Genomic DNA, 56,119 nt, shown 5'->3' with positions numbered 1-56,119 from the left:
TCGCCGCGGCGACCGTCGAGCACGTCGACGCCACCGGCGAGGCGAGCCAGCTGCGCCGCGTGCTGCGACCGATCGCGCCCGCGGTGCGCTCGATGTCCGCCGACGACCAGAGCCGCTCCGTCGCCCTCACCGGTTACGCGACCTTGCTGCGCAGGCACTTCCTGCACGGCGGGGAGGCCAAGGTGCTGGACACCGCGGTCACCGCGGGCGAGGCCGCGGTGGAGGCGGCGAGCGCGGCGGACCGCGGCGCGATGCTGCACTCGCTGGTCACCACGTTGATCGGCCGCTTCGAGCACCACGGGGAGGCCACCGACCTGGACCGGGCGGCCGAGATCGCGCGCGAAGCCGCGAAGCTCGACGCCGCGTCGCAGCCCGCGGCGTGGGCGCAGCTCGGCATCGTCTCGGCGCACCGGTTCCGGTTGACCGCCAAGACGCGGGACATCGAGGCCGCCATCGAGCTGCTGGACCAGGCGCTCATCGCGATGCCGGCGACCGCGCCGAACCGCGCGGGCATCGCCGTCCACCTCGGTCGCGCCCTGCGCACGCTCTACCAGCGCAGCGGGCGGCGGCGGTACTACCGGTGGGCGCGCAAGGTGCTCATGGAGGCCGCCGAGCAGCCCAACGCCCCCGCCGACCAGCGGCTCCGGGCGGCGAGCCTGTCCGGTCAGATCTGCGCGCAGGCGCACCGGTGGACGGAGGCGCTGGAGTCGTACGAGGTCGCGGTCGACCTGCTGCCGCTGGTCACGCGGGGCAAGCGGGTCGTCGCGTCGCCTGCCGCGCAGCAGCGGTGGGCGTCGATCGCGGCCGATGCCGCGGCGTGCGCGTTGGAGAGCGGCGCGCCCGAGCGGGCCGTGGAGCTGCTGGAGCACGGGCAGAACGCAGTCCTGGCGGACTTCCTGCCGACCGGCGGAGAGCTCGGCGCGCTGCACCGCACCCACCCGGACCTCGCGGACGAGGCGGTCCGCGTGCGGCGGCTGCTGGACCGGCCGGTGGACGAGCCGGTGCTCATCGGGTCCGACGACCGGATGCGGCTGGCGCACACCTGGGACGAGCTGCTCGCGGAGATCCGCGAGGTGCAGCCGGGCCACCTGCTGCGCACGCCGATCGAGAAGCTGTCGGCCGCGGTGCCGGACGGCTGCGCGGCGCTGATCAACCTCAGCCGCTACCGGTCGGATGCGCTGGTGCTCATCGCCGGGCGAGTGCTGACCGTGCCGCTGCCGAACGCCGCGCCGGAGACCGCGGCCGACCGGGCGGGCGAGCTGCTGGCCGCCGCGCAGCAGGACGACCACGAGGCGCTGTCCGAGGCCCTCGACTGGACCTGGGACCGGATCGCGCGCCCGGTCATGGAGCGGATGGGCTACCTGCGCACGCCGGAGCCCGGCGCCCGGTGGCCGAGGATGTGGTGGAGCGCTCTCGGCGCGATGGCGTTCCTCCCGGTGCACGCGGCGACCTCGCGGACCGGTGAGTCCACATTGGACCGGGTGGTGTCGTCGTACACCCCGACGCTGGGCTGCCTGCTCCGGGCGACGCAGCGGCCGGTGCCGACGGGCGGCCGGGCCCTGGTGGCGGCCGGATCGGCCGAGCAGGTCGGGCGGGAACTCCCGCCGCAGAACCAGGTCCTGGCGCAGTACTGGCCGTCGGCGGAGATCGCGTCGGTGGAGAGCACCAGCGCGGCCGAGATGCTGCAGCTGCTGCCGGAACACCCGTGGTTGCACGTGTGCGAGCCGAGTTCGCAGTTCCCGGGGCAGCCGGCGGCGGCGCTGCTGCTGGACCGCGAATCGCCGCACCGGCCGCTGGGCGTGGTCGAACTGGGTCAGGCGCCGTTGGAGGAGGCGGAGTTCGGCTACCTCGGCCAGTGCGCGACGGCGGCGGATCCGCCGTGCGCAGCGGCGGTGTCCCTGCCCGGAGCACTGGGCTTCGCGGGGTTCACGCACGTCATCGGCACCCTGTGGGAGATCGACCCGGAGAGCGCGGTGCAGGTGCACGCCGACGTCTACGCCGCGGTGTTCGGCGGCGAGGAGTTCGACACGGACCGCTCGTCCTACGCGCTGCACAACGCGGCCCGCCAGCTCCGGGCCCGCTATCCCGAGGAGCACTGCATCTGGGCTGCGCACGTCCACATCGGACCGTGACGCCGTCCCGGGCGGAACCGGGGCGCTCCCGGGGAACGTCCCGGCTCGTTTCAGAATGGCGCCGCCCGGCTCGTCCCGAAGGCACCCGGTGCTCGGCATCTCTGGCGGCCCGCGACCCCAGACCGCCACGTCCCACGCAAGCCCGCGCACCGCTCTGATACGGCCCGTCGGGCAGCGCCTCACTGGTGGATTTCCCTTTCAGGGGCGGGGTCTCAGCCGTCGGAGGGTGTAGCCGTCGCCGGTCGGGTCCAGGGCCGCGGTGGCTCGCTTGAACAGGTACTCGGCTCGTTCGTAGGACAGGCGGCTGCGGCCCGTCTCCGGGCACAGGTCGCCGTCCCGGGGCGTCCGAGATGGCCCGGGCCTGCGATCGGTCCGGAACAGCGGGCCCCGGGTGCGGCCCGCCACCAGCTCGGGGAGCAGCGCGGCCGTGCCGGATCGCCAGCTCACCCAGGCGCCGGCCACCCGGGCGCGGCGGTCGTCCAGGTCCAGGTCCTCGACGTTCAGGGACAGGACCGCCGTCACCGCGGCCCCGGATTCGTGCAGCAGCCGCCACAAGGTGCGTTCCCGCAGCGGGATCCCGGGGCGGTTCCAGATCTCGTCGAGCTGCGCGGGATCGATCGGCAGCGCCGGGGACCGGGTTTCGGCGCGGCGGTCCAGGTCCGCCGCCAGATCGTCCAGGCCCGCCCAGGCGCCGAACGACCGGATCGCCGCGCGGTGCCGGTTCCAGGTCTTCGCCGCCGCCGAGCCCCATGCCGTCCCGAACACCCTCGCCACTTGCTCGGCGGTCAGGTCGGCCAGCGGTAACCGATCCCCCACGGCCAGGCGGAGCCGTCGCAGGGTCTGCCCGTAGGAGCGGATCGTCGCGGCGTTCAGCTCGTCGCGCGCCAGGAATTCCTCGACCGCCGTCCCGAGCGTCGTGCCGGCATCGCCGCTGCCGGCGAGCTCTTCCGCGCGGCGGAGCAGGAAAGCGCGTTCCGCGCTGTTCCGGGTGAGCGCCGCGGCCCGCTCGAACTCGAACTTCGCCTCTCCGCCGCGCCCGAGCCGCGCCAGGAGGTCGCCCCGGACGCTGGGCAGCAGGTGGTAGTTCTGCAGAGCCGGGTCGGCGCCCAACGAATCGACCAGCGCGAGCCCGGCCTCCGGCCCGCGCGCCATGCCGACCGCCACAGCCTTGTTGAGCTGCACGATCGGCGTCGGCAACAGCCGGGACAACGCTTCGTAGAGCGCCGCGATCTGCGCCCAGTCGGTGTCCTCGGCGGTCCGCGCCCGCGCGTGGCACACGGCGATCGCGGCCTGCAGCACGTACGGGCCGGGGGTGCCGCCGATCTCCCTCGCTCGCAGCAGCGCGGCGAAGCCTCGGCGGATGAGCAGCTGATCCCAGCGCCCCCGGTTCTGCTCGTGCAGCTGGACGGGCTCCCCCGACGGGCCGGTGCGCGCGGCCGATCGCGACTCCTGGATCTCCATCAGCGCGACCAGCCCGTGCACCTCGGCCTCGTGCGGCGCCAGCTCGGCGAGCAACCGCCCCAGCCGCAGGGCCTCCTGGCAGAGCCCGGGGCGCAGCAGGTCGTCGCCGGCGGTCGCCGAGTACCCCTCGTTGAAGATCAGGTAGACGACGCCGAGCACCGACGAGATGCGATCGGCCAGCTCCGGGCCGTCCGGGAGGTCGAACGGCACCTGCTCCTGGGCCAGGGTCCGCTTCGCCGCGGCGATCCGCCGGGCGATCTGCGGCTCGCTGACGAGGTACGCCCGGGCGATCTCCGCGGCCATCAGGCCACCGAGCAGCCGGAGCGTCAGCGCGACCCGCTCCCGCATCGGCAGCACCGGGTGGCAGGAGATGAACATCAGCCGCAGCACGTCGTCCTGTTCGAGGTCCTGCTGCTGTTCCCGCTCGTGCGCCAGTTGCTCGTGCTTCTCCTCCAGGCGGCGGGACCGCCGGATGTGGTCGATGGCGCGGCGCTTGGCGATCGCCATCAGCCAGGCGCCCGGGTTGTCCGGGATGCCCGCGGGCCATTGCTCCAGCGCGGCCACGAGCGCGTCCTGGGCCAGCTCCTCGGCCAGGCCGACGTCGTGCACCAGCCGCGTGAGCCCGGCGATGATCCGGGCCGATTCGAGCTTCCAGATCGCGTCGACGGTGCGCCGCACGGCGGGTGCGCCGCCCCGGTCGGGGCGGCGCGGGCCGGGCGTCACGGGCCGAAGACCTGCTGGACCACGCTCTCGCCGTCACCGACGATCTTGCGGAACCGGCGGGCCAGCTCGATCGCCTCCTCCTTGGACCGGACCTCGACCAGCGCGAAGCCCGCCACCGACTCCTTCGCCTCGGCGAACGGTCCGTCCGTCACGGTGATCTCGCCGTCCGCGGAGGTCACCCGGACGCCGCCGGGTTCGAGGCCGCCGGTGGCCAGCAGGATCCCGGCCGCGGTCAGCTCCTCGACGAACTTGCCCATCTCGGCGTACAGGCTCTCGTCGGGAACGGCATCGGAGTCGGAAGCCTTGGTCATCATCAGGTAGCGCACGGCGCGCCGGTCTGCTTCATCAAGGCCTACTCCGCCCACTTGTCCTTCGGCTTCTGGCGCGGCCAGGAGATCACCGACGCCTCCGGCCGCCTCGCGCCCGGCTCACGGGCGATGGCGAGCGTGAAGCTCCGCACCCCGGCCGACATCGACGCCGAGCTGTTCACCGGCTGGCTGCGCGCGACCCGCGACCTGGAAACCGCAGCCGACTGACCTGAACTACGAGGAGCGGCGCCGGGCGCCGCTCCTCGTGATCGTTCTGGTGTGCCGTGCGCCGTTTTCGCGCGAAAACGGCGTTCCCACGCCTGTGAGATGACGGTTTCGCGCGAAAACGGCGGCCCTGGGGGTTCGCGGCGCCGGTCAGCGCAGGGTGATCTGGGTGATCTTCCACTTCTCGCCCTGCTTCTCGGCGCTCACCGAGATCTGGGCCGGGCCGACGTTGCTCTCACCGGTGTTGGCGCGCATCGCGTGCTGGTCGACGAACAGCAGGAGCTCGGCGCGGTCGCCCTGCAGCCTCGTCACCGCGCTGTTCTTCACCGTCGTGGTGACGATCAGCTGCTGCTGCGGGGCCTGCTCCCGGACCACCTTGAAGAGGTCGTCGTACTTCTGCACCGCCGAGCCGACCAGCAGGTCCCGCGCGGCGGCCTCGGTCTTGCCCGTGTCGTTGAAGTCGTAGGAGAACACCTTCTCCACGGCATCGCTGATCTGGCCGTTGACCTCGCTGGTGGCCCCGGCCGAGACCAGCGCCTGGTTGGCCCCGGCCCCGGAATACCGCGCGTCGAACGCCTTGATGCCGAGGAACACCGCGACCCCGACGAACAGGACCGCGAGGATCCAGATCGTCCATACCAGGCCCGTCGACGACGTCTTGCCGGACGCTGCCGCGCCGGACGCGACGCCGGGCTGCGCCCCGCTCCACGCCTGCTGCGCGTCGTACGGGGCCGCGGCTACGCCGCTGGAACCCTCTGGCTCCGCACCAGCCGCTTCGCTGCCCTCCGCGACCGGCTTCGCCTCAACGGCTTCGCCGCGCTCCGCCGAGCCGCGCTCCTCGGAGCTGCGCTCCGCCGCATCGGCTTCGCCGACCTCGACGGTCGGCTGCACCGAACCGGCCGCCGGTGCGGCGTCGCTGCGCTCCGGCGCGGCTTCGGCGGACCCGCCGCGCGGGGTCTCGGCATCCGGCTCCCGCTTCGCGGTCCCGTTGGCAGCCTGCCGCTCCTCCACGGTGCGCCGGGCTTCCCGGGCCTCCTCCTGGAGGGCGTCGCCGAGCAGGGTTTCGCGGTTGCGCAGGCCCGCCACCTTGGGACGGCGGGTGGGGGTCTTGCGGCGGTTGCTTGGCACTGACTGCACTCCTCGAATTGCTTGCGAGTGTCGCCGTTCAGCCGACCGGCACGGTGCCGAGCCCGCTGAGCTTCCAGGTCTCGCCTTCGCGGGTGAGCTCGGCCTGGTAGCGGTCCTGCTTGTTGGTCGGCTGCTGGCCCTCGATGGTGACCGTCACCTGCACCACGGCGATCATCCGGGCCTTGCCCGCGTTCTCGTCGAGCTCGACGATCCCGGCGTCGAGCACCCGGGCCGTGGTGCTGCTCTTGGCCTGGGTGATCTGGGTCGCGTAGTTCTGCCGGCCCTGCCGGATCTCGTCTCGCAGCGGGCCGGTCGAGTTGTCCTCCCAGCGCTTCAGGCCGCCGTCCACATCCCGGTAGTCGAGGCTGTTGAAGCTGATGATCGCGCTCGTCCCGTCGTGCAGCGCCGCGTCCCGCACCTCCGCGCGGGCGGCCGAGTCGCTGTTGCCGGCCAGCGCCCAGGCGACGCCGAAGAACAAGCTGGCCACCACGCCGATCGCAAGCAGCGTCAGGCCCGTGATCAGGGCCAGGACCGGGCGCTTCCGCTCAGCGGTTCCGGTGGTCATGTCCGCCTCCTCCCTACTGTCCCGGTGCATTCTGCGCGCCGCGGACCGACGTGTCACTGCCCCGGGGCTCCGCGCAGTGCGCGTTGGGGTTCAGCGGCACCTCGCGGAAGTCGTCGCCGGCGCGGCGCTCGGTCGCCTCGTAGCCCTTGGTGCAGGGCAGCGGGTCGAACACGTTGAGCACCAGGCCGAAGTGCGCGGTGCCGTCGCCGGGCACCACCGTGTTGCTGGCGGTGACGATCGCCGGGTACAGCGTCATGATCTGCTCGATGCCGTCGACGCGTTCGGCCATGACCCGCGAGGTGGTCGTCAGGTTCGCCAGCAGCGGTCCGAGCTGCTGGTTCTCCTGCAGGAGCGCGCTGACCTGGCGGGCCGCCGGCGGGGCGCGCTCGATCACCGCGCGCAGGTCGCCGTCGGAGTTCTTCACCGACTCCGAAAGCAGCCGCAGGTCTTCGCCGAACGACCTGATCGCCGAGCCCTGCTCGTTCTGGGTGGCCAGGACCGTCTTGCCGTCCTGGAGCAGCTGCACCGTCTGCGGCAGGTGCTCCTGCGCGGCGGCGGTGAACTCGCGACTGGTGTCCAGGATGGTCTGCAGGTTGCCGCCGTTGTCGCGGAACGCCGTGCCGAGCTCGCTGACCACGGTGCGCAGCGACTCCTCCGGCACCGAGTTCGCGAACGCGTCCAGGTTCGTCATCAGGCTTTCCACCGGCAGCGGCGTGGTCGCGGATTCCTGCGCGATCACCGAACCGTCCGCCAGGAACGGACCGTCGTCGCTCTTGGGCCGCAGGTCGACGTACTGCTCGCCGACCGCGGACCGGTTGGTCACCACCGCCTGCACGTCGCGCGGGATCCGCGGCGCGCTGGACTCGATGTCCAGCGGCACCTCCACGCCGGTGCCGGTCAGCTTCAGGTCGCCGACCCGGCCGACCGGCACCCCGCGGTAGGTGACCTCGGCGTTGTTGAAGACGCCGCCGGTGTCGGCGAGTTGCAGCGTCACCACGTAGCCGCGCGGGCCGAACAGCCGGTCCAGGCCCGCGTAGCGGGCTCCGGCGTAGCTGACGCCGACCAGGGCGATCGCGACGAACGCGATGATCTGCAGGCGCACTCGACGGGTGAGCATCAGCGGCCACCTCCCAACAACGAGCCCAGCAGGCCACCGGACTCCCGCTCCGGCTCGGCCGGCGGTTGCGCGGTCTGCTCCGGCGGCGCCTGCGGCGTCAGCGGTAGCGGGATGGACTTCAGGGCGTCCGGCAGCGGGATCAGCGGCTGCCGGCTGCGACCGAGGTTCTCCAGCACGTGGGTGAGATTCAGGTCCACGTTGGCGTAGAGGTTGGTGAAGTCGCTGTTGCCGATGCCGTCGACCGCGTTGTCCGGGAAGGGGAACGAGACGAGCACCTCCAGCGACTTCGGCAGGCTGTCACCCGCCGCGGCCAGCTGGTTCAGGGCCGGCGCGAGCTGGTTGAGGTTGTGCACCAGGTCGTCGCGGGACTTGTTGACCACGTCCGTGCCGACGCCGGAGAGCTCGTCGAGCGACTGCAGCATGGTGACCAGCTGGGCGCGCTGCTCGTTGAGCACCCGCAGCCCCGGTTCCAGGTCGCGCAGCGCGGTGTCGATGCTCCCGCGCTGCTCGTTGAGCCGGGCGCTGAGCCGGTTGATGCTGTCCAGCGCCCGCGTGATGTCGTCGCGCTGCGCATCCAGCCCGGCGACCAGTTCGTCCAAATTGGACAGCAGGCTGCGGACGTCGGACTCGCGGCCCTCCAGCGCGGCGTTGAGCTCCTTGGTGATGTTCTGCAGCTGCGCCACGCCACCGCCGTTGAGCAGCATGGACAGCGCGCCGAGCACCTCTTCGACCTCGGGGTTGCGGCCGGTGCGGTCGAGGCCGATCAGGGCGCCGTCGGCGAGGCGGCCGACGGCGGACTGCCCCTGCGGCGGGCCGGCGAGCTCGACGTACTTCTCGCCGAGCAGGCTGGACTGCCGCAGCCGGGCGGTCGCGTTGGCCGGCAGCTTGACGTCGCCGTTGACCTGCACGATCACCTCGGCCTGCCAGGAGTCGGGGGCGAGGCCGATGGTCGACACCCGGCCGACCGCCACGTCGTTGACCCGCACCCCGGCGTTGGGCACCAGGTCCAGCACGTCGGCGAAGCGCACCTTGACCTCGTAGGGGTCGCTGCCGAGGTCGGCGCCGCCGGGCAGCGGCATGTCGTAGACGCCCTGCGAACCGCACCCGCCGAGCACGACGAGAGCCAGCACGGCGGCCCCGACCTTCGGACCACGCCGCAACGCCGACCGCGCCCGCCCCGAGCGGGTCCGCAATTTCCATTGAAATCGAAGGTTCGATTTCAATGGAAATTGCGTCGGAAACAGTCCCTTCACCGGGTACCTCCCGCGGTTCGGGTGCCGCTCGCGTCGGAGAGCGGCAGCGGCAGCGGCGGGAGCTTGCCGTTCTGGATGGCGTTGAGGGTTTCCGCCGGGGTGGGCAGCTTCACCACGCCGTCGAGGATCGGCTGCAGCGACTTGCACGCGTCGCTGACGTCCTTCGGCAGGTCCGCCGGGCTGTGCTGCTGCAGCATCTTGCACACCGCCACCACCGGCGGCTGGTTCAGCTCGTTGAAGTTCGCGCGGACGTCCAGCGTTCCCGCCGCGCCGTTGTAGGCGTTGTTGAGGTTGCTCAGCGCCAGCGGCGCGTTGTTCAGCGACTCGCTGAGCGCCGCCTTCTGCTCCACCAGCACGCTCGCCACCGCGTTCAACTGGTCCACGTTGGACTTCACCAGGCCCCGGTTGTCCCGCACGAAGGACTCGACCTTGCCCAGCGCCACGGCCAGCTCCGCCAGCGCCGCGCTCATGTCCTCGCGCTCGCCGGCCAGCAGCGAGCTGACCTGCTGCATCTGCGTGTTGAACCGGCGCACCTGGTCGTCGTTCTCGGCCAGCATCGTGGTGAACCGCTGCACGTTGTCGACGGTGGCGAACAGCTGATCGCTGTTGCCGGACAACGTGGTGCCGACCTCACCGAGGTTGCGGATGGTCTCCGACAGCGCCTTCCCGTTGCCGTCGAGGTTCGCCGCGCTGGTGTTGAGCAGGTCGGTCAGCGCGCCGTCGGCGTTGGCGCCGTCGGGCCCCAGCGCGGTCGTGATGTCGTTGAGGCTGCGGTAGATCTGGTCCAGCTCCACCGGAGTCGCGGTGCGCTCCTTCGGGATCACCGCGCCGTCGGCCAGCTCCGGCCCGCCCCGGTAGACGGGGGCGAGCTGCACGTACCGGTCGCTGACCACGCTCGGCGCGACCGCCACCGCGCCCGCGTCGGCGGGCACCTTCACGTCGCGGTCCACGCTCATCACGACGCGCACCACCTGGCCCTGCGGCACGACCTCGTCGACGGTGCCCACCGGAACCCCGAGGATCCGCACGTCACCGCCCGGGTAGATGCCCACGGCGGCGTGGAAGTACGCGGTGACCTTCCGCTCGGCGGCGCCGTAGAACAGCCACCACACCCCGAGGGTCGCGGCGAGCACGACCACCACGGCGATCGACAGCGTCCTGGTCAGCGACGGGCGTGCGCTGGTCATGGCTGGCAGCCCTTCTGGTTGATCGGACCGACGGCGGGCGGCAGCAGGCCGCAGATGTAGGTGTCGAACCAGCGGCCGTTGCCCAGCACGTTGGAGAAGTACCGGGTGAACGGGGCGAACATCTCGAGGCTGCGGTTCAGGTTGTCCTGGTTGCGCTGCAGCATCTTGGTGACCCGGTCCAGCTGCTGCAGAGCCGGGCCGATCTGCGCGTTGTTGTCGTCGACCAGCCCGCTGAGCTGCTGGGACAACGCGCGGGTGCCGTCCAGCAGGCCGCTGATCGAATCCCGCCGCGCCCGGATCTCCTGCAGCAGCAGGTTGCCGTCGGCCAGCAGCTTCTCGAAGTCGGCGTTGCGGTCGGCGATCGTCTTCGACACCTGCGAGGTGTTGTTCAGCAGCTGCTCCAGCTGCTCGTCGCGCGAGGAGATGGTGCGCGACAGCTGCGACAACCCGTCCAGCGCGCCGCTGACCTCGTCCGGCGTGCCCTTGAACGTGTCCGAGAGCGTGCGGAAGCTCTCCGCGAGCTGCCCGGTGTCGATCTTGTCCACAGTGGTCGAGAGGTCGCTGAAGGCCTCGATGACGTCGTAGGGCGACACGGTGCGCTGCAGCGGGATCGGCTCGGACGGCGACAGTTCCGCACCGCCCTGCGGGTCCAGCGCCAGGTACTTCTGGCCGAGCAGCGTCTTGATCCGGATCGCGGCGGTGGTGTGGTCGCCCAGCCACGCGTCGCCGACCCGGAAGCTGACCAGCACGTGGTCGTCCTCGATCTCGACGTCCGAGACGGTGCCGACCTTCACCCCGGCGATGCGCACCTCGCTGTCCGGCCGCAGCCCCGCGGTCTCGGTGAACTGCGCGGTGTAGGTGGTGCCGCCGATGAACGGCAGGCGCTCGAAGTTCAGCGCGAGCAGGAACATCAGCACCAGCGCCAGGAGGCCGGCGATGCCGATCTTGAGCGGATCGCGCTGGGAGAATGCGGTCATCGCTGGCACCTCGGCTGCGTCACCGGCATCAGCGGCAGCGGCAGGTTCAGGTCGCCGACGCCCACCGTGCCGCTCATCTTGCACGAGTAGAAGTTGAACCAGGAGCCGTGGCTGGCCGTCCGGCCGATCGTTTCGAGCTTGCCGGGCATGTTCTGCAGCACCCGCTCGGTCAGCTGCTCGTGGCCGTTGAGGTTCTTCGACAGCTCACCGAGACCCGCGATGTCCTGCTGCAACCCCGGTCGCGCCTCGGTCAGCAAGCCCGCGGTGCTGTTCGTCAGGCCGTCCATCGCGGTGATCGCGGAGCCGATCGAATCCCGGTCGGCGGACAGCCCGGACACCACCTGCTGCAGCTGGCCGATGAGCTCGGACAGCTGCTGGTCGCGGGCGTTGACGGTGTCCAGCACGCCGTTGAGGTTGTCGATGACCTGCCCGATCACCTGATCGCGGGAGGCGATCGTGGAGGTCAGCGAGGCGGTGTGGGCCAGCAGGCTCTCCACCGTGCCGCCCTCGCCCTGCAACACCTGGATGATCTCGTAGGACAGCTTGTTCACGTCCTCCGGGGAGAGCGCCTGGAACAGCGGCTTGAACCCGCCCAGCAGCACGGTCAGGTCCAGCGCCGGCTTGGTGCGCTCCAGCGGGATCTCGCCGCCCGGGGCCAGGACTCCGCTGGAATCGCCCGCGCCCTGCTCCAGCGCGATGTACCGCTGGCCCACCAGGTTCCGGTACTTGATGGTGGCGGTCACCGAGCCCGGCAGCCGCCGGTCCGACACGTTGAACCGCACCTCGGCGAACCGCCGGTCGACCACCTCGATGTTCTCCACCTGGCCGACCTTCACCCCGGAGATGCGCACCTCGTCGCCCTCGTTGAGGTTGGTGACGTCGGTGAACCGCGCGGTGTAGGACTCCGACGCGCGCAGGTCCCGGTTGGCGATGGTCAGCACCAGCAACCCGGTGGCCAGCACGGTGACCAGCACGAAGATCAGGAACTTCACCAGTGGCGCGACGATGCTGCGGCCGTTCACCGGTAGCTCACCTCCGCTCCGCGAAGCACGGGCCCGACCAGCAGCGAGCCCCAGTCCGGCACCTCGCTCGCCGGGCGGCCCACCGCGGGCGCCAGCAGCACCGCCACCATGTCCCGCTCGGCCGGGGAGTTCACCCAGGTCGCGGACTGCGGCGAGGTGCCGGCGGGCAGGTAGCCCTGGCCCATCGACGGCGGGTTCAGGCCGCCGTCGGCCGGCCGGGAAGCGGCCGGCGGAACCGAGCCGTCCTTGAACGGCCCGTCCGGCGGGTACTCCGGCACCGGATCCGGCAACGGCATGAAGTTGTAGCAGCGGGGACCGCGCTTGTCGGCGAACTCCGGCTCGTCCTGGTTCGGCCGGTACTTGCCGCGGGTCGCGACGACCTCCAGGGTGATGTGCAGGCCCGGCTCAGCGGAGCCCTCGCCGAACACCTGCCGCATCCGCGGCACGAACTCCGCCATCTCCTGCAGGAAGCACGGGTACTCGGGCGCGTACTTGGCCAGCACGTCCAGCGTCGGCCGCTGCGCGTCGCCGAGCTGGATGATGTTCTGCCGGTTGTCCCGCAGGAAGCCGGTCAGATCACCGGAGCTGGTGGTCAGCTGCGAGGTGAGCGCGGTCAGGTTCTCCCGCTGCGCCACCAGGGTCCGGGCGGTGGCGCTGAAGTTGTCCAGCGCCTCCAGCACGTCCGGCGCGGCCTGCTCGTAGGTCTGCGCGACGCCGACCAGCTCCTGCAGGTTCTCCTTGAGGTCCGGCACCGACGGGTTGAGCCCGTCCAGGTAGGTGTTCAGCTGCGACAGCGTTTCGCCCAGCGGCCTGCCGCGCCCGGCCAATGCCTGGTCCAGCGCGTTCAGCGTCACGGCCAGATCGTCCGGGTGGACCGCCTGCAGCACCGGCATCGTGTCGGACAGCACCTGCTCCAGCTCGATGCCCGCGCTGGTGCGGTCCTGCTCGATCACGTCACCGGAGGCCAGCGTCGTGGTCGACGCCTGCGCCGGCAGCTCCAGCGACACGTACCGCTCGCCGAAGAGCGTCCGCGGCAGCAGCCGCGCCGACACGTTCGACGGCAGCTGCTCGGCCCGCTCCGGGTCCAGCGCCAGCCGCAGCTCCGCACCGTCCCCTGTGGACGTCACGCTCACCACCCGGCCGACGACCATGCCGCGCACCTTCACGTCCGACTCGGGCAGCAGCTGGTTCCCGGTCGACGGCGCCTTCAGCACGACGTCCACGCTGGACGCGAAGGCCTTCTGGTAGATCGCCACGGTCAACCCGATGAACAGCACCATGCTCATCAGCAACGCCAAGCCGAGGGCGCGGCGCCGGAGCGTCGTCAACGCGCTTCGCGTGCTCATCCCGTGATCCGAACCGTCGTCGTGGTGCCCCAGATCGCGAGGCTGAGGAAGAAGTCGAGGAGCGCGGTGGTCACGATCGCGGTCCGCACCGCGCGACCCACCGCGATGCCGACACCGGCCGGGCCGCCGCTGGCGCGGTAGCCGTAGTAGCAGTGCGTCATGATCACCACCACGCTGAAGACGAGCACCTTCCCGAAGGACCACAACACGTCCTCGGGCGGCAGGAACAGGTTGAAGTAGTGGTCGTAGGTGCCCGCGGACTGGCCGTAGATGTAGATCGTGACCGCGCGGGCGGCGATGTACGACGTGAGCAGGCCCAGCACGTACAGCGGGATCACCGCGATGAACCCGGCGATCACGCGGGTCGTCACCAGGTACGGCAGGCTCGGCACGCCCATGACCTCCAGCGCGTCGATCTCGTCGGAGATCCGCATCGCGCCCAGCTGCGCGGTGAAGCCGGAGCCGACCGTCGCCGACAGCGCAAGCCCGGCGACCAGCGGCGCGATCTCCCGGGTGTTGAAGTACGCGGAGACGAAGCCGGCGAACGCCGAGGTGCCGAGCTGGTCCAGCGCCGCGAAGCCCTGCAGGCCGACCACGGTGCCGGTGAACAGCGTCAGGCCGATCATCACGCCGACCGTGCCGCCGATCACCGCCAAGGCGCCGCTGCCGAAGCTGACCTCGGCCAGCAGCCGCAGCGTCTCCTTCGCGTAGCGGGCGATCGCCCGCGGAATCCACGCCAGCGAGCGCAGGTAGAACGACATCTGGTCGCCCAGGTCGTCCAGCATCACCAGCGGCCGCCGGGCCGCGCGCTTCGCGCGCTGCGAGATGGTCACCATGTCATTTCCACCTCTTTGAAGCGGCGAAGCCGCTTAGCCCACCTGCGCAACTCGCACCGCCGCGGGTTCTCAGACGGCGCCCTCGCGAGGACAGCCCCAGCGTGGCGTATTGGACATACATGAGTCGGGGATCCCACAGCCGAGGCGGCGTCTGAGGTTCCGCTACCAGCACCGCTGCGCAAACCGAGTTCGGGAACACGCTTCTCATGTCACATTCCCTTTGGCGGGACCAGTTGCAGGTAGAGCGTCGTCAGGACGAAGTTCACGGCGAACAGGAGCAGGAAGGTGATCACCACCGATTGGTTCACCGCGTCCCCGACGCCCTTCGGTCCCGGCGGCGGGTGCAGGCCGCGGTAGGCGGCCACCACACCGGCCAGGAACCCGAAGATCACCGCCTTCAGCTCGCCGATCCACAGGTCGGACAGCTGTGCCAGCGCGTTGAAGCTCGCCATGTACGCGCCGGGCGTGCCGCCCTGCATGATCACGTTGAACGTGTAGCCGCCGAGCACGCCGACGACGCTGACCATGCCGTTGAGCAGCAGCGCCACCAGCATCGCGGCCAGCACCCGCGGCACCACCAGCCGCTGGATCGGCGAGATCCCCAGGACCTCCATCGCGTCGATCTCGTCGCGGATCTTCCGGGAGCCGAGGTCCGCGCAGATCGCCGAACCGCCGGCCCCCGCGATCAGCAGCGCGGTCACGATCGGGCTGGCCTGCTGGATGATCGCCAGCACGCTCGCCGCGCCGGTGAACGACTGGGCGCCGATCTGCCTGGTCAGCGAGCCGAGCTGGAGCGCGATCACCGCGCCGAACGGGATCGACACCAGCGCGGTCGGCAGGATCGTCACGCTGGCGATGAACCAGCACTGCTGGATGAACTCACGGATCTGGAACGGGCGGCTGGGCATCGCCCGCACCACGTCGAGCGCCAGCGCGAACATGCGGCCGGTCTCCCGAAGCCCGCCCGCACCCGGGAACCGCGCCTGGGACGGCGAACTCACGACTCACCCCGCTTGCGGCCGAACCAGCGGCGCCGCGACGACTCGACCGGCTCCTCCCCATCCCACGGCGTCGCCTCCGGCTGCCGGGGGTGGGGCGTCGGGCGCGCCTGCTGCGGCGGCACGTCGGCGACCGCCGCCGGCGGGAGCCGGTCCGGGGCCGCCGACTGCACCGGCTCGGTCTGCTGCGGCCACGCGCCGGTCGCGGGCGTGGAAAAACCGTAGAGCGCCAGCTCGTCCGGGGTCAGCGTCTTGAGGATCTCCTGCTGCGCCGACGGGTTCAGCGTCCGCAGCTGGCGCAGCACCCGGTCCTTGCGGCGGCGCACCGCGGTCCGCTCCGGCATCCCCGGCGAGACCTCCAGCTGCGCCATCATCGGCGGCACGGCGAGCTCGCTCAGCCGCGCCAGCTCGGACGGCCCGATGTCCTTCTCCTCGCTCATGCCGATCGGCCCGTCGGCACGCCCGTTGAGGAACTGCACCACCACCGGCTCGGCCGAGGTCAGCAGCACCTCGCGCGGCCCGAACATCACCAGGTTCCGGCGGTAGAGCATGCCGATGTTGTCCGGCACCGTCCGGGCGGTGTTGATGTCGTGCGTGACGATCAGGATCGTGGCGTCGATCTGCGCGTTCAGGTCGACGATCAGCTGGTTCAGCAGCACGGTGCGGACGGGGTCCAGCCCGGAGTCGGGCTCGTCGACCAGGATGATCTCGGGGTCCAGCACCAGCGCGCGGGCCAGCCCGGCGCGCTTGCGCATACCGCCGGAGATCTCGCCGGGCAGCTTTTCCTCCGCGCCGAGGAGACCGACCATCTCCATCTTCTCGAGCACCAGGTCGCGGATCTCGGACTCGCCCTTGCGGGTGTGCTCGCGGAGCGGGAACGCGATGTTGTCGTAGAGGTTCATCGACCCGAACAGCGCACCGTCCTGGAACAGCACGCCGAACATCTTCCGGATCTCGTAGAGCTCGCGCTCCGAGCACGTGCAGATGTCCGTGCCGTTGATGACCACCTTGCCCTGCTCCGGCTTCAACAAGCCGACCAGGGACTTCAGGAACACCGACTTTCCGGTCCCGGAAGGCCCGAGCAGCACGCTGATCTCGCCGGGAGGAAGCGTCAGACTGACGTCCCGCCAGATGGTCTGCGCGCCGAAGGACTTCGACAGTCCGTCGACAACCACCTCGACGCCCATCCGCACCTCCGCGTTCCTCGAATTAACCGCATCGGGGGTAACCCCGGTGAGGCAGCCTGGCACATGTGACGCGCTTAACGAAGGTCATCGGCGTCACACCTATGCAACGAGCCTGACGCGAACGGGTTACTCGCCAGTTCACTTCGATTCGGGAAACCACAGGATTTGTCCGGTAAAAGCGATTCTTCTTTCCCGGACAGCAAAAAGGGCGAGTACTCGCAACCGCGAGTACTCGCCCTTTTACCGTCAGTCAGATGCTCACTTGACGGAGACCGAAGCGCCGGCCTCTTCCAGCTTGGCCTTGACCTCTTCGGCCTTCTCCTTCTCGACCTTCTCCAGGATCGGCTTCGGAGCGCCCTCGACCAGCTCCTTGGCCTCCTTCAGGCCCAGGCCGGAGACGATCTCACGGACGACCTTGATGACCTGGATCTTCTTGTCGCCAGCACCCTCGAGGATGACGTCGAACTCGTCCTGCTCCTCGGCGGCCGGGGCAGCGGCGCCGGCCGGGCCCGCCACGACGGCGGCCGGGGCGGCGGCGGTGACGTCGAAGGTCTCCTCGAACTGCTTCACGAACTCCGACAGCTCCAGGAGGGTCATCTCCTTGAAGACGTCCAACAGCTCATCGTTGCTCAGCTTCGCCACGGCGGCGTTCCTTTCAGTTCAGTGCCCGGGAACGGGAGTGCCCGGGTGGGGAGTTCTTGCAACCGACAACTGCGCCCGAAGGGACTCAGGCGTCGGCTTCGCCGCTCTTCTTCTCCTGCAGAGCGGCGGCCAACCGAGCCACCTGGGACGCCGGCGCGGCGAACAGCGCGGCGGCCTGGCCCATCTTGGCCTTCATGGCACCGGCCAGCTTGGCCAGGGTGACCTCGCGGGAGTCGAGGTCGGCAATGCCCTCGACCTCGGACACGGACAGCGCGCGGCCGTCCATGTAACCGCCCTTGATCACCAGGGCCTTGTTGTCCTTGGCGAATTCACGCAGAGCCTTGGCCGCGTCGACCGGCTCGCCCTCGACGAAGGCGATCGCGGTCGGGCCGACGAACAGGTCGTCGAGGCCCTCGACGCCGGACTGCTCGGCGGCACGCTTGACCAGCGTGTTCTTCGCGACACGGTACGAGGTGCCCGCACCGAGGGCACGACGCAGCTCAGACAGCTGCGCCATGGACAGCCCGCGGTACTCGGTCACGACCGCAGCGGTCGAGTTGCTGAACTTGTCCGCGATCTCGGTGACCGCATCAACCTTGTCGGGCTTCGCCATGTCGCCTCCTCTCTATTTCCGACTGTGATCCGCATCCAGTCGGTCCTGAGACGACAAAACGCCCCGGCGCAGGGAAGCACGGGGCGTCAAGATCATGGGCGCGCAGCGCGCGCACGGATAGCCTCGTCCCTCCTGCGCGGGCCGCCCGCATCTCACGGGACCTTCGTTCTCCCCACCCCTGGCGGGGCACGGAGAAGACCAGCGGTCTTGGGTGGAACCTCGACCAGCGTACGCGACCCGCCCCGGGGCCCACCAACCACCCCCGGTCCTGCTTTCCGGCGGTCACCGGTCGTGACCTGGACGCGACGGCCGGGCATCATGTGGTGCGTGGCTGATCAGCACGAGTCGCCCCGCCCGAACCTGCCGGAGAAACCGCGCACCGCGGAGGTCGTCGACGCCGAGGTGGTGGACAGCGAGGTCGTCGAGGCCGACGCACCGGCCCGCCCGCAGCAGCCGGCGGACGACGCGGAGTTCCGCCAGTACCAGCAATTCCTGGAGTTCCAGAAGTTCCGCGAATGGCAGCGGTCCCAGGACGGGGAAGTAGCGGTCCCACCGCCCGCGGCGCCCCCGGCGGCGACTCCCACGACGCCGAAGAAGGCCTGGTGGAAGCGGGCCCTGGGCCTCCTGCGCTACAAGCTGGTCCGCCGCCTGATCTACCTGCTGCTGGCGCTCCTGCTGCTCAACTACCTGTACAACAGCGTGATGACGTCCTGGTTCGGCAGCACCGGAAGCGACAACGGCAGCACCAACACCGGCGCACCTCCCGATTCGGCGCCGATGAAGGCGAGGACCCCGGCGGAAGCAGTGCTCGACGTCTACAACTTGCTGCGCGGAGACGATCCAACGGTTGCGTGCGCATATTTCGAAGCCTCGGCCAAGTCCGGCTTCGCCGCCGCCCACCAAGCCCCGGACTGCGCCACCGCGGCACGCCGGCTGCATGACCAGATCACCATCCCCGGCACGTACGCCAACCCGTCGTTCGGCGAAAACGCGGTCAACATCGCCGGACCGGACGCCCAGGTCCTCGGCTGCCGAATGCAGGTCACCGGCGGCCCGCGCCTCGGCAGCTTCAAGCTCACGCAACAGCCGGACGGCGGCTGGGCGATCAGCGCCTACGCCCTCCAAACGCCCAGCTGCGGCGACTGAGGAGCTCCACCCGTGAGCGTTTTGGGGTGCTATGGCGCCCCAACACGCTCACGGCACCTGACCAGCTAAAACGAAGCTTGGATAGCGAAAGGGCGAGCCGCCCCTGGTGGGGTGGCCCGCCCTTTCAGCGGAACTCCGGGATCAGGCCGAGGCCGTGATCCGGGTCGCGTTCGGGTCGACCGGGATGCCCGGGCCCATCGTGGTCGTGAAGGTGACCTTCTTCAGGTACCGGCCCTTCGACGCCGACGGCTTCGCGCGCAGGATCTCGTCCAGCGCAGCCGCGTAGTTCTCCACCAGCTTCTCGGTGTCGAACGACGCCTTGCCGATGATGAAGTGCAGGTTGGCCTGCTTGTCGACGCGGAAGTTGATCTTGCCGCCCTTGATCTCCGTGATCGCCTTGGTGACGTTCGGAGTGACGGTGCCGGTCTTCGGGTTCGGCATCAGGCCGCGCGGGCCGAGCACCCGAGCGATCTTGCCGACCTTGGCCATCTGGTCCGGGGTGGCGATCGCCGCGTCGAAATCGAGCCAGCCGCCCTGAATGCGCTCGATCAGGTCCTCGGAACCAACCGCGTCCGCACCGGCGGCCTCGGCCTCGGCGGCCTTGTCCCCGACGGCGAACACGATGACGCGGGCAGTCTTACCAGTGCCGTGCGGCAGGTTCACGGTGCCGCGGACCATCTGGTCTGCCTTGCGGGGGTCGACGCCCAGCCGCAGCGCCACCTCGACGGTGGCGTCGTACTTGACCTTGGCGGTCTTCTTGGCCAGCTCGGCGGCCTCCGTCGGCGCGTACAGCCGCGCGCGATCGATCAGCTCGGCCGCCTGCTGATATGCCTTGCTGCGCTTTGCCATTTCTGTCCCTATCGCAGGTGGATCAGTTGTGGTTGGTCGGGCTGCGCTGGAGCCCTCCCACACTGCCAGCCGTCCGGCTGGGTCAGCCCTCGACCGTCAGGCCCATCGACCGGGCGGTGCCGGCGATGATCTTGGCGGCCTGGTCGATGTCGTTGGCGTTGAGGTCGGCCATCTTGGTCTGCGCGATCTCGCGGACCTGGTCCATGGAGACCTTGCCGACCTTGGTCTTGTGCGGCTCGCCGCTGCCCTTGGCCACGCCCGCCGCCTTGAGCAGCAGCTTGGCCGCCGGCGGGGTCTTCAGCGCGAAGCTGAAGGAGCGGTCTTCGAACACGGAGATCTCGACCGGCACGACGTTGCCACGCTGGTTCTCCGTGGCGGCGTTGTAGGCCTTGCAGAACTCCATGATGTTGACGCCGTGCTGACCCAGCGCCGGGCCGACCGGCGGGGCCGGGTTGGCCTGGCCGGCCTGGATCTGCAGCTTGATGATCGCTGCGAGCTTCTTCTTCTTGGGCGGCATGTTTGCTTCCTGTGTCTTCGCTATCCGGTTGCCCGGCCCCGCCTAGTGGCGGAGCCGAATCGGCGAGACCACGAAACGGTGGCTTCGCCCGGTTCTGCGCACGGGTCCTGCCAGATCCGCGCGCAGCCGCCGCACTCCCGCACCGCGGGAGAACGGTCAGATCTTGGAAACCTGGCTGAACGAAAGCTCAACCGGCGTTTCGCGGCCGAAGATCGACACCAGCACCTTGAGCTTCTGGGCGTCCGGGTTGACCTCGTTGATCGTCGCGGGCAGGGTCGCGAACGGCCCGTCCATGACGGTGACGGACTCGCCGACCTCGAAGTCGACCTCGACCGAGGGCTTGGCGGCGGCCGAAGCGGCGGCCTTCTTGCCCGGCTCGGCCTTCTTCTCCTCGACCTGCGGCGCCAGGAACTTCAGCACGTCGTCGATGGTCAGCGGCGACGGCTTGGAGGTGGCGCCGACGAAGCCGGTGACGCCCGGCGTGTTGCGCACCGCGCTCCAGGACGCGTCGTTGAGCTCCATCCGGACCAGGATGTAGCCGGGCAGCACCTTGCGCTGCACCAGCTTGCGCTGGCCGTTCTTGATCTCGGTGACCTCTTCGGTCGGCACCTCGACCTGGAAGATGAAGTCCTCGACGTCGAGCGTCTGGGCCCGCGTTTCGAGGTTGGTCTTGACCTTGTTCTCGTAGCCCGCGTAGGAGTGCACGACGTACCAGTCGCCGGGTGCGCGCCGCAGCGCCGCGCGCAGCTCCTCGACCGGGTCCGCTTCGGCGGCCACTTCTTCGGCGGCCGCTTCCTCGCCGGTTTCGCCTTCCTCACCGGTTTCGTCGGCGTCCTCGGCCGACTCCTCGGCCTGGTCGGCCGAGTCGATGTCCTCGCCGGAGTCGGCGCTGTCCGCGGATTCGACTGCGTCGACCGAGTCGGCGGTCGCCTCGGCCTCCGCGGCCTCGGGCTGCACCTGCTCGTCGGTGAGGCCGGTGGATTCCTGGCCCTCGTGGGAGGTCACAGTCGGTCTCGCTTCCTCTCGTGCGTTGCGTGCCGGGTCGTCGTTCCGCCGCCGGCACCACCTAGGGCGGGCCCGCAGCCGTTCAGCCTGAGCCGAACAGCCAGCCCACTCCCTTGGCGAAGAGCACGTCCACGCCGGCGACGAACGCCACCATGATGCTGACGAAGACCAGCACCACGAGGGTGTAGGTCGCCAGCGCCTTGCGCGTCGGCCAGATGACCTTGCGCAGTTCGGCGACGACCTCGCGCAGGAAGCGTCCGATCTTCCGGAACAGCGAAACCCGACCCTGCCGGCCATCCCGCGACGGGGTCGGCCGACCCTTCGACTCAGTTGTGCGCGCCGAGTTCGCTCCGGCCGAACCCGACTCACCGGACCGGCCCTTACGACCGGCCGGACGGGCGGAGGCACGGCGCTCGCGCCGCGCCGCGGCGCTGGACGGACGGGCTGCGTCTTCGCGCGCTCCGTCCTGCTCCTGCTCGCGGTCCTCGCTCACGCCCATCCTCCGCTCACCGTCGCATCGACGCAGGGGTGACAGGACTTGAACCTGCAACCTGCGGTTTTGGAGACCGCTGCTCTGCCAATTGAGCTACACCCCTTTGCGGCCCTGGAGCTCGACCGCACTTCGGGACGCCCCGCACCGGCCATGGAACCGGAGTTCCATGGTGTTCAGGCATCCCAGGTTCGAAAGTGTACGGCACGCCGACGACCTTGCTCCAACGGCACCCCCTGAGCCGGGTCATGAACAACTCCGCCGCAGGTGGGGAGCGTGTTCGACGACACGCCGCGTCTGTCAGGATGCAAGCATGGCCGCACCTCAGACAGACCAAGAGACCAGGGCGCGGGTGTCCGCGCGGATCGGCGGGATCAGCGAGTCCGCCACGCTGGCCGTGGACGCCAAGGCGAAGGCGCTCAAGGCGGCCGGCCGGCCGGTGATCGGGTTCGGCGCCGGCGAGCCGGACTTCCCGACGCCGCAGCCGATCGTGGATGCCGCCATCGCCGCCTGCTCCGACCCGAAGAACCACCGCTACAGCCCGGCGGCCGGCCTGCCGGAGCTGCGCGAGGCCATCGCCGCGAAGACGCTGCGGGACTCCGCCTACACCGTGCAGGCCAGTCAGGTGCTGGTGACCAACGGCGGCAAGCAGGCCGTCTACCAGGCGTTCCAGACGCTGCTCGACCCGGGCGACGAGGTCCTGCTGCCCGCCCCGTACTGGACCACCTACCCGGAGGCGATCACCCTGCCGGGTGGAGTTCCGGTGGTGGTGCCCGCCGACGAGTCGACCGGCTACCTGGTTTCCGTCGAGCAGCTGGAGGCCGCGCGGACGCCGCGCACCAAGGTGCTGCTGTTCAACTCGCCGTCCAACCCGACCGGCGCGATCTACCCGCCGGAGCAGGTCGAGGCGATCGGCCGCTGGGCGGTCGAGCACGGCATCTGGGTGGTCACCGACGAGATCTACGAGCACCTGGTCTACGGCGACGCCCGGCACGTGTCGATGCCCGCCGTGGTCCCGGAGCTCGCGGACACCTGCGTGGTGCTCAACGGCGTCGCCAAGACCTACGCCATGACCGGCTGGCGGGTGGGCTGGATGATCGGCCCGCAGGACGTCATCAAGGCGGCCGGGAACCTGCAGTCGCACCTGTCGTCCAACGTCGCCAACGTCTCGCAGCGGGCCGCTCTGGAGGCCGTCAGCGGCTCCCTGGACGCCGTCGCGGAGATGCGCTCGGCGTTCGACCGCCGCCGCCGCAAGATCGTCGAGCTGCTCTCGGCGATCCCCGGCGTCAGCTGCCCGGAGCCGCAGGGCGCGTTCTACGCGTACCCGTCGGTCAAGGGCCTGCTGGGCAAGGAGATCCGCGGTGTCCGCTCGGAGACCAGCGTGGAGCTGGCGAGCCTGGTCCTGGAGCAGGCGGAGGTCGCGGTGGTCCCGGGCGAGGCCTTCGGCACCCCGGGCTACTTCCGCCTGTCCTACGCCCTCGGTGACGAGGACCTCGTCACCGGCGTGACCCGGATGGCGGAACTCCTCGGCGAAGCCAAGTAGCCCCGCAACACGCGAAAGGCGCCCCCGGCGGCTCGGCCGGGGGCGCCTTTCGCGTTCTCACTACTCCGGGAGGCGGACGGTGGCGCTGGCACCGCCGAGGACGCCCTGGTCAGCGCTGCGGGCCGTGATGCTGACCTTCACCGTGCCGTCGTCGTTCTTCTTCGCGACCTTGCCGGACAGCTCGACCAGCGCCCCGGTTCCGTCGTCGGGGACCACCACCGGCCGGGTGAACCGCACGCCGTAGTGCACGATCGCGCCCGGGTCGCCCGTCCACTCGCTGACCAGGCGGCCGGCGACGGCCATCGTGAGCATCCCGTGGGCGATCACGTCGGGCAGGCCGACCTCGGTCGCGACCCGCTCGTTCCAGTGAATCGGGTTGAAGTCGCCGGACGCCCCGGCGTAGCGGACCAGATCGGCACGGGTGAGCGGCACGCTCAGCACCGGCAGCTGGTCGCCGACGGCGACCTCGGACATCCGCACGCTCATGACAGTTCCGCCTCTCCGCGTTTCACAGTGGTGGTTGCGTGCGGGATCAATCCCGCGTTTCGCGGTTTCTCGTGGCTGGGTTGCGTCACGGTCCCCTGAGGTGCGGTTGAGAAGGACTGAGGTTGACGCAGGGCTGCTCATGCGCCCTCCCCCTCCGATTCGGCCGCGCCGCGGGCCACCAGCATCGACTTCGCGGTGCACACCGGCTCGCCGTCGACGGTGCCGATCTCGGCGCGCACCGTCAGGAAGTCGTTGCCCGCGCGGGTCTTGATGTCGTCCACGTGCACCACGGTGACGAGGCGGTCGCCCGCCCGGATCGGCCGGTGGTGGGTGAAGTCCTGCTGGCCGTGCACCACGCGGCTGTAGTCCAGGCCGAGCTGCGGGTCCTCGACGATCGCGTCGTGGGCACCCATGGAGAGGATCACCGCGAACGTCGGCGGCGCGATCACGTCCGGGTATCCGGCGGCCTTGGCGGCGTCGACGTCGCGGTACAGCGGCGAGTCGTCCTTGATGGCCGCGGCGAACTCGCGGATCTTCTCCCGGCCCACCTCGTAGGCGGCCGTTGGCGGGTACTCACGCCCGATGAATGACTGGTCAAGCGGCACGCCCGCAGGCTACCCGGCACACCTGGGCACAACGACGAGAGCCCGCCCCCGGATACCGGGGGCGGGCTCTCGCTGAAGCCGGGGTTGGAACCGCTCGATCAGCGGGTTTCCTTGTGCAGCTTGTGCGTACCGCAGTTCGGGCAGAACTTCTTCATCTCCAAGCGGTCCGGGTCGTTGCGCCGGTTCTTGTTGGTGATGTAGTTGCGGTGCTTGCACTCCTCGCACGCCAGCGTGATCTTGGGTCGGACGTCGGTGGCGGCCACGGGGGTGCCTTTCTCTCTCGGTCGTAAATCCGGAACGGTTCGCCGTAGATCCGTGCGAACCCGTGACTGGTAGCGGTGGCCGGACTTGAACCGGCGACACAGCGATTATGAGCCGCTTGCTCTACCGACTGAGCTACACCGCCATGCTGGGACCTTCGGTGCACGCACCTCGCGCCTCAGCCGACGCAGGATATCCCATGCAAAACAGCCACAGCACCCAGTTTACCGAGTACCGCAGCTGTCTTTCGAGCCCCAATACGGAATCGAACCGTAGACCTTCTCCTTACCATGGAGACGCTCTGCCGACTGAGCTATTGGGGCGTTTCCTTGCGGAACGTCTAGAACTTTACACACCACCCGGACCCCCTCGAAACAGGGGGGTACCTTTTTGCGAAAACGCAGGTCACGACGGTGTTTTCAACCCGCAGGCGGCGCATGGGCGCGAAAACCGGGCTCAGTGCAGGAGTGTGAGGACGGTCTCGGACCGGGCGCCCCGGCCGCGCTTGGTGCGGGCCTGCAGCCACGCCTCGAACCGCTCCTCCGAGAGCGGGCGCGAGATCAGGTAGCCCTGGGCGACGTCGCAGCCCATCTCCACCAGCTGATCGCGGGCGGCGTCGTCCTCGACGCCCTCGGCGACCACCGCGAGGTCCAGCGAGTGCCCGAGCTCGACGATGGAGCGCACCACCGCCATGTCGCCGAGATCGGTGCCCATGCCGAGCACGAAGCTCTTGTCGATCTTCACCTCGTCGACCGGCAGCTGCCGCAGGTAGGCCAGCGACGAGTAGCCGGTGCCGAAGTCGTCCACCGCCAGCACCACGCCCATCGCGTGCAGCCTCCGCAGCAGCGGCAGCGAGCGCTCGGGGTCGGCCATCACGCTGGACTCGGTCAGCTCGAAGGTGAGCAGCTCCGGCGGGATGTCGTGGCGCAGCAACGCCTCGCCGACCCGGTCCGGGAAGGTCTCGTCGGCGAGGTTGCGCACCGACAGGTTCACCGCCACCGACATCCGCAGGCCGCGATCCAGCCACTGCCGGATCTTGACCAGCGCGCACTCCATGACGAACGCGGTGAGCGCGTCGACCAGCCCGGTCGCCTCCACCAGCGGCACGAACTCGTCCGGGTCCAGCCGCCCGTACTCGGGGTGCGACCAGCGCACGAGGGCTTCGGCGCCCACCACCTGGCGTTCGGGCAGCGCGACCTTCGGCTGGTAGTGCACCTCGACCTGGCCGGTGTCCAGCGCCTGCCGGAACTGGGTGACCAGCTGGAAGCGGCGCAGGAAGACCTGGCCCATCGCGGGGGCGTAGCCGCGCACCCCGTCCTCGCCGTTGCGGGCCGCCCGGACCGCGACGTCGGAGCGCTGCAGGAGGGTGTCGATGTCGGTCTCGCACTCGCCGTCGGCCGGTGCGGACGAGGCGTACCCGGCGACGCCCGCGGCCTCCACGACGATCCGGTCCAGCGGGTACGGCTTGCCGATCACCTCGCGCAGGTGCTGGGCGAACTCGTGCGCCTGGGCCTCGCTGTGGTCCAGCAGCAGCACCGCGAAGGAGTTCGCTTCGAGCCTGGCCAGCGGTGCCTCGCCGAGTTCGTCGCGCATCCGGCGCCCGGCGGCGACGATCATCCGGTCGCCCCAGGTGTAGCCGAGGGCCTCGCTGACGGTGGTGAGCACGTCGAGGTCCATCCGCAGCACGACCGCGGTGCGCCCGTTGCGCAGCTCCTCGGCGGCCATCTCGCGGAAGCCGGTCCGGTTGAGCAGGCCGGTCAGCGGATCGTGGTAGGCGTCGTGCCGCAGCCGCGCGAGCAGGCGGCGGTTGTCCATCGCGGTCGCGAGGTGGCTGGCCAGGGTGTGCAGCAGTCGCACGTCGGCCCGGCCGAAGCCGCGCCACCGGCTGACCCGGTCGTGCACCTCGACCGCCCCGAGCAACTGGCTCGCGCCGCGCAGCGGCACCACGAGCGCCTCATAAGCGCCGCGCTGGCGCAGCGCGCGCCGCACCTCTTCGGGCGCTTCGAGCGTCCGGAAGGAACGCACGTGGCTGCCCGGCAGCTGGAGCAGCGGATCGTCGCGCAGCGCCGAGGGCGCGGCTTGCTGCGCCATCTCCGGCAGCGACTCCCCCGCGACCAGCGTGCTGACCTCGCCGCTGGGGTCCAGCCGCAGCCGCAGCACCACGCGGGTCGCGTTCAGCTGCTCCCGGATCCGCTCCGCGACCGGCTCCCACTCGCTGACCGACACCTCCGGCTCGCCGGCCACGGCGTCCGAAGGGCCGTGCGCGGCGGTCTGCCCGGAGCGGGCCACGCTCAGGCTGACATCGCTGAGCGCCTCCAGGTCGCGCTGCTCGCGCAGCAGGCCGGAGTAGGCGCGGTACAGGCCGATCACGGCCACCGCGACCAGCGCCACCAGCAGCCAGCCCCACGGCGTGCTGATCGAGACCTCGTAGCCGACCAGGCCGACCGAGGTGTTGAGCAGGCCCACGGCCAGCGTGTTCACCGCGAGCCGCACACCGGCGGACACCCGCATCGCGCCGCCCAGCACGTGCAGCGCGGCGAGCGCGAAGGCGCAGCTGATCAGCGGCGACGTCAGGGTGCCGACGACCGGGCCGAACCAGGCCGGGGCCACGTCGACCAGCGCCAGGTTGACCGCGTTGGCCACCGCGAACGGCACCGCGATCTCCAGGCACAGCACGCCCGCGTTGTAGACGACGTGGGTGGCCGCGCGACGGCCGACCTGCGCGCCGAGCCCGGCCAGCAGGTTGGCCGCGAGCACCACCTCGAACGGCACCGTCAGCAGCCCGAGGATCAGCGGGATCTCGGTGAACGAGATGGTCCAGCCGACCCGCTTCACGTCGACGTCGATGGTCAGTTGCTCGGCCAGCAGGAAGCCCATGGCCAGCAGCGGTCCGATGAACAGCAGGTCCGAGCGGTAGTGGAAGGGCAGCCAGGCCGAGGTCGCGGCGGACGCGAGGAGGCCGGCGGCGAGGACCACGAACGAGAACCCGGTGAACATCCGGCGCCGGACCGGATCCACCTCGGCGCGCACCGGCGGGCGGGCGGATTCCAGGCTGGATTGCGGACCGAGGGAGCGGTGACGCTCGATCATCCACGCTCCTCCCAAGCCGGCGGCGCGTGCGCACCACACGAATGCCGTGGCAAATCGTGACGCACGACCGCGCGGAAGGCCAGGGGCCAATGGTCCCCGTCGCATCTGCCGGACGCACGCATCTGCGTTGATGCGGGTGGTTCGCGGCGACATCCTTGCACAGCATCGGGAGTTGACCAGCAAAGATTTCACAACGACCGCCGGGCGCCGCGGTCCGGCGGGTGCGGCGAGGCGCACCCCGGAGATTTGTGATGCTCGCCGCAGCAACCGATCGGGCCGAATACCGTACGCGACCGGCGAGAACGGACGGTTACTACTGCAGTCCGAACTCGTCGAGGAAATCCCGGACCGCGCGGTCGAGATCCGCCAGCCCCGACTCCTCCACCGGGAGATGGCCGGCGCCGCTGAGCGTCGCGAAGCGGGTGGGCCCGGCGATCCGGTCGAAGAACTGGCGGGACAGCAGCAGCGGCGTCCACCGGTCGTCGTCGGGGTGCGCCAGCAGCAGCGGCGGCCCAGCGTAGTCCTCGGGCGCCACCGCGGGCGGAGTGGCCAGGCAGCTGCGGGCGAAGCCGAGCGCGAGCCAGCTGCCGCCGCCGATCTCGTCGGCCCACACCAGGTTGGCGAACTGGCCGTGGTTGGACGCCGCGGCGATGTTCGTCAGCCAGTGCACCGGCACCCGCGCCGCCGCGAGCGGCTTCGGGACCAGTGTCAGCAGCCCCGCCCACTGGGCCATCTCCGGCCGGGCCGCGAGCCGCCGCCGGACGTCGTCGCGCTGCGGGTCGGCCAGGCAGGTCGCGATCACGCCGGCCACCGCGCCGCCGGCCTGCGCGGCGACGTCGTAGGCGAGCCGGCCGCCGGTGCTGACGCCGAGCAGCACGATCGGCCGCTCGTCGCGGGCCCGCTCGGCCTCGACCAGGTCGAGCACGCAGGAAACCCAGTCCCGGTAGGTGATCGCGCGCCGGGAGGCGCCGGTCAGGCCGAAGCCGGGCAGGTCGGGGGCGATGAATTCGAAGTCCGCCAGCGACGGCAGCCGCCCGTACGGGGCGAGCATGCGGCCATAGGTGCCGACTCCGTGCAACGCGATCAGCTTGGTCGGGGCGCTCGGGCGCGCGACGCGGTCGAGGTGGACCGTCGTGCCGCGCCACGGCCACCACTGCTCGGCCGGGGCGTTCTCGGCGGTGACGCGGAGCGCACCGGGGAAGAAGTCCTGGTAGCGGAGCCAGTACTGCTGGTCGCGGTAGCCGGGGCCGACGACGGTGGCGGACCCTGGGGTGGATGGAGCCGAAGGCACACTCCGAACATACGGACCGGACCGGACGATGCGCATCAGCCAACAGCAGGCACGGAGCTGGTTCGCGCGGGCACGGGAGGCACGCCTGGCCAGCGCCGATGAGCTGGGACGACCGCACCTGGTGCCGATCACCTTCGCGATCCGCGGGGATGTGATCGTCACCGCAGTGGACCACAAGCCGAAGCGGACCACGAACCTCAGGCGGCTGCGCAACATCGCCGCGAACCCGCAGGTGGCGCTGCTCGCCGACCACTACGAGGACGACTGGTCCCGCCTGTGGTGGGCGCGCGCCGACGGCGAGGCGGAGCAGACCGGCAGCGCGGCGCGCCCGGACCTCGTCGCGGCGCTCGTGGAGAAGTACCCGCAGTACCGGGAGCACCCGCCGACGGGCACGTTGATCGTGATCCGGGTGACGCGGTGGAGCGCCTGGTCGGCCGAACAGCCTTGACAGACCACCATTCTGTGCTGGTCGCGGGGGTTCTTACCCGCTCTTCCGCTCCAGGTGGACGACGTCCGAGTCGAGATCGAGCGGGCCGCCCGCCTCCCGGTCGTCCTCCTTGACGACCTCCACCCAGGCGAGCTGCTCCAGCTGATGCCTGGCCCCCGCGCTGAACAGGCCCTCGACGCCCAACGCCGCCGAGGCGGTCCGGCGCTGCTCCTCGGGCGGCGCCGGGGTGGGCGGCGCCGCGGCGCGCTGCTCCTGCCGCCGCTTCGCCCGACCTGCTCGATCTATGGCCATCCGCCCAGGTTAGCCCGGTCGCGGCGGCGTCGGCCGGTGCTGCCGAGAAGACGCCAAGCCGCGCCCGGCGACCGGCGGGCGCGGGTCAACTAGGCTGCGGATTCGTGCCCGATCCGTACTTCGTCCTGGTCAGCACGGCGGAACTCGCAGATCTGGCGAGCGCGCTGGACGTCGTCGATGACCAGGCCGAGCTCAACCACCGCTACCGCAAGCTGATCGCCGACTCCCGCCAGGTGCTGGCGGCCGAGGAGATCCGCCTCACCCAGGCCCGCGGGCTCGCGAAGCGGCTTATGGTGCTCGTCAAGGCGGCCGGCCCCGACTTCCGCGACGGGCTGCCGGAAACTGCCCGCGCGGCGCTCGACGCGGGCCTGGCCCGGGCCGATGCGCTGGTCTTCCACCCCGAGCCGGACTGAGCGGCCCCCCTGGAATACCGATGGTGGCCGGTATGTATTATTTCCTCGCAAGCCAGCGATGCTGGTGCGCACGCCAGGTTGCCCGAGCGGCCAAAGGGAGCTGACTGTAAATCAGCCGGCAATGCCTTCGGAGGTTCGAATCCTCCACCTGGCACTCATCGAAGATGCCCCTGTGACCGGTCCGGTCGCGGGGGCATCTTCGTTTGCGCTGTTCGTGGCCGGTGCCGGGGGCGAGCGCGAATCGACTCCGGCTCGACCGGTCTCCGGTCTGCTGCGTCGGCCGGTAGCGTGTGGCGGCAGAACTTCGCAGCTCGCGCTGCTTCGGCTCAACAGGAGGTAGTGACGTGGCAAACCCGTCCTTCGACGTGGTGAGCAAGGTGGACCACCAAGAGGTGGACAACGCGCTGAACCAGGCGGCAAAGGAACTCGCCAATCGGTTCGACTTCCGCGGCACCGGCTCGAAGATCCAGTGGTCGGGCGAGAACGGCGTGGTGCTGGAGTCGGAGACGGAAGAGCGCTGCAAGGCCGCCATCGAGGTCTTCAAGGAGAAGCTGATCAAGCGCGGCATCTCGCTGAAGGCGCTGGACATGGGTGAGCCGGCCAGCTCCGGTCAGATCTTCCGGGCCACCGGCAAGGTCGTGCAGGGCATCTCGCAGGAGGTCGCGAAGAAGATCTCCAAGAAGATCCGCGACGAGGGCCCCAAGGGCGTCCAGGCCCAGATCCAGGGCGAGCAGCTGCGGGTGTCCGGCAAGAAGAAGGACGACCTGCAGGCCGTGATCCAGCTGCTGAAGTCCGGCGATTTCGACGCCCCGCTCCAGTTCGAGAATTTCCGGTAAACCACCGCTGGAGGACCCAGGTGAAGGGGATCGTGCTGGCGGGCGGCAACGGGACGCGCCTGCATCCGCTGACGCAGGTCGTGTCCAAGCAGCTGCTCCCGGTCTACGACAAACCGATGATCTACTACCCGCTGTCGGTGCTGATGCTGGCCGGCATCCGGGAAGTGCTGCTCATCTCGACCCCGGCCGACATGCCGCTGTTCCGGCGGCTGCTCGGGGACGGCTCCCAGTTCGGCATCCGCATCGAGTACGCCGAGCAGGCCCAGCCCAACGGGCTCGCCGAGGCGTTCGTGATCGGGGCGGACTTCATCGACGATGACCCGGTGGCGCTGGTGCTCGGCGACAACATCTTCTACGGGCAGGGCTTCTCCCGGGTTCTCCAGCAGTGCGTTCGCGATCTCGACGGTTGCACCCTGTTCGGCTACCCGGTCCGCGACCCGCAGCGCTACGGCGTCGGCGAGGTGGGCGAGGACGGCCGGCTGGTGTCGATCGTGGAGAAGCCGGCGGAGCCGAAGTCCAACATGGCCATCACCGGCCTGTACTTCTACGACAACGACGTGGTGGGCATCGCCAAGGGGCTGACGCCGTCGGTCCGCGGCGAGCTGGAGATCACCGACGTCAACCTCGCCTACCTGCGGGAGGGCCGGGCGCGGCTGACGCAGCTCGGCCGCGGCTTCGCCTGGCTGGACACCGGCACCCACGACTCGCTGGTGGAGGCCTCGCAGTTCGTGCAGGTGCTGGAGCACCGGCAGGGCGTGCGGATCGCCTGCTTGGAGGAGATCGCCCTGCGCATGGGCTACATCTCGGCGGACGAGTGCTTCGAGCTCGGCGCCAAGCTGGCCAAGTCGGGCTACGGCGAGTACGTCATGGACGTCGCCCGCCGCTCCGGCGCCCCGGGCTGACCCGCCCACTTCTCCCACGCAATTTCAATGGAAATCGAAGGTCCGATTTCCATTGAAATTGCGGAAGTTGTCCACAGGAACCCGAGGTTGTCCACAGGTTGCTGCGTGTCGGGGCGCGACACGCCGTTGCCGTTCCGCAATTTCCATTGAAATTGCGTCACCAGGCCGGGGGGAGCTGGTGGCCGGCCATGCCTTCCAGGCGGCGGATGCGGTCGGCCATCGGCGGGTGCGTGGAGAACAGCCTCGCCAGCCGCTCGCCGGGGCGGAACGGGTTCGCGATCATCAGGTGCGACTGGGACACCAGCTGGGGCTCCGGTGACAGCGGTGCCAGCTGGGTACCGCGCTCCAGCTTGCGCAGCGCCGACGCCAGCGCCAGCGGATCCCCGGTCAGCTGCGCCCCGGACGCATCGGCCTGGTACTCGCGGGAGCGGCTGACGGCCATCTGCACCACGGCGGCCGCGATCGGGCCCAGCAGCGCCACCAGCAGCAACGCGAACGGGTTGGGCCGGTTCTCGTCGTTGCCGCCGAACATGCCGAAGAACATCCCGAAGTTGGCCAGGAACGTCACCACGCTGGCGAGCGCCCCGGCGACGCTGGAGATCAGGATGTCGCGGTTGTAGACGTGGGAGAGCTCGTGGCCGAGCACCGCGCGCAGCTCGCGTTCGTTGAGCAGTTCGAGGATCCCCGACGTGCAGCACACCGCGGCGTTGCGCGGGTTGCGGCCGGTGGCGAAGGCGTTGGGCGCTCGCGTCGGGCTGATGTACAGCGCGGGCATCGGCTGCCGCGCCGAGGTCGCCAGCTCGCGCACGATCCGGTACATGGCCGGTTGCTCGGCCTCCGACACCGGCCGGGCGCGCATCGCGCGCAGGGCCAGGTTGGCCGAGTTGAAGTACGCGTAGCCGTTCATGCCCAGCGCCACGAAGAACGCGATGACCAGGCCGGTCCGGCCGAAGATCGACCCGACCAGCAGGACCAGCGCGCTCATGCCGCCGAGCAGCAGAGCGGTCTTCAAACCGTTGACGTGACTGTGCACCGTGCCTGCCTCCGCCCGAGGGCCAGTCCCGGTTCCCCGACCGGGATGGATGGCCTCCCAGAACACCTTTCCACGTAATCCGAAGGTCACCCAGAAAACGACTCGGCGCGACTCGTAGTTCCGCTGGGCGGATGTGCTGAAGCCAACGTCACCGGAGAGCCGGACCACCGGGCTCGCGGGCTTACCATGGTCAGTTAGTTGAAATCACAACCTTTATCCGGTTCGGGGACCGGAGAACCAGAAGAGGGCACTGAATGATCTTCGCCAGGCTGCGTCGTCGGCACTCGACCAGCAAGGGCACGCCGGCGCGAACCGGCATCTCCGGCGGCTTCCTCCCCCCGACGCCGCTCGACAGCGGCCTGCTGACCTGCCAGGTGCACGACGAGAGCGGCTCGCTGCTGCCCGGCGCGACCGTGACGCTGCTGGACCGGCTGAACCAGCGGTCCGCGCACGGCACCACCGACAGCTACGGCTGCTTCGTCACGTCGATCGCGCCTGGCACCCACAAGATGTCGATCAGCGCGGGCGGCTACCGCCGCTACACCACCCGCGTGGAGGTGCGGGTCAACCAGCACTGCTCGCTCGGCGGCATCCGCCTGGAGCCGGACGCCTCGCTGGAACTGCCGCGCCCGGGCCGCTACCGGTTCGACCCGTACCACACCGAGATCCGGTTCATCGCCCAGCACATCGGCATGTCCAAGATCCACGGGATGTTCAAGAAATACGACGGCGTGGTGGAGGTGGCGCCGCGGTTCGAGGACTCGCGGATCCAGGTGGCCATCGACGCGGCCAGCATCGAGACCGGCGTGAAGATGCGCGACGACCACCTGCGGTCGGCGGACTTCTTCGACGTGGCCAACCACCCGCGGATCACCTTCACCAGCGACCGGTTCACGCACCTGCGCTCCGACCGCTGGATGATCAGCGGCCGCCTGGCGCTGCGCGGCACCAGCAGCCCGGTGCAGCTGGAAACCACCTACCTGGGCCAGCGGAAGTGGCAGGGGCCGGGCTTCGACGGCGACCTGCGGGTCGCCTGCCACGCGACCGCGACGCTGCGCCGCGAGGACTACTCGGTGAACTGGCAGGCCACCCTGGCGAAGGGCATCGCCGTGGTCGGTCCCACGATCAGCATCGAGCTCGGCGTGCAGGCCGTCCTGGCTGAGTAACGAAGAAGGGCGTCGTTGCAGGTCAACGACGCCCTTCGCACCCCGCCCCCTCAGGCGTGGAGTTCCATCGTGCAGCACTTCGGGCCGCCGCCGGACTTCCGGAGCTCGGAGATGTCCAGCAGGACCGGCTCGTAGCCGCGGGCGGCCAGCCGCGCGGCGAGCCCGGTCGCCTCCGCGGGCAGCACCACGTGCCGCCCGTCGGAAACCCCGTTCAGGCCGAGGCAGGCGGCGTCGGTGGCGTCGGCGATCACGGCGTCCGGGAACATCCGCTCCAGCACGCGGCGCGACCCGGGCGAGAAGGCATCCGGGAAGTAGGCGATCTGCGCCCGCTCGCCGCGCTCCAGCACGAACAGCGCGGTGTCCAGGTGGTAGTAGCGCGGGTCGACCAGCCGCAGCGAGACCACCGGCGCCCCGAGCACCTCCTGGGCCTCCGCGTGCGCTTCCGGATCGGTGCGGAACCCGCTGCCCGCCAGCAGCACCCGGCCGGTCCAGGCGAAATCGCCCTCCGCCTCGTTGATCCGCGAGGGCATCACCAGGTTCCGGTAGCCGCGGGTGACGAACCAGCGCCGGAAGTGCTCGGCCTCGGCGGCCCGCTGCGGCGCGCGGAACCGGGCGCCCAGCACCCGGTCGTCGATCACGGTCGCCGAGTTGGCCGCGAACACCATGTCGGGCAGGCCCGGCTGCGGCTCGACCAGCTCGACGACGTGCCCGAGCCGCTCGTAGGTGCGCTTCAGCTCCGTCCACTGGACCATCGCCAGGTCGGCGTCCACCGGCTTGCCCGGGTCCATCCACGGGTTGATCGAGTACTCGACGGTGAAGTACTCGGGCGCGCACATCACGTAGTGGCGCGTGGTGGCCTGGGGCGGCGCGAGGGCCTCAAGAGCCGAATCGGCGGTAACCGTCATGAATCGAAATCTAAGTGTTCTCCTGACCACCCATCAATAACGCTACGTTCGTTTTTTACGGCAGAATGTTGCGTATGGACGCCTTGGACCAACGAATCATTTCGCGCCTGGTGGCCGACGCCCGGGCGAGCTACGCGGAGATCGGCGCGGAGGTCGGCCTGTCGGCGCCCGCGGTGAAGCGCCGGGTGGACAAGCTGCTGGACCAGGGCGTGCTGCAGGGGTTCACGGCCGTCGTGGACCCGGAGGCGCTGGGCTGGGGCACGGAGGCGTTCGTGGAGGTGCACTGCGACGGCAACGTCCCGGCGCACCGGATCCGCAACGGCCTGGAACCGCTGCCGGAAGTGGTCGCGGCCTACACGGTGTCGGGGCAGGCGGACGCGATCGTGCACCTGCGAGCGGCGAACATCCACCACCTCGAAGAGGCGATGGAGCGCCTGCGGTCGGTCGAGTTCGTGAGCCGGACGGTGTCGACCGTGGTGCTCTCCCGGCTCCTGGAACGCCAGCCCCAACCGGAGTGAGGCGACTGCCCTCGTGAGCGTTTTGGAGCGCCATGGCGGTCCAAAACGCTCACGAGCTTCCCGTGGTGCGCTGGCCGTTCCAGGGCTGGAAACCGGCGATCTCCGCGTCGGCCGGGGTGCGGAACCACACGTCGGCGACGATCTTGTCGTAGGCCGGCGATTCGGGGCTGTGGTACTGCCTCGACGCGGAGTGCCCCTTGATCATCGGTCCCGAGCCGCCCTCCCGCCCGGGCCGCGGCCCGGCGCCGGGCGTCCGCCGCGGCAGCGGCGGCGGCTCCGCCGCCCCCTCCGCGCTGTCCGCGCTCTCCGGCCCTCGGTCTGCGACCTTCGGGATCACCTGCGTCGCATCCGCTCCGACCGGTGGCACGTACGGAGTCTCGGCCGCTGCGCCGCTGCGCGGCTCCACGTTCTCGAACAGCGACCGCAACTGCCCGGACAACCGCGACTCCGTCGCGTCGTCCGCGTCTTCGAGCCGCCCGGAGATCCGCGACTCCTCGGGCTCGGCCTCCGGCCACGCCGAGATGTCGGTCGCGGGCTCCTCCGCCTTCCGCTCCGCGGCCGGCGGTTCCACCGGCGCTTCCGCGGGCGGCTGCACCGGCTTCACCGACTCCGTCGGCTCGTCCGCATCCGGCTCCTCGGACTTCGGGAACTCGGGCTTCGGGGCCTCAGCCGCCGATGGCACTCGCGGCTGCACCGCGGTCACGGCGGCGTCGGCCTGGTCGACCCCGTTCACGCGTTCGTCCCACTGGCGGAACCAATCGCTGTCCGAGTCGGACCGCTCGGGATCGGCCTTCTCCGGCGCCACCCAGGCGCGCGGGGCCCGGCCCCAGTCGCCGACCTCGGGGTCGTCCGGCCGCTCCCAGCGCGGCGGCGCGGGTCGCAGCAGGTCCAGCGGGGCTTCGGCGACGGCCGGCTCGTCCTGCTCGTACAGGTACTCGCCCTCCGGGTAGCCGGCGCTGAGTTCGGCCAGTTGCCTGCGCAGCGGGCGGACGAAGAGCAGCCAGGTGATCAGCGCACCCAGTGCGAACGCGGCGAGGCTCCACAGCCACACCTGGGTGAACAGCCAGGTGATCACGAGAGATGTCCCTCCTCAGGGCTCCAGCAGCGCCGCCAGTTCTCCGGGGATACCTATCACGCGGCACCCCGGCCGCGGACCAGCTTGCCCGGCTCGTGACACACGCGGGTGGTGCTTGCACAACTTTCCGGGCACGTGTGCTTCTTCTTCGAAGCGGCGCAGCCGCTTGGCCCACCCAAGCAACTCGCACCGCCGCGGGGTCCTCCCGGCGAGGACAGCCCCGGCGTGGTTGCACAGCGAGAAGGCCGCAGCAACTCCCTCAGGGGCCGCCCGCCGCGCAGAACAAGCCTGGAAACAGGTTCAGCCGACGATCAGCGGGTGCGCGCCACCACGTAGTCGACCAGCATCGACAGCGCTTCGCGGGCCGGGACGTCGGGCAGCGACGCGAGTTCCTTGCGGGCGTCGTCGGCGTACTCGTCCAGGGTGGCGCGGGTCCGCGCGAGCCCGCTGGACCCGCGCAGCAGCTCCAGCGCCTCGTCGACCTCGGCGTCCTCGCTCAGCGGTCGGGCCAGCAGGTCGCGCAGCCGAGGGGAGGTGTCCGCGTCCGCCAGCGCGTACAGCATCGGCAGCGTCCGGACGCCCTCGCGGAGGTCGGTGCCCGGGGTCTTGCCCGATTCCTTGGCCGGCGAGGCGATGTCGATGATGTCGTCGGAGATCTGGAAACCGGTGCCGATGATCCGGCCGATCCGCTCCAGGGCGTCGATCGTCGCCTCGTCCGCGCCGGAGAACCAGGCGCCGAACCGCCCGGCGGTGGCGATCAGCGATCCGGTCTTCTCGAAGATCACCTTCAGGTAGAACTCGACCGCGTCCTCGTCCTCGCCGACCCCGACGGTCTCCCGCATCTGACCGGTGACCAGCGCCTCGAAGGTGCCCGCCATCTCCCGGACCGCGGCGCCGCCCAGATCGGCGATCAGCCGGGACGCCTGGGCGAACAGGAAGTCACCGGTCAGGATCGCCACCGAGTTGTCCCAGCGGGCGTTGGCGCTGGTCGCGCCGCGCCGCATGGTCGCCTCGTCCATCACGTCGTCGTGGTAGAGCGTGGCGAGGTGGATCATCTCGATCACCGCGGCGGACTTGATCACCTCGTCCGCGGCGGGGTTGCCGAACTGCGCGGCCAGCAGCGTGAACAGCGGCCGGAACCGCTTGCCGCCCGCGTCCACCAGGTGCAGCGAGGTGCGGGTGGCGAACTCGAGGTCGCTTCGCACGGATTCGCGCAGGAGCCGCTCCACCCGGTCCATACCCTGCCGCACCGAGTCGGCCAACGCCTCGTCGGCGATGTCGACGAACCCGCCCAATCCACCCGCGGACAGGTCGTTGATCGGGTCACCCGCTGACTTGCTCACGTCACCGTCGCCTTCGCTCCCCCGGTTCGCCCTACGGGCGAGCACTCTACGACACGAAGCCGCCGACGTTCGCCCAGTCCAGCGCCAAAGTCGGCAGCACGCCCAGCAACAGCGTGACGACCACACCGAGCGTGATCGCCGCTGTCGTGAACGCACCCGGCACGCTGACGGTGGGGCCGTCCTCGGCGGGTTCGCTGAAGTACATCAGCACGATGACACGAAGGTAGAAGAAGGCGGCAACCGCACTGGCCACCAGGGCCACCACCACCAGCGGTGCCATGCCGTCGGCCAGCGCCGCCTCGAACACCACGAACTTCCCGACGAAACCGCTAGTCAGCGGGATGCCGGCGAGGGCGAACAACAGGAACGTGAACACCCCTGCGACCAGCGGAGAACGCTTCGCCAGCCCCGCCCAGTCCGAAAGGTGAGTTGCCTCACCATCGGCGCGCCGCACCAGGCTGATCACCCCGAACACGGCGATCGTCGTGAACCCGTAGGCCAGCAGGTAGAACAGCGTGGCGGACAGGCCGCGACCGGTCAGCGCCAGCGAGCCGATCAGCATGAACCCGGCGTGCGCGACGGACGAGTAGGCGATCATTCGCTTGATGTCGCGCTGCGTCAGGCCGAGCACCACGCCGATGACCATCGAGGCGATCGCGACGGCCCACAGCACGCCGCGCCACTCCCAGCTGGAGGCCTGGAACGCGACTTGCAGCACCCGCAGGATCCCGCCGAACGCGGCGACCTTGGTGCAGGCGGCCATGAAGCCGGTGACCGCGGTCGGGGCGCCCTGGTAGACGTCCGGTGTCCAGGTGTGGAACGGGCCGACCGAGGCCTTGAACAGCAGGCCCACCAGCAGCAGGCCGAGCCCGGCGAACAGCAGCGTGTCCGAGCGGTCCGAACCGGCGGTGGCGTCCGCGATCGCCTGCAGCTTCACCGAACCCGCGTACCCGTAGAGCAGGGCCAGGCCGTACAGGAAGAACGCCGAGGCGAACGCGCCGAGCAGGAAGTACTTGACCGCCGACTCCTGCGACAGCAGCCGGCGGCGCTTGGCCAGCCCGCACATCAGGTACAGCGGCAGGCTCAGCACCTCGAGCGCGATGAACATCGTCAGCAGGTCGTTCGCCGCGCAGAACACCATCATCCCGCCGAGCGAGAACAGGGCGAGCGGGAAGACCTCGGTGCGCATCCCCGCGACACCGGCGGCCGCGCGGGTCATCGCGCCCGGCCCGTCGGTCGCCCGCGACTCGGAGACGAACGCGCCGCCCGGCTCCACCGAGCGGTCCGCGATCAGCAGGATCGCGCCCAGGCCGAGCGCGAGGAGCGTGCCCCAGAGGAACAGCGTGGGCGGGTCGATCGCGAGGGTGTCGGACAGCGTGGTCACGCCTGTGCTGCCGGAACGGGCGTACACCGCCAGCGCGACCCCGGCGACGACGATCGCCACCAGGCTCAGCCCGACCTGGACCGACCAGCGCTGGTGCCGCGGCAGGAACGCCTCGACGAGGATCGCCAGGCAGGCCGCGCCGAGGATCACCAGGACCGGCGCGATGGCCGCGTAGTCGATCGGCGGGATCTCCACGGGCGGGAGCTGCGCGAAGGCAGCCGGCCCCTGCGTCAAAGCACCCACTGTCAGTTACCTCCCTGCGAGGTCACGGGGTCGGTGACGCCGACCTCGCTCATGGTTGCCGCGACCGACGGGTTGATCACGTCCAACACCGGCTTCGGGTAGAAGCCCAACGCGAGCACCAGCACGATCAGCGGGGTCAGCACCGCGATCTCGCGGGCGCCGAGGTCGGCCACCCGCAGCCGGTGCGCGCCCGGCTTGTTCGGGTCGGTCACCGCGCCCGGGCCGCCGGCGGTGCCCAGCAGCGCGTCGCCGCGCACCGGGCCCTGCATCGTCCGCTGGTAGAGCCAGAGCACGTAAACGGCGGCCAGCACCATGCCGATGGTGGCGAGCACCGTGTAGACCGGCTGCGTCTGGAACGCGCCGACCAGCACGAGGAATTCGCTGATGAACGAGTTCGTGCCCGGCAGCGACAGGGTGCTCAGCCCGGCGATCAGCAGCGTGCCGGCCAGCAGCGGCGCGACCTTCGCCATGCCGCCGTAGTCGGCGATCCGGGTGGAGCCGCCGCGCGCGATCACCATGCCGATCACCAGGATCAGCATGCCGGTCGCGATGCTGTGGTTGATCATGTACGACACCGCGCCCACCTGCGCCTGCGAGGTGAACGCGAAGATGCCCAGCGCGATGAAGCCGAAGTGCGCGATCGACACGTAGGCGATGAAGCGCTTGAGGTCGGTCTGGCCGAAGGCCTGCAGCGAGCCGTAGAGCACGCCGATCACCGCGAGCACCAGCACCAGCGGGGCGAGCAGCTTCGACGCCTCCGGCGTGAGCGGCAGGCTGTAGCGCAGGAAGCCGAAGGTGCCGACCTTGTCGAGCACGCCGACGACGATCACCGCCACGCCGATCGGCGCCTGCTGCGCCGCGTCCGGCAGCCAGGTGTGGAACGGGATCAGCGGGGCCTTGATGGCGAACGCGGTGAAGAACCCGAGGAACAGCCACACCTGCACGCTGGTCGGCGCTTCGGAGAGCACCGGCACCAGCGTCGCCCAGTCGAAGGTGCCGGTGCCGGTGACCTCTGCGCTGTAGACGTACGCGCCGATCGCCGAGGCCAGCATGATCAGGCCGCCGAGGAAGGAGTACAGGAAGAACTTCACCGCGGCGTAGGTGCGCTTCTCGCCGCCGTAGCCGCCGATGAGGAAGTACATCGGGATCAGCATGATCTCGAAGAGCACGTAGAACAGGAACAGGTCGGTCGCGGCGAACACCGCCACCGTCAGGGCCTGCTCCAGCAGCAGCAGCGAGAAGAAGCCGCCGTGGGTGCGTCCGGCGGGCAGCCGCTCGCCCCAGCTGTAGCCGAGCACCAGCGGGGTGAGCAGCGCGATCACCGCGATCATCACCAGCGCGATGCCGTCCACGCCGAACGAGAGCCGGATGTCGAACGCCGGGATCCACTCCACCGAGCTGGTGAGCTGCAGCCGCGGACCCGCCGGGTCGTAGGCGGCCCACGCGGCGAGCGCGATCACCAGCTCCACCAGGGAGAACCCGAGCGCGGTCCACTTGGCCACCGGCGCGTTGCCGCGCAGCAGCGCCACCACCACCGACCCGGCGATCGGCAGCAGGATCAGTGCGAGGAGCAGGGTCATCGGATCTCCTCCCGGAGCTCACTCGGCCAACCGAGTCCACAGTGGACGTGCAGTTTCAATTGAAACCGCGGTCCGGGGCGCAGCCAGGTCGTCATGTCGGGATCCCCACTGCCATCAGGGCGGCGATCACCAGGATTCCGCCGAAGAGCATGGACAGGGCGTAGGACCGGACGAAACCGGTCTGCAGCCGGCGCAGGCGGCCGGAGCTGAAGCCGAGGAATCCGGCGATGCCGTTGACCGCGCCGTCGACGCCCTTGCGGTCCACGGTGACCAGTCCGCGCGCCAGGCCGAACGTCGGCCGCACCGCCAGCGCGTTGTTCAGCGCGTTGCCGCCCAGGTCCGCGCGCGCCGCGCGGACGATCGGCGAAACCCGCTCCGGGCGCTCCACCGGCACCGGCTTGCGCCCGACCACCAGCCAGGCGATCAGCGCGCCCAGTGCGGACAGCGCGACGGTCAGCACCGGGATCAGCGCGTGCGGGATCGCGGTGTGCTCGGCCTCGTGCAGCTCGCCCAGCGACGGCGCCAGGAACCCGACCAGCCGGTCGCCGCCGGCGAGGAACATGCCCGCCGCGACCGAACCGATGGCCAGCACGATCATCGGCGCGGTCATCACCGCGGGCGACTCGTGCGGGTGGAAGTCCTTGCCATTGCTCGCCTTCAGGTTCTCCCAGCGCTTCTCGCCGAAGAACGTCATCAGCACCAGGCGGGTCATGTAGAACGCGGTGATCGCCGCGCCCAGCATCGCCGCGCCGCCGAACACCCAGCCGCGCCAGCCCTCCTGGCCGAACGCCGCCTCGATGATCGCGTCCTTCGAGTAGTACCCGGACAGGAACGGGAAGCCGATCAGCGCCAGGTAGCCGAGCCCGAAGGTGGCGAAGGTGATCGGCATGAACCGGTAGAGGCCGCCGAACTTGCGCATGTCGACCTCGTCGTTCATGCCGTGCATCACCGAACCGGCGCCGAGGAACAGCCCGGCCTTGAAGAAGCCGTGGGTGAGCAGGTGCATGATGCCCAGCGCGTACCCGGCCGGCCCGAGCCCGACGGCCAGCATCATGTAGCCGATCTGGCTGACCGTGGAGTACGCCAGGACCTTCTTGATGTCGTCGTAGGCGCAGCCGATGATGCAGCCGACCAGCAGCGTCACCGCACCGACGATGGTGACGGCCAGCTGCCCGCCGGGCGAGAGCGTGAACAGCGGGTTGGACCGCGCGATCAGGTACACGCCCGCGGTGACCATCGTCGCCGCGTGGATGAGCGCGGACACCGGGGTCGGGCCCTCCATGGCGTCCGGCAACCACGCCTGCAGCGGCACCTGGCCGGACTTGCCGCAGGCGCCCAGCAGCAGCAACAGCGTGATGGCCAGCAGCACGCCCGGCGTGAGCTCACCGGCGCGGGCGAAGACCTCGGTGTACTGCGTGGTGCCGAGGTTGGCGAACAGCAGGAAGATCGCCAGCGCCAGCCCGATGTCGCCGACGCGGTTCATCACGAACGCCTTGGTCGCCGCCGCGGCCGCCGACGGCCGGCCCTGCCAGAAGCCGATCAGCAGGTACGACGCGAGACCGACGCCCTCCCAGCCGAGGTACAGGGTCACGAAGCTGTTGCCCAGCACCAGGACCAGCATCGCCGCGACGAACAGGTTGAGGTAGGCGAAGAACCGGCGGCGTTCGGTGTTGTCCCGCCCGGTGCGGCCTTCCTGGTCGTGCGACATGTAGCCGATCGAGTAGACGTGGATCAGCGAGCCGACGCCGGTGATCAGCAGCACGAACACCATCGACAGCGGGTCGATCCGGAGCCCGAAGTCGACCTGCAGCGCGTTCACCGGGATCCACGAGAACATGTGCAGTTCCCGCACCTGGCCGCTCTCCGGCATCCCGGCGATGGAGCTGAACAGCAGCAACCCGTACGCGAACGACGCGATCACGGTGGCGCAGCCGAGGATGTGGCCCCAGCCGTTCGCCCGGCGCCCGGCGACGAGCAGGATCAGCGCGCCCAGCGCCGGGAACCCGACCAGCAGCCAGGCGTTCTGCTGGATCGCGCCGGCCGCGCTGACCACGTCCGGGTTGGTCCCGGTCAGGAAGGCCCCGGAATTCATCGCCGCGGTAATCGTATTTGCCGTCACCACGCGCCCTCTCAGTACTTCAGCAGGTTTGCGTCATCGACCGAGGCCGAGCGACGCGTCCGGAAGATCGACATGATGATGGCCAGGCCGACCACCACCTCGGCCGCGGCGACGACCATCACGAAGAAGGCCATGACCTGCCCGTGCACCGAACCCTCGATGCGCGCGAAGGTCACCAGCGTCAGGTTGACCGCGTTGAGCATCAGCTCGATGCACATGAACACCACGATCGCGTTGCGCCGCACCAGCACTCCGACGGCGCCGATGGTGAACAGCAACGCCGACAGCAGCAGGTAGTAGGTGGGGGTCACTGCCGGACCTCCTCGGAGGAGACGTGCTCGGACTCGTGGCCGTTGTTGTGGTGGGCCCCGTTCCCGTTGGTCTGCGGCGGCTTCTGCTCGGGCACCGGGGGCGTCTCCTCGTGGTGCCCGCCGGTCAACGCGTGCGGGTCGGGCGCCGGCTCCTGGCCTGCGACCGCGCGCCGCTCGTCGCCGAGCCGGTCCGCGGGCAGGTTCTCCAGCAGCTCGGACAGCGACTCCGGCGCCACCGAGCCGTCGGGCAGCAGCGCCGGGACGGCGACCGAGTTGGCCGTCGCGTACACGCCGGGCCCGGGCAGCGGCGACGGGCGGGAGCCGCGGAACCGGGCTTCGGCCCGCTCCTTCTGGCTCAGCCGCGGGCCGCGGCCCTTGCCGCCGTAGGCCAGCACCATCGCGCCCACCGCAGCGGTGATCAGCAGCGCCGAGGTCAGCTCGAACGGGAACAGGTAGTCGGTGAAGATCAACCGGCCGAGGCCGCCGGCGCCGCCGCCGGTCGGCGTCCAGGGGTTCAGCGGCGCGGCGGGCGTCACCTCGGCCAGCGCCCGCGCCAGGCCGGACACCAGCAGGGCCGCCAGGCCGATGCCGCCGATCCCGGCCCACAACCGCTGCCCGCGCAGGACCTCGACCACCGAGTCGGACGAGTCGCGGCCGACCATCATCAGCACGAACAGGAACAGCATCATGATCGCGCCGGTGTAGACGATGATCTGCGTGAACCCGAGGAACGGTGCGCTCTGCGCCATGTAGAGCACGCCCAGGCACAGCATCGTCAGCACCAGCCACAGCGCGGAGTGCACCGCGTTGCGGGCGAACACCATGCCCAGCGCGCCGACCAGCGCCAGCGGTCCGAGCACCCAGAAGGCCACCGTCTCACCGGTGCCCACCACGCCGCTGGGCGCCTGGGCGAGGAACTGCACCGCTTCAATGGTCATCTCCCGGCCTCCTCGTGCCCGGACTCGACCGTCTGCTCCGCCGGGACCCCTCGCTGCTGGGCCAGTTCCGGCCCGCGCACGTAGTAGTCCTGCTCGTCGTTGCCGAGCCGCATCGGGTGCGGCGGCTGCTCCATGCCTGGCAGCAGCGGCGCCAGCATGTCCGCCTTGGTGTAGATCAGGTCCTGGCGGTTGTCGTCGGCGGTCTCGTACTCGTTGGTCATCGTCAGCGCGCGCGTCGGGCAGGCCTCGATGCACAACCCGCAGCCGATGCAGCGCAGGTAGTTGATCTGGTAGTCCTTGCCGTAGCGCTCACCGGGCGAGTACCTGGCCTCGTCGGTGTTGTCGCCGCCCTCCACGAAGATCGCGTCGGCCGGGCACGCCCACGCGCACAGCTCGCAGCCGACGCACTTCTCCAGCCCGTCCGGGTGCCGGTTGAGCTGGTGGCGGCCGTGGAACCGGGGCGCCGGGATCTTCTTGACCTCGGGGTACTCCTCGGTGACGACCTTCTTGAACATGGTCGAGAAGGTGACGCCGAAGCCCTTGATCGGATCAAACATTCCCATGAGGCGCCTCCTCGCCTTCCGGACCCGCGACCTCGCCCGCAGTGCGGTCGGCACCGCTGTGCACCGGGGTGCGGCGCGGCGGGGTCTCGGGGACTTGCAGGTCCAGCGGCGGAACGGGGTATCCGCTGCCGGCCAGCGGGATCTCGTCGGCGTCCTTGGCCGGTTTGCGGTCCGGGATCAGGAACGTCGCCGCCAGCAGGATCGCGATCACGATGCCGCCGCCGATGAGGAACTGCTGCGAGCTGACCGCTTCCTCGTTGCGCAGCGCCCGGATCACGGTGACCGCGATGATCCACAGCAGGCTGAGCGGGACCAGGAACTTCCAGCCCAGGTTCATGAACTGGTCGTAGCGCAGCCGGGGCAGCGTGCCGCGCAGCCAGATGAAGAAGAACAGGAACGCCACCGTCTTGCCGAGGAACCACAGCGCCGGCCACCAGCCGGTGTTGAGCACCCCGTCGCCGATCAGCGACAGCGGCCACGGCGCGTGCCAGCCGCCGAGGAACAGCGTGGTCGCCAGCGCCGAGACGGTGACCATGTTGATGTACTCGGCCAGGAAGAACAGCGCGAACTTCAGCGACGAGTACTCGGTGTGGAACCCGCCGACCAGCTCCGACTCCGCCTCCGGCAGGTCGAACGGGGCGCGGTTGGTCTCGCCGACCATCGACACCACGTACACGACGAAGCTGAACGGCAGCAGCAGGAAGAACCAGCCGTCCTTCTGCGCCTCGACGATGCCCGAGGTGGACAGCGTGCCCGCGTACATGATCACCGCGACGAACGACAGGCCCATCGCGATCTCGTAGGAGATCACCTGCGCCGCCGAGCGCAGCGAGCCCAGCAGCGGGTACGGCGAGCCGGAGGCCCAGCCGGCCAGCACGATGCCGTAGACGCCGATGGAGGCGCAGGCCAGCACGACCAGCAGGCCGACCGGCAGGTCCACCAGCTGCAACGCGGTGGGCTCGCCGAAGATGGTGACCTCGGGGCCGATCGGGATCACCGAGAACGACACCAGCGCGGGCGTCGCGGAGATCACCGGGGCCAGGAAGTACACCCACTTGTCGGCCAGCACCGGCCGGATGTCTTCCTTGAAGGCCAGCTTCAGGCCGTCCGCCAGCGATTGCAGGATCCCGAACGGGCCCGCCCGGTTGGGGCCGGGCCGGTGCTGCATCCGCCCGATCACCCGGCGCTCCGCCCAGATCGTCAACAGCGTCATGACGACCAGGAAGACGAAGATCACGAGGACCTTCAGCAGGATCAGCCAGAGCGGATCGTCGGCGAGCAGTTCCGCGGTTCTGGTCATGCTCTCCCCCCGTCGAGGTGGGTCGTGCCGCCGTGGCCGTTTCCGGCGGCGGGAGACATCGCCGTGGTGGCGGCGATGTCGACGACCGCGCCGTGGCCGACGCCCAGCGTCCGGTGCACCTTCGAGGCACCGGAGTCGGCGGGCAGCCACACCACGTCGTCGGGCATTTCGGCGAGCTCCGCCGCGAGCACTATCGCGCCCTTGGCGGTGCTGATCTCGATGCGCTGCCCGGCGCCGAGCCCGATCCGCTGCGCGGTGCCCGGCGAGAGCACCGCGACGGTGCGCCGCGCGGTGCCGGCCAGGTTCGGCTCGTCGGACTGCATCGATCCGTTGTCCAGCAGCTGCCGCCAGGTCGCCAGCACCGCCTGCCCCGCGCCGGGGCTCGGCGCCGCCGCGGGCGGCTCGTCCGGTGCGGGCAGCCCCGCGCCGAGGTGCGGCCCGACGCGTTCGAGCTCGGCGAGCGCGGCGGCCGGGGTCTGCGTGAACAGGTCCACGTCCATCTCCACCGCGAGGGTGTCCAGCACCCGGCAGTCCGGCAGCGCGCCGGTGCCTTCGATGGTGGTGCGGAACTCGCGGTGGCGGCCTTCCCAGTTCAGGTAGCTGCCGGCCTTCTCGGTGCTCGGCGCGATGGGCAGCACGACGTCGGCGTGCTCGGTGACCGCGCTCGGCCGCAGCTCCAGGCTGACCACGAAGCCCGCCCGGCGCAGCGCTTTCTCGGCGAGCGCCGGGTCGGGCAGGTCGTTGGGGTCGACGCCGCCGACGACCAGCCCGGACAGGTCCCCGGCGGCCGCCGCGGCGAGGATTCCGGTGACGTCGCGGCCGGCGCGGGCGGGCAGGGCGGCCGGGGCCAGGCCCCAGTGCCGCTCCAGCTCGGCGCGGGCTTCGGCGTCGGCCACCGGGCGTCCGCCCGGCAGCAGCGTCGGCAGGACACCGACTTCGATCGCGCCGCGCTCACCGGCGCGGCGGGGGATCCATGCGACGCTCACCCCGGTCCGCTGCGCGGTGCGCAGGATCTCCGAGTACAGCCCGGGTACCTCCGCGGCGCGCTCGCCGACGAGGAGTACCGCGCCGGGCTGCCGCAGCGCCTCGTCCACATCGGACGGGAGCTCGCGCAGCGCCGCGGCTTCGCCGCCGGGCACGCACGGCACCAGCGCCCCGGTGCGCACCGGCCCGCCGTCGTGCACGATGACCGTCGTCTTCTCCACGCCCGGCGAGACCCACGGCGCCACGTGGAACACCTTGGTGCCGCGCTTGCGGGCCGCCTTGCGCAGCCGCAGGAAGACGATCGGCGATTCCTCTTCCGGCTCGAACGCCACGCACAGCACCGCGGGCGCGGATTCCAGGTCCCGGTAGGTGACGCCGTTGCCCGGGCTGGTGCCGACCACAGTGGACTCCAGGAACCGCAGCTCCTCGTCGGAGTGCGGCCGGGCCCGGTAGTCGATGTCGTTGGTGCGCAACGCGATCCGCGCGAACTTCGCGTAGGCGTAGGCGTCCTCGACCGTCAGCCGCCCGCCGGGCAGCACCCCGACACCTTCGGCGTCACGCGCCTCGGCGAGCCCCTTCGCGGCCGCCTGCAGCGCCTCGGTCCAGGAAGCGGGCCGCAGCTCGCCGTTCTCCCGGATCAGCGGCCGGGTGATCCGGTCGTTGGCGGTGGCGTAGCGGAAGGCGAAGCGGCCCTTGTCGCAGATCCACTCCTCGTTGACCTCCGGGTCGTCGCCCGCCAGCCGCCGCATCACCTTGCCGCGCCGCCAGTCGTTGCGGATCTCGCAGCCGGACGCGCAGTGCTCGCACTGGCCGGGCGTCGACACCAGGTCGAACGGCCGGGACCGGAACCGGTAGGCCGCGCTGGTCAGCGCCCCGACCGGGCAGATCTGGATGGTGTTGCCGGAGAAGTAGCTCTGGAACGGCTGCTGCTCGCCGATGCCGATCTGCTGCAGCGCCCCGCGCTCCAGCAGCTCGATGAACGGATCGCCCGCCACCTGCTTGGAGAACCGGGTGCAGCGCTGGCAGAGCACGCAGCGCTCCCGGTCCAGCAGCACCTGCGAGGAGATCGGCACCGGCTTGGCGAAGGTCCGCTTGGTGTCGTGGAAGCGGGACTCCGCCCGGCCGTGCTTCAACGCCTGGTTCTGCAGCGGGCACTCGCCGCCCTTGTCGCAGATCGGGCAGTCCAGCGGGTGGTTGATCAGCAGCAGCTCCATCACGCCCTGCTGCGCCTTGTCCGCCACCGGCGAGGTCTGCTGCGTCTTGACCACCATGCCGTCGGCGACGGTCATCGTGCAGGACGCCTGCGGCTTCGGCATCGGCCGCCCGCCCATCTCGACCTCGACCAGGCACTGGCGGCAGGCCCCGGCCGGGTCGAGCAGCGGGTGGTCGCAGAACCGCGGGATGGTGATGCCCATCCGCTCCGCGGTCCGGATCAGCAGCTCGCCCTTGGGCGCCACGACCTCGATGCCATCGATGGTCAGGCGGACGTAACCCTCCGGTACCGGACGGGTTTCTGCTTCTGGTGCCACGGTCATCGGGCCGCTCCTGCCAGTGCGGGCTCGCCGGTCTTGTTCTTCTCACACAGCGCGAGGAACTCCTCGCGGAAGTACTTGATGCCGCTGACGATCGGGCTGACCGCGCCGTCGCCGAGGGCGCAGAACGAGCGGCCGAAGATGTTGTCGCACACGTCCAGGAGGGTTTCGATGTCCTCCTCGGTGCCGTGCCCGTCGACCATCCGCTCCAGCACCTGCGCCAGCCAGTAGGTGCCCTCCCGGCACGGCGTGCACTTGCCGCAGGACTCGTGCTCGTAGAACTGGGTCCACTTCATCACGGCCCACGGCACCGAAACCGTCTCGTTGAACACCATCACCGCGGTGGTCCCCAGCATCGACCCCGCCTCGGCGGCGCCCTCGAAGTCCAGCGGCACGTCCAGGTGCTCAGCGGTGAACATCGGCGTCGACGAGCCGCCCGGCGTCCAGAACTTCAGCGGGATGCCGTCCTTCATGCCGCCCGCCAGCTCCAGCAGCTCGCGGAGCGTGGTGCCCAGCGGAGCCTCGTACTGGCCAGGCCGCTCGACGTGCCCGGAGATCGAGTAGATCTTCGGGCCGGGCGACTTCTCGGTGCCCATCTTGCGGAACCACTCGGCGCCGCCGTTGACGATGAAGGGCACCGAGGCGATCGTCTCGACGTTGTTCACCGTGGTCGGGCAGGCGTAGAGCCCGGCGGCGGCCGGGAACGGCGGCTTCAGCCGCGGCTGCCCGCGCTTGCCCTCCAGCGAGTCGAGCAGCGCGGTCTCCTCGCCGCAGATGTAGGCGCCCGCGCCGGCGTGCACCACGATGTCCAGGTCGAAGCCCGAGTCCAGGATGTTCTTGCCGAGGTACCCGGCCTGGTAGGCCTCGCGGACCGCGTTGTTCAGCCGCCGGATCGGGTGCAGCGCCTCGCCGCGCACGTAGATCATGCAGTGGTTGGCGCGCATCGCGTAGCTGGCGATGATGCAGCCCTCGATCAGCGAGTGCGGGTCGGCCATCATCAGCGGGATGTCCTTGCAGGTGCCCGGCTCGCCCTCGTCGGCGTTGATGACGAGGTAGTGCGGCTTGACCGGGTCCTTGGGCATGAAGCTCCACTTGACCCCGGCCGGGAACCCGGCGCCGCCGCGGCCGCGCAGCCCGGCGCCCTTGACCACCTCGATCAGCTGGTCGGGGTGCGCCTTCAGGGCCTTGCGCAGCGCGGTGTAGCCCTCCAGCTGCTCGTAGGTGCGCAGCGTCCAGGAGGTCGGCGACAGCCACCGCTTCGTCAGTACCGGGGTCACCGGGCTGGTGCTGGGTTCGGTCATGGCCACCCTCACTTCTTCTCCGGCAGCGGCGGGAGTTCCGCGTCGTCGGGCATGCTCGGCGCGGTCCAGCCGCGCTCGTTGGCCAGCTGCGCGCCGCGCATCGTCTCGACCGCCGCCGACGGCCCGGCCACGGTGGACTCGAGGTCGTCGAAGAAGCCCGCCAGCTGGCGCTCCGCACCGCGGAAGTCGGAGAGCGCGGGACCGCGCGTCGGCGCCGGCTTCTCCCCGCGCTGCAGGGCCTTCACGAGCTCCAGCGCCTGCTCCGGCGTCTGGTTGTCGAAGTACTCGTAGTTGACCTGCAGCACCGGGCCCAGGTCGCACGCGGCGAGGCACTCGGCGTGCTCCAGGGTGATCGAGCCCTCTTCGCCCGGCGTGCCGGCGGTTTCGTCGTGCCCGACGCCGAGGTGCTCGCCGACCTTCCGGTAGATCTCGTCGCCGCCGAGCGCCGCGCACATGGTGTTGGTGCAGATGCTCACCAGGTGCTGGCCGCAGGGCTTGCGCTTGTACATGGTGTAGAACGTCGCGACGGCGCTGACCTCCGCAGTGGACAGTGCCAGCTGCTCCGCGCAGAACTGGATTCCCGCGGCGCTGACGTGCCCCTGCACCGACTGCACCAGGTGCAGCATCGGCAGCAGCGCCGACCGGGACTCCGGGTAGCGCGCGATGATCTGCTTCGCGTCGGCCCGCACGTCCTCGCCGAACACCGACGTGTCAGCGGTTTCGTGAACCGCCTCTTCCGTCGTGGTGAACTCGAACTGCTCGGTCATCGATCCACCCCGCCCATCACCGGGTCGATGGAGGCGACCGCCGCGATCACGTCGGCCACCAGTCCGCCTTCGCACATCGCGGGCATCGCCTGCAGGTTCACGAAGCTGGGTTCCCGCACGTGCACCCGCATCGGCCGGGTGCCGCCGTCGGAGACCACGTGGTAGCCGAGCTCGCCGCGCGGCGACTCGATCGGCACGTACACCTGGCCCGGCGGCACGTCGAAGCCCTCGGTCACCAGCTTGAAGTGGTGGATCAGCGACTCCATCGACTGACCCATGATCTTGCGGACGTGCTCCAGCGAGTTGCCCATGCCGTCCGGGCCGATGCTCAGCTTCGACGGCCAGGCGATCTTCGCGTCCTCCACCATGTGCGGGCCGGGCTCGAACTTGTCCACGCACTGCCGGATGATCTTCAGCGACTGGTGGATCTCCTCCAGCCGCAGCAGGTACCGGGCGTAGCAGTCGGCGTCGGTGCTGGTGGGCACCTCGAAGTCGTACTCCTCGTAGCCGCAGTACGGCTGGATCTTGCGCAGGTCCCAGGCGAGCCCGGCGGAGCGCAGCAGCGGGCCGGTGACGCCGAGCTGCAGGCAGCCGTCCAGCGGCAGGTACCCGACGTCCTTCAGGCGCTGCTTCCAGATCGGCTGGCCGGTGAACAGCTTGTCGTAGTCCGGCAGCCGCTTGTCCATCACCTGAACGAAGTTCAGGATCTTCTCCCGGTAGTCCACCGGGAGGTCCTGGGCGACGCCGCCGGGCCGGATGAACGCGTGGTTCATGCGCAGGCCGGTCAGGTACTCCAGCAGGTGCAGGACCTCTTCGCGCTCGCGGAAGCCGTAGGTCATGCCGGTGGTCGCGCCCAGCTCCATCGCGCCGGTGGCCAGGAACACCAGGTGCGAGGAGATCCGGTTGAGCTCCATCAGCAGCACCCGGAACACCTGCGCCCGCCGCGGCGCCTCGATGCCCAGCAGCTTCTCCACCGCCATGCAGTAAGCGGCCTCGTTGTGCAGCGGCGCCAGGTAGTCCATCCGCGTCACGAACGTGACGCCCTGCGTCCAGGTGCGGTACTCGGTGTTCTTCTCGATGCCGGTGTGCAGGTAGCCGATCACCGAACGGGCCTTGGTGACCGTCTCGCCCTCTAGCTCCAGCACCAGCCGCAGCACGCCGTGGGTCGACGGGTGCTGCGGGCCGAGGTTGATGACGACCCGCTCCTCGCCGGCCGTCTCGTCGATGAACTCGTCCCAGTCGCCGCCGGTGACGGTGTAGACCCGGCCCTCGGTGGTCTCCCGCGACTCCGCCTCGCCCGGGTGGGCGTGCGGGTCGCCGAGGCCGGTGTCGGCCAGTGGTTCGGTAGTCATCTCCAGCACCTCTCCGCGGTGTGCTGCGGTCCTCGGACCGCAATTTCAATGGAAATCGGAGCTTCGATTTCCATTGAAATTGCGGAAAACCCCCGCCGCCCGGCCATCACGAGTACGCCCTGCGCTGGTCCGGCGGTGGGATCTCGGCGCCTTTGTACTCCACCGGGATCCCACCGAGCGGGTAGTCCTTGCGCTGCGGGTGGCCGTCCCAGTCGTCCGGCATCAGGATCCGGGTCAGCGCCGGATGTCCGTCGTAGACGATGCCGAACATGTCCCAGGTCTCGCGCTCCTGGAAGTCGGCGGTCGGGTACACCGGCACGACGGAAGGAACGTGCGGGTCGTCGATCTCCAGCGCGACTTCCAACCTGATCCGGCGCCGGTAGGTCATCGACGTCAGGTGGTACACCGAGTGCAGCCGCTGCGGCACGTCCGGCCCGTAGTCCACACCGGACACCGAGCTGCACAGCTCGAAGCGCAGCGCCGGATCGTCCCGCAGCGTCCGACAGACCTCCAGCAGGTGGTCCCGCTGCACGTAGAAGGTGATCTCGCCGCGATCGACGGTCACCTGCTGCACGGTGTCCGCGGGCAGGCCCTGCTCGTTCAGCGCCGCGAAGAAGTTGTCGGCGAACTCGTCGAACCAGCCGCCGAACGGGCGCTCCGCGGCGGGCGGTACGTAGGCCGGCAGCCGCAGGCCGCCGTAGCCGGAGGTGTCGCCGGTGCCGCGAACCCCGAACATGCCCTGCCGGGCGCGACCGGAGACCGGCGCGGAACCCTGCCGGGCCGGCTCCATCGCCGAGGACTGGGATTCATTGTCTGCCAACCGAACTCACCTGCCCGCTTTGAGCTCGCGGGGGCGCTTCGGCGCTGCGTCCAGCGCCCCCAACGACGGATCGGAACCCAACTCCTGGCGCTGCTTGGCCTGCTGCCGCTCGGCCCGGCGCCGCTGCGCCCAGTTCTTCGGCGCGTACCGCTCGGAGGACGGGATCATCGGGGTGCGCTCGCCGCTCTCCAGCTTCAGCTGCGCCCGCTTCGCGTTGATCGGCTCGTCCATGATCTTGGCGTGCAGCTTGAGGATCGCGTCCAGCAGCATCTCCGGCCGCGGCGGGCATCCCGGCAGGTACATGTCCACCGGCACCACGTGGTCCACGCCCTGCACGACCGCGTAGTTGTTGAACATGCCGCCGCTGGAGGCGCACACGCCCATCGCCAGCACCCAGCGCGGTTCCGGCATCTGGTCGTAGATCTGCCGCAGCACCGGCGCCATCTTGTTGGTCACCCGGCCCGCGACGATCATCAGGTCGGCCTGCCGGGGGGTCGCGGAGAACCGCTCCATGCCGAAGCGCGCGATGTCGTAGCGGGAACCGCCGACGGTCATCATCTCGATCGCGCAGCAGGCCAGCCCGAACGTCGCCGGCCACATCGACGTCTTCCGCGTCCAGTTGACGAGCTTTTCCACGTTGGCCAACAGGATGCCGTTGGGCAGCTGCTCTTCGAGCCCCATCTCCGGCACTCCTTCCCGCGTCGCTGCGGCTAGTCCTTTGAGAGTCGTGCGGTCGTCTTGCTTGGCGGTGCTAGTTCCAGTCGAGGCCGCCGCGGCGCCACACGTAGACGTAGGCGAAACCGACGGTGGCGATGAAGAGCACGATCTCGACCACGCCGAACAGGCCCAGGGCGTCGGCGGAGACCGCGAACGGGTAGAGGAAGACCATCTCGATGTCGAACAGGATGAACAACATCGCGGTCAGGTAGTAGGCGACCGGCATCCGGCCGCCACCGATGACCGGCTGCGGCGACGGCTCGATGCCGCACTCGTAGGCGTCGAGCTTCGCCTTGTTGTAACGGCGGGGACCGACGAGCGGCGCGATCGCGACGGAAAACACCGCGAACGCGAGCGCCAGTGCGAACAACAACACCAGCGGGACGTAGGGATCGAGCACTCCGCTGCCCTCCTTCGGCGGCCCCCGCCGAGACGCAGAACACATCTACGGCTTCGGTGCGCACTCTATGCGGTCGACCGTATCGACTCCGTAGTGAGGCGAACCTAACTTTGAGACGTCCGGCACACTGCTCGGGACATCTGACCAGACTCGCGCGCTCAAGCGCTAGGGGTCAGCCGAGTAGTGGTGCTGATCACACGATCCATGGCGTCGCCGCCCTTCTCGTCGTACAGATTTGCCAACAGCTTCAACACGAAACGCATCAGCGTCGCCCTCGGTAGACCATGCTTGGTGGCCACCTTCATGACGGTGGGATTGCCAATCAACTTGCTGAAGATGTTGCCCATCCGGAAGTAGCCGCCGAGCGCCTGCTGCACCACCGTCGGGTACCGCCGCAGCGCCTGCTCCCGCGAGAAACCGGCCGGCCGGGCGAGGGCGTGCACCACGCATTCCGCTGCCAGCGCGGCAGATTCCATCGCATAGGCGATGCCTTCGCCGTTGAACGGGTTGACCATCCCGCCGGCGTCACCGACCAGCAGCAGCCCGTTCCGGTAGTGCGGCGTCCGGTTGAAGCCCATCGGAAGCGCCGCCCCGCCGATCCGGCCGGTGGCGTTCTCCTCCCGGAAACCCCACTCCTCCGGGGTTCCGTCCAACCAGGAACGCATCAGCTGGCGGTAGTCCGTCTTGCCGTAGGCCTTGGAGGTCGACAGGATCCCGAGTCCCACGTTGACGGTGCCGTCACCCATCCCGAAGATCCAGCCGTAGCCCGGCAGCAGCTTCGGCTCGTCCGGGTTCGAGCGGTCCCACAGTTCCAGGTGCGACTCCAGGTAGTCGTCCTTGCTGCGCGGGCTCGTGTAGTACCGGCGCACCGCGACGCCCATCGGCCGGTCGTCGCGCTTCTCGATGCCCGCCGACAGCGCCAACCGGGCCGAAACCCCGTCGCAGGCCAGTACCAACGGCGCGCGGTAGGTGACCGGGGTCCGGTCCGGGCCGGCCTTCGCCTCGACGCCGACGACCCGGCCCGTCCGCTCGTCGGTGATCGCGCCGGTCACCGTGGTCTGCTGCAGCAGCCGGGCTCCGGCGCGCTGGGCGTTGCGGGCGAGCAGGTCGTCGAAGTCGTTGCGGGGGCGGACCACGCCGTAGGGCGGGAAGGCGGCCAGGCTCGGCCAGTCCAGTTCCATCCGCACGCCGCCGCCGACGACCCGCAGACCCCGGTTGTGCAGCCAGCCCGCTTCCTCCCGGGTGTCGATGCCCAGGTCGATGAGCTGCTTGACGCCCCTCGGGGTGATGCCGTCGCCGCAGACCTTCTCCCGCGGGAACACGCTCTTCTCGAGAAGCAGGACGTCCAGGCCGGCGCGGGCCAGGTACGTCGCAGCCGTCGATCCGGCCGGTCCTGCTCCGACGACGATCACCTCGGCGTCCTCGTCCGGTCGGCGGCGGCTGGTGGCGCTGGTCATGACACTCCTTGATCCGGTGCAATGCGCGGCGCGGCCCGCTCGTCCCGGTGGACCGCCCCGGGAACCCGCTTGTGAACGAGTTCACTAACTCCCGAGTCTAAGCCGGACGAACCTCGCGATCGAGCCCTCGAACTACGCCACCCGAGTGAGCATCACCCCAGTTAGGGCGCCCGGAGTAGGCCGACCAGGTGACCTCCGCGCGCCTGCCCAGGGCGCGGCCGGCGCACCCGAGGAGCCCGCGGCGGCACTCGCGTTGCCACCTCGGGCGCGGGCGAGTGATTTTTCCCAGAACAGGCACTTTTTAACGGTTCGCGTGAACTGCACGGGAACAGAAAAGGGTCCCTTCTTTTCCGGTAAACCGGAAAAGAAGGGACCCTTCCCACATAAAGTGTCGGCGGTGTCTTACTCTCCCACACCC

General features: G+C 70.1%; 54 protein-coding genes and 4 tRNA genes (1 of these 58 cut by a window edge). 11 read left to right on the top strand and 47 right to left on the bottom strand.

Features of this window, described 5'->3' with window-relative positions:
* Positions 1-2,132: the 3' portion of a CHAT domain-containing protein gene (locus ACWEV3_RS25475; RefSeq protein WP_452616327.1), read on the top strand. Its footprint begins 1,009 nt before the window's first position; only the last 2,132 of its 3,141 coding nucleotides appear in the window; its start codon lies off the left edge, out of view; the stop codon is at positions 2,130-2,132.
* Between the two features lie 198 nt (positions 2,133-2,330).
* On the opposite strand, the gene ACWEV3_RS25470 is transcribed toward ACWEV3_RS25475, so the two are convergent.
* Both ACWEV3_RS25470 and ACWEV3_RS25465 read right to left on the bottom strand, forming a co-directional pair.
* The gene (locus ACWEV3_RS25470) at positions 2,331-4,316 is read right to left on the bottom strand and encodes a sigma-70 family RNA polymerase sigma factor (protein ID WP_452616326.1); all 1,986 of its coding nucleotides are present in this window, start codon (positions 4,314-4,316) and stop codon (positions 2,331-2,333) included.
* The gene (locus tag ACWEV3_RS25465; RefSeq protein WP_452616325.1) at positions 4,313-4,627 is read right to left on the bottom strand and encodes a YciI family protein; all 315 of its coding nucleotides are present in this window, start codon (positions 4,625-4,627) and stop codon (positions 4,313-4,315) included. The genes ACWEV3_RS25470 and ACWEV3_RS25465 overlap by 4 nt, the downstream gene beginning before the upstream one ends.
* A gap of 54 nt (positions 4,628-4,681) precedes the next feature.
* On the opposite strand from ACWEV3_RS25465, the gene ACWEV3_RS25460 reads away from it, so the two are divergent.
* Positions 4,682-4,852: a hypothetical protein gene (locus ACWEV3_RS25460; RefSeq protein ID WP_452616324.1), complete on the top strand. Its 171-nt coding sequence runs from the start codon at positions 4,682-4,684 to the stop codon at positions 4,850-4,852.
* Positions 4,853-4,999: 147 nt separating this feature from the next.
* On the opposite strand, the gene ACWEV3_RS25455 is transcribed toward ACWEV3_RS25460, so the two are convergent.
* From ACWEV3_RS25455 to rplJ, 13 genes are all read right to left on the bottom strand, one after another.
* A complete protein-coding gene (locus ACWEV3_RS25455; protein ID WP_452616323.1) occupies positions 5,000-5,977 on the bottom strand; it encodes a hypothetical protein in 978 nt (325 codons plus the stop codon).
* 37 nt (positions 5,978-6,014) lie between these two features.
* Positions 6,015-6,542, bottom strand: coding sequence for a hypothetical protein (locus tag ACWEV3_RS25450; protein ID WP_452616322.1), 528 nt, complete (start codon positions 6,540-6,542; stop codon positions 6,015-6,017).
* Positions 6,543-6,555: 13 nt separating this feature from the next.
* Positions 6,556-7,659 (bottom strand): MlaD family protein, encoded by a 1,104-nt coding sequence (locus tag ACWEV3_RS25445; RefSeq protein WP_452616321.1) that lies wholly within the window; start codon positions 7,657-7,659, stop codon positions 6,556-6,558.
* Entirely contained in the window at positions 7,659-8,789 is a 1,131-nt protein-coding gene (locus ACWEV3_RS25440; protein ID WP_452616320.1) for an MCE family protein, read from the bottom strand. Before ACWEV3_RS25440 ends, ACWEV3_RS25445 begins: the two co-directional genes overlap by 1 nt.
* A 119-nt stretch (positions 8,790-8,908) precedes the next feature.
* Entirely contained in the window at positions 8,909-10,099 is a 1,191-nt protein-coding gene (locus tag ACWEV3_RS25435; RefSeq protein WP_452616319.1) for an MCE family protein, read from the bottom strand.
* Positions 10,096-11,076, bottom strand: coding sequence for an MCE family protein (locus ACWEV3_RS25430; RefSeq protein ID WP_452616318.1), 981 nt, complete (start codon positions 11,074-11,076; stop codon positions 10,096-10,098). Before ACWEV3_RS25430 ends, ACWEV3_RS25435 begins: the two co-directional genes overlap by 4 nt.
* Positions 11,073-12,098: an MCE family protein gene (locus ACWEV3_RS25425; RefSeq protein WP_452616317.1), complete on the bottom strand. Its 1,026-nt coding sequence runs from the start codon at positions 12,096-12,098 to the stop codon at positions 11,073-11,075. The genes ACWEV3_RS25430 and ACWEV3_RS25425 overlap by 4 nt, the downstream gene beginning before the upstream one ends.
* A complete protein-coding gene (locus tag ACWEV3_RS25420; protein ID WP_452616316.1) occupies positions 12,095-13,444 on the bottom strand; it encodes an MCE family protein in 1,350 nt (449 codons plus the stop codon). The genes ACWEV3_RS25425 and ACWEV3_RS25420 overlap by 4 nt, the downstream gene beginning before the upstream one ends.
* Entirely contained in the window at positions 13,441-14,280 is an 840-nt protein-coding gene (locus tag ACWEV3_RS25415; protein ID WP_132490288.1) for an MlaE family ABC transporter permease, read from the bottom strand. The genes ACWEV3_RS25420 and ACWEV3_RS25415 overlap by 4 nt, the downstream gene beginning before the upstream one ends.
* 209 nt (positions 14,281-14,489) lie before the next feature.
* Positions 14,490-15,221, bottom strand: a complete 732-nt coding sequence (locus tag ACWEV3_RS25410; RefSeq protein WP_397530415.1) for an MlaE family ABC transporter permease — start codon at positions 15,219-15,221, stop codon at positions 14,490-14,492.
* 56 nt (positions 15,222-15,277) lie between these two features.
* Entirely contained in the window at positions 15,278-16,465 is a 1,188-nt protein-coding gene (locus ACWEV3_RS25405) for an ATP-binding cassette domain-containing protein (protein WP_452616315.1), read from the bottom strand.
* Between the two features lie 258 nt (positions 16,466-16,723).
* The gene (gene rplL, locus ACWEV3_RS25400; RefSeq protein WP_452616314.1) at positions 16,724-17,107 is read right to left on the bottom strand and encodes a 50S ribosomal protein L7/L12; all 384 of its coding nucleotides are present in this window, start codon (positions 17,105-17,107) and stop codon (positions 16,724-16,726) included.
* A gap of 85 nt (positions 17,108-17,192) precedes the next feature.
* A complete protein-coding gene (gene rplJ, locus ACWEV3_RS25395) occupies positions 17,193-17,720 on the bottom strand; it encodes a 50S ribosomal protein L10 (protein ID WP_132490296.1) in 528 nt (175 codons plus the stop codon).
* 318 nt (positions 17,721-18,038) lie between these two features.
* Here rplJ and ACWEV3_RS25390 point away from each other — a divergent pair, with 318 nt between their 5' ends.
* Entirely contained in the window at positions 18,039-18,866 is an 828-nt protein-coding gene (locus ACWEV3_RS25390) for a hypothetical protein (protein ID WP_452616380.1), read from the top strand.
* A gap of 141 nt (positions 18,867-19,007) precedes the next feature.
* Here the strand turns inward: ACWEV3_RS25390 and rplA are convergent, their stop codons facing one another.
* The 5 genes from rplA to ACWEV3_RS25365 form a co-directional block, all read right to left on the bottom strand.
* Positions 19,008-19,715 carry a 50S ribosomal protein L1 gene (gene rplA, locus ACWEV3_RS25385; RefSeq protein WP_132490298.1) on the bottom strand — a complete coding sequence of 236 codons (708 nt, stop codon included), beginning with the start codon at positions 19,713-19,715 and terminating at the stop codon, positions 19,008-19,010.
* An 82-nt stretch (positions 19,716-19,797) separates the two neighbouring features.
* Positions 19,798-20,232 (bottom strand): 50S ribosomal protein L11, encoded by a 435-nt coding sequence (rplK, locus tag ACWEV3_RS25380; RefSeq protein WP_010315507.1) that lies wholly within the window; start codon positions 20,230-20,232, stop codon positions 19,798-19,800.
* A gap of 156 nt (positions 20,233-20,388) precedes the next feature.
* Positions 20,389-21,237: a transcription termination/antitermination protein NusG gene (gene nusG / locus ACWEV3_RS25375; RefSeq protein WP_452616313.1), complete on the bottom strand. Its 849-nt coding sequence runs from the start codon at positions 21,235-21,237 to the stop codon at positions 20,389-20,391.
* A gap of 82 nt (positions 21,238-21,319) precedes the next feature.
* On the bottom strand, positions 21,320-21,730 hold the full coding sequence (gene secE / locus ACWEV3_RS25370; protein WP_452616312.1) for a preprotein translocase subunit SecE: 411 nt from the start codon (positions 21,728-21,730) through the stop codon (positions 21,320-21,322).
* A 30-nt stretch (positions 21,731-21,760) separates the two neighbouring features.
* Positions 21,761-21,833: transfer RNA gene (locus ACWEV3_RS25365), tRNA-Trp, on the bottom strand.
* Between the two features lie 207 nt (positions 21,834-22,040).
* Here ACWEV3_RS25365 and ACWEV3_RS25360 point away from each other — a divergent pair.
* The gene (locus tag ACWEV3_RS25360) at positions 22,041-23,270 is read left to right on the top strand and encodes a pyridoxal phosphate-dependent aminotransferase (RefSeq protein WP_452616311.1); all 1,230 of its coding nucleotides are present in this window, start codon (positions 22,041-22,043) and stop codon (positions 23,268-23,270) included.
* A 60-nt stretch (positions 23,271-23,330) separates the two neighbouring features.
* Here the strand turns inward: ACWEV3_RS25360 and ACWEV3_RS25355 are convergent, their stop codons facing one another.
* The 7 genes from ACWEV3_RS25355 to ACWEV3_RS25325 form a co-directional block, all read right to left on the bottom strand.
* Positions 23,331-23,756, bottom strand: a complete 426-nt coding sequence (locus ACWEV3_RS25355) for a MaoC family dehydratase (RefSeq protein WP_452616310.1) — start codon at positions 23,754-23,756, stop codon at positions 23,331-23,333.
* A gap of 137 nt (positions 23,757-23,893) precedes the next feature.
* Complete coding sequence (locus tag ACWEV3_RS25350; protein ID WP_452616309.1) at positions 23,894-24,361, bottom strand: FAS1-like dehydratase domain-containing protein; 468 nt, start codon at positions 24,359-24,361, stop codon at positions 23,894-23,896.
* A gap of 98 nt (positions 24,362-24,459) precedes the next feature.
* Entirely contained in the window at positions 24,460-24,624 is a 165-nt protein-coding gene (gene rpmG / locus ACWEV3_RS25345) for a 50S ribosomal protein L33 (protein WP_010315521.1), read from the bottom strand.
* Between the two features lie 67 nt (positions 24,625-24,691).
* Positions 24,692-24,767, bottom strand: a tRNA-Met gene (locus tag ACWEV3_RS25340).
* A 105-nt stretch (positions 24,768-24,872) separates the two neighbouring features.
* A tRNA-Thr gene (locus tag ACWEV3_RS25335) sits at positions 24,873-24,945 on the bottom strand.
* A 133-nt stretch (positions 24,946-25,078) separates the two neighbouring features.
* Entirely contained in the window at positions 25,079-27,712 is a 2,634-nt protein-coding gene (locus ACWEV3_RS25330; protein ID WP_452616308.1) for a putative bifunctional diguanylate cyclase/phosphodiesterase, read from the bottom strand.
* A 313-nt stretch (positions 27,713-28,025) separates the two neighbouring features.
* The gene (locus ACWEV3_RS25325; protein WP_452616307.1) at positions 28,026-29,003 is read right to left on the bottom strand and encodes an alpha/beta fold hydrolase; all 978 of its coding nucleotides are present in this window, start codon (positions 29,001-29,003) and stop codon (positions 28,026-28,028) included.
* A gap of 28 nt (positions 29,004-29,031) precedes the next feature.
* Here ACWEV3_RS25325 and ACWEV3_RS25320 point away from each other — a divergent pair, with 28 nt between their 5' ends.
* Entirely contained in the window at positions 29,032-29,451 is a 420-nt protein-coding gene (locus ACWEV3_RS25320; protein WP_452616306.1) for a TIGR03668 family PPOX class F420-dependent oxidoreductase, read from the top strand.
* Positions 29,452-29,484: 33 nt separating this feature from the next.
* On the opposite strand, the gene ACWEV3_RS25315 is transcribed toward ACWEV3_RS25320, so the two are convergent.
* Positions 29,485-29,742: a hypothetical protein gene (locus ACWEV3_RS25315; RefSeq protein ID WP_452616305.1), complete on the bottom strand. Its 258-nt coding sequence runs from the start codon at positions 29,740-29,742 to the stop codon at positions 29,485-29,487.
* A 104-nt stretch (positions 29,743-29,846) separates the two neighbouring features.
* Between ACWEV3_RS25315 and ACWEV3_RS25310 the strand changes: the two genes are divergently transcribed.
* The 4 genes from ACWEV3_RS25310 to rfbA all read left to right on the top strand — a co-directional run bounded on the left by ACWEV3_RS25310 (position 29,847) and on the right by rfbA (position 31,893).
* Positions 29,847-30,155 carry a hypothetical protein gene (locus ACWEV3_RS25310; RefSeq protein ID WP_452616304.1) on the top strand — a complete coding sequence of 103 codons (309 nt, stop codon included), beginning with the start codon at positions 29,847-29,849 and terminating at the stop codon, positions 30,153-30,155.
* Positions 30,156-30,227: 72 nt separating this feature from the next.
* Positions 30,228-30,309: transfer RNA gene (locus ACWEV3_RS25305), tRNA-Tyr, on the top strand.
* 190 nt (positions 30,310-30,499) lie between these two features.
* Positions 30,500-30,991, top strand: a complete 492-nt coding sequence (locus ACWEV3_RS25300) for a YajQ family cyclic di-GMP-binding protein (protein ID WP_132490318.1) — start codon at positions 30,500-30,502, stop codon at positions 30,989-30,991.
* Positions 30,992-31,011: 20 nt separating this feature from the next.
* Positions 31,012-31,893 carry a glucose-1-phosphate thymidylyltransferase RfbA gene (rfbA, locus tag ACWEV3_RS25295; RefSeq protein WP_452616303.1) on the top strand — a complete coding sequence of 294 codons (882 nt, stop codon included), beginning with the start codon at positions 31,012-31,014 and terminating at the stop codon, positions 31,891-31,893.
* A gap of 157 nt (positions 31,894-32,050) precedes the next feature.
* Here the strand turns inward: rfbA and htpX are convergent, their stop codons facing one another.
* On the bottom strand, positions 32,051-32,926 hold the full coding sequence (gene htpX / locus ACWEV3_RS25290; protein WP_452616302.1) for a zinc metalloprotease HtpX: 876 nt from the start codon (positions 32,924-32,926) through the stop codon (positions 32,051-32,053).
* A gap of 254 nt (positions 32,927-33,180) precedes the next feature.
* Here htpX and ACWEV3_RS25285 point away from each other — a divergent pair, with 254 nt between their 5' ends.
* Positions 33,181-34,092: a YceI family protein gene (locus ACWEV3_RS25285; protein ID WP_452616301.1), complete on the top strand. Its 912-nt coding sequence runs from the start codon at positions 33,181-33,183 to the stop codon at positions 34,090-34,092.
* Between the two features lie 50 nt (positions 34,093-34,142).
* Here ACWEV3_RS25285 and ddaH read toward each other — a convergent pair whose 3' ends face one another.
* Positions 34,143-34,997, bottom strand: coding sequence for a dimethylargininase (gene ddaH, locus ACWEV3_RS25280; protein ID WP_452616300.1), 855 nt, complete (start codon positions 34,995-34,997; stop codon positions 34,143-34,145).
* Positions 34,998-35,071: 74 nt separating this feature from the next.
* On the opposite strand from ddaH, the gene ACWEV3_RS25275 reads away from it, so the two are divergent.
* Positions 35,072-35,515: an Lrp/AsnC family transcriptional regulator gene (locus tag ACWEV3_RS25275; RefSeq protein WP_093265728.1), complete on the top strand. Its 444-nt coding sequence runs from the start codon at positions 35,072-35,074 to the stop codon at positions 35,513-35,515.
* Between the two features lie 49 nt (positions 35,516-35,564).
* On the opposite strand, the gene ACWEV3_RS25270 is transcribed toward ACWEV3_RS25275, so the two are convergent.
* The 17 genes from ACWEV3_RS25270 to ACWEV3_RS25190 all read right to left on the bottom strand — a co-directional run bounded on the left by ACWEV3_RS25270 (position 35,565) and on the right by ACWEV3_RS25190 (position 55,701).
* On the bottom strand, positions 35,565-36,590 hold the full coding sequence (locus ACWEV3_RS25270) for a sunset domain-containing protein (RefSeq protein ID WP_452616299.1): 1,026 nt from the start codon (positions 36,588-36,590) through the stop codon (positions 35,565-35,567).
* Positions 36,591-36,901: 311 nt separating this feature from the next.
* Positions 36,902-37,933 carry a polyprenyl synthetase family protein gene (locus ACWEV3_RS25265; protein WP_452616298.1) on the bottom strand — a complete coding sequence of 344 codons (1,032 nt, stop codon included), beginning with the start codon at positions 37,931-37,933 and terminating at the stop codon, positions 36,902-36,904.
* A gap of 46 nt (positions 37,934-37,979) precedes the next feature.
* On the bottom strand, positions 37,980-39,512 hold the full coding sequence (nuoN, locus tag ACWEV3_RS25260; protein ID WP_452616379.1) for an NADH-quinone oxidoreductase subunit NuoN: 1,533 nt from the start codon (positions 39,510-39,512) through the stop codon (positions 37,980-37,982).
* Positions 39,513-39,562: 50 nt separating this feature from the next.
* Positions 39,563-41,140, bottom strand: coding sequence for an NADH-quinone oxidoreductase subunit M (locus tag ACWEV3_RS25255; RefSeq protein ID WP_452616297.1), 1,578 nt, complete (start codon positions 41,138-41,140; stop codon positions 39,563-39,565).
* A gap of 91 nt (positions 41,141-41,231) precedes the next feature.
* On the bottom strand, positions 41,232-43,232 hold the full coding sequence (nuoL, locus tag ACWEV3_RS25250) for an NADH-quinone oxidoreductase subunit L (RefSeq protein WP_452616296.1): 2,001 nt from the start codon (positions 43,230-43,232) through the stop codon (positions 41,232-41,234).
* Positions 43,233-43,270: 38 nt separating this feature from the next.
* Positions 43,271-43,570, bottom strand: coding sequence for an NADH-quinone oxidoreductase subunit NuoK (gene nuoK / locus ACWEV3_RS25245; protein WP_093155324.1), 300 nt, complete (start codon positions 43,568-43,570; stop codon positions 43,271-43,273).
* The gene (locus ACWEV3_RS25240) at positions 43,567-44,508 is read right to left on the bottom strand and encodes an NADH-quinone oxidoreductase subunit J (protein ID WP_452616295.1); all 942 of its coding nucleotides are present in this window, start codon (positions 44,506-44,508) and stop codon (positions 43,567-43,569) included. Before ACWEV3_RS25240 ends, nuoK begins: the two co-directional genes overlap by 4 nt.
* Entirely contained in the window at positions 44,505-45,071 is a 567-nt protein-coding gene (gene nuoI / locus ACWEV3_RS25235) for an NADH-quinone oxidoreductase subunit NuoI (protein ID WP_452616294.1), read from the bottom strand. The genes ACWEV3_RS25240 and nuoI overlap by 4 nt, the downstream gene beginning before the upstream one ends.
* On the bottom strand, positions 45,058-46,371 hold the full coding sequence (gene nuoH, locus ACWEV3_RS25230; protein WP_452616293.1) for an NADH-quinone oxidoreductase subunit NuoH: 1,314 nt from the start codon (positions 46,369-46,371) through the stop codon (positions 45,058-45,060). The genes nuoI and nuoH overlap by 14 nt, the downstream gene beginning before the upstream one ends.
* Positions 46,368-48,890, bottom strand: a complete 2,523-nt coding sequence (locus tag ACWEV3_RS25225) for an NADH-quinone oxidoreductase subunit G (protein WP_452616292.1) — start codon at positions 48,888-48,890, stop codon at positions 46,368-46,370. Before ACWEV3_RS25225 ends, nuoH begins: the two co-directional genes overlap by 4 nt.
* On the bottom strand, positions 48,887-50,188 hold the full coding sequence (nuoF, locus tag ACWEV3_RS25220; protein WP_452616291.1) for an NADH-quinone oxidoreductase subunit NuoF: 1,302 nt from the start codon (positions 50,186-50,188) through the stop codon (positions 48,887-48,889). The genes ACWEV3_RS25225 and nuoF overlap by 4 nt, the downstream gene beginning before the upstream one ends.
* Before the next feature lie 8 nt (positions 50,189-50,196).
* On the bottom strand, positions 50,197-50,955 hold the full coding sequence (nuoE, locus tag ACWEV3_RS25215) for an NADH-quinone oxidoreductase subunit NuoE (protein ID WP_452616290.1): 759 nt from the start codon (positions 50,953-50,955) through the stop codon (positions 50,197-50,199).
* Positions 50,952-52,307, bottom strand: coding sequence for an NADH-quinone oxidoreductase subunit D (locus tag ACWEV3_RS25210; RefSeq protein ID WP_452616289.1), 1,356 nt, complete (start codon positions 52,305-52,307; stop codon positions 50,952-50,954). Before ACWEV3_RS25210 ends, nuoE begins: the two co-directional genes overlap by 4 nt.
* A gap of 106 nt (positions 52,308-52,413) precedes the next feature.
* The gene (locus tag ACWEV3_RS25205) at positions 52,414-53,127 is read right to left on the bottom strand and encodes an NADH-quinone oxidoreductase subunit C (RefSeq protein WP_452616288.1); all 714 of its coding nucleotides are present in this window, start codon (positions 53,125-53,127) and stop codon (positions 52,414-52,416) included.
* Positions 53,128-53,133: 6 nt separating this feature from the next.
* The gene (locus ACWEV3_RS25200; RefSeq protein ID WP_452616287.1) at positions 53,134-53,808 is read right to left on the bottom strand and encodes a NuoB/complex I 20 kDa subunit family protein; all 675 of its coding nucleotides are present in this window, start codon (positions 53,806-53,808) and stop codon (positions 53,134-53,136) included.
* 70 nt (positions 53,809-53,878) lie between these two features.
* Positions 53,879-54,289 (bottom strand): NADH-quinone oxidoreductase subunit A, encoded by a 411-nt coding sequence (locus ACWEV3_RS25195; protein ID WP_044577159.1) that lies wholly within the window; start codon positions 54,287-54,289, stop codon positions 53,879-53,881.
* 113 nt (positions 54,290-54,402) lie between these two features.
* Positions 54,403-55,701 (bottom strand): geranylgeranyl reductase family protein, encoded by a 1,299-nt coding sequence (locus tag ACWEV3_RS25190; RefSeq protein WP_452616286.1) that lies wholly within the window; start codon positions 55,699-55,701, stop codon positions 54,403-54,405.
* Positions 55,702-56,119: the final 418 nt, after the last annotated feature.

This window comes from Saccharopolyspora sp. NPDC003752, assembly GCF_053605825.1.
This window is presented reverse-complemented; position numbering and strand designations above follow the sequence as displayed.

What these genes read in the sequence shown, in the direction of transcription:
- ACWEV3_RS25445 (WP_452616321.1), bottom strand. Translation starts at nt 7,659, where the DNA reads ATGCTCACCCGTCGAGTGCGCCTGCAGATCATCGCGTTCGTCGCGATC.
- ACWEV3_RS25200 (WP_452616287.1), bottom strand. Translation starts at nt 53,808, where the DNA reads ATGGGGCTCGAAGAGCAGCTGCCCAACGGCATCCTGTTGGCCAACGTG.
- ACWEV3_RS25435 (WP_452616319.1), bottom strand. Translation starts at nt 10,099, where the DNA reads ATGACCAGCGCACGCCCGTCGCTGACCAGGACGCTGTCGATCGCCGTG.
- ACWEV3_RS25355 (WP_452616310.1), bottom strand. Translation starts at nt 23,756, where the DNA reads ATGAGCGTGCGGATGTCCGAGGTCGCCGTCGGCGACCAGCTGCCGGTG.
- ACWEV3_RS25315 (WP_452616305.1), bottom strand. Translation starts at nt 29,742, where the DNA reads ATGGCCATAGATCGAGCAGGTCGGGCGAAGCGGCGGCAGGAGCAGCGC.
- rplK (WP_010315507.1), bottom strand. Translation starts at nt 20,232, where the DNA reads ATGCCGCCCAAGAAGAAGAAGCTCGCAGCGATCATCAAGCTGCAGATC.
- nuoH (WP_452616293.1), bottom strand. Translation starts at nt 46,371, where the DNA reads ATGACCAGAACCGCGGAACTGCTCGCCGACGATCCGCTCTGGCTGATC.
- nuoI (WP_452616294.1), bottom strand. Translation starts at nt 45,071, where the DNA reads ATGGGAATGTTTGATCCGATCAAGGGCTTCGGCGTCACCTTCTCGACC.
- nuoE (WP_452616290.1), bottom strand. Translation starts at nt 50,955, where the DNA reads ATGACCGAGCAGTTCGAGTTCACCACGACGGAAGAGGCGGTTCACGAA.
- ACWEV3_RS25405 (WP_452616315.1), bottom strand. Translation starts at nt 16,465, where the DNA reads ATGGGCGTCGAGGTGGTTGTCGACGGACTGTCGAAGTCCTTCGGCGCG.
- rplJ (WP_132490296.1), bottom strand. Translation starts at nt 17,720, where the DNA reads ATGGCGAAGCCCGACAAGGTTGATGCGGTCACCGAGATCGCGGACAAG.
- ACWEV3_RS25225 (WP_452616292.1), bottom strand. Translation starts at nt 48,890, where the DNA reads ATGACCGTGGCACCAGAAGCAGAAACCCGTCCGGTACCGGAGGGTTAC.
- ACWEV3_RS25210 (WP_452616289.1), bottom strand. Translation starts at nt 52,307, where the DNA reads ATGACTACCGAACCACTGGCCGACACCGGCCTCGGCGACCCGCACGCC.
- ACWEV3_RS25320 (WP_452616306.1), top strand. Translation starts at nt 29,032, where the DNA reads ATGCGCATCAGCCAACAGCAGGCACGGAGCTGGTTCGCGCGGGCACGG.
- nuoL (WP_452616296.1), bottom strand. Translation starts at nt 43,232, where the DNA reads ATGAATTCCGGGGCCTTCCTGACCGGGACCAACCCGGACGTGGTCAGC.
- nuoF (WP_452616291.1), bottom strand. Translation starts at nt 50,188, where the DNA reads ATGACCGAACCCAGCACCAGCCCGGTGACCCCGGTACTGACGAAGCGG.
- ACWEV3_RS25410 (WP_397530415.1), bottom strand. Translation starts at nt 15,221, where the DNA reads ATGTTCGCGCTGGCGCTCGACGTGGTGCGGGCGATGCCCAGCCGCCCG.
- ACWEV3_RS25450 (WP_452616322.1), bottom strand. Translation starts at nt 6,542, where the DNA reads ATGACCACCGGAACCGCTGAGCGGAAGCGCCCGGTCCTGGCCCTGATC.
- ACWEV3_RS25465 (WP_452616325.1), bottom strand. Translation starts at nt 4,627, where the DNA reads ATGACCAAGGCTTCCGACTCCGATGCCGTTCCCGACGAGAGCCTGTAC.
- ACWEV3_RS25330 (WP_452616308.1), bottom strand. Translation starts at nt 27,712, where the DNA reads ATGATCGAGCGTCACCGCTCCCTCGGTCCGCAATCCAGCCTGGAATCC.
- ACWEV3_RS25415 (WP_132490288.1), bottom strand. Translation starts at nt 14,280, where the DNA reads ATGGTGACCATCTCGCAGCGCGCGAAGCGCGCGGCCCGGCGGCCGCTG.
- ddaH (WP_452616300.1), bottom strand. Translation starts at nt 34,997, where the DNA reads ATGACGGTTACCGCCGATTCGGCTCTTGAGGCCCTCGCGCCGCCCCAG.
- rplA (WP_132490298.1), bottom strand. Translation starts at nt 19,715, where the DNA reads ATGGCAAAGCGCAGCAAGGCATATCAGCAGGCGGCCGAGCTGATCGAT.
- ACWEV3_RS25360 (WP_452616311.1), top strand. Translation starts at nt 22,041, where the DNA reads ATGGCCGCACCTCAGACAGACCAAGAGACCAGGGCGCGGGTGTCCGCG.
- ACWEV3_RS25255 (WP_452616297.1), bottom strand. Translation starts at nt 41,140, where the DNA reads ATGACCCTGCTCCTCGCACTGATCCTGCTGCCGATCGCCGGGTCGGTG.
- ACWEV3_RS25195 (WP_044577159.1), bottom strand. Translation starts at nt 54,289, where the DNA reads ATGTGTTCTGCGTCTCGGCGGGGGCCGCCGAAGGAGGGCAGCGGAGTG.
- ACWEV3_RS25275 (WP_093265728.1), top strand. Translation starts at nt 35,072, where the DNA reads ATGGACGCCTTGGACCAACGAATCATTTCGCGCCTGGTGGCCGACGCC.
- ACWEV3_RS25240 (WP_452616295.1), bottom strand. Translation starts at nt 44,508, where the DNA reads ATGACCATTGAAGCGGTGCAGTTCCTCGCCCAGGCGCCCAGCGGCGTG.
- ACWEV3_RS25285 (WP_452616301.1), top strand. Translation starts at nt 33,181, where the DNA reads ATGATCTTCGCCAGGCTGCGTCGTCGGCACTCGACCAGCAAGGGCACG.
- ACWEV3_RS25390 (WP_452616380.1), top strand. Translation starts at nt 18,039, where the DNA reads ATGTGGTGCGTGGCTGATCAGCACGAGTCGCCCCGCCCGAACCTGCCG.
- ACWEV3_RS25190 (WP_452616286.1), bottom strand. Translation starts at nt 55,701, where the DNA reads ATGACCAGCGCCACCAGCCGCCGCCGACCGGACGAGGACGCCGAGGTG.
- ACWEV3_RS25420 (WP_452616316.1), bottom strand. Translation starts at nt 13,444, where the DNA reads ATGAGCACGCGAAGCGCGTTGACGACGCTCCGGCGCCGCGCCCTCGGC.
- ACWEV3_RS25430 (WP_452616318.1), bottom strand. Translation starts at nt 11,076, where the DNA reads ATGACCGCATTCTCCCAGCGCGATCCGCTCAAGATCGGCATCGCCGGC.